Here is a 57671-nt window from a genome sequence, read left to right as displayed (position 1 = left end):
CGGAAGACCAGGTCCTCCGGCAGGTACTCCTTCGAGCGCCACACGACGAACCCGATACCCGGATAGGTCATGCCGTACTTGTGGCCGCTCACGTTGATCGACACCACCCGGGGAAGGCGGAAGTCCCACTTCAGTTCGGGATGCAGGAAGGGAACCACGAAGCCACCGCTGGCGGCGTCGACGTGGATCGGCACGTCCGGTCCGCCCTTCGCGGCGATCTCGTCGAGGACGTCGGAGATCTCGGCGACCGGCTCGAGTTCACCCGTGAAGGTCGTGCCGAGGATCGCGACCACGCCGATGGTGTTCTCGTCCACGGCCTCCCGCACCTGCTCCGGGGTGATGACGTAGCGGTCCTTCGCCATCGGGAGGTACTTCGGTTCGACGTCGAAGTAGCGGCAGAACTTCTCCCACACGACCTGGACGTTGCTGCCGAGAATGAGATTCGGCCGCGCCGTGTCCTTGCCCGCAGCCTCCCGTGCCGCGCGCCAGCGCCATTTCAGCGCGAGACCGGCGAGCATGACCGCCTCCGAGGAGCCGACCGTGGACACCCCGGTGGCGGACGAGGGATCGGACTCGTCGAGGTCCTCCGCATTGAACAGGGCCGCGACCATGTTCACGCACCGGGTCTCGATCTCCGCGGTCTGCGGGTACTCGTCCTTGTCGATCATGTTCTTGTCGAACGTCTCGGCCATCAGGCGATCGGCCTGCGGATCCATCCAGGTGGTCACGAAGGTCGCCAGGTTCAGTCGCGAGCTGCCGTCGAGCATCAGCTCGTCGTGGATGAACCGGTAGGCGGCTTCCGGATCCGTTTCGGACTTCGGCATGCGAAGCGCCGGCACCGGATCGGTTCCGAGCCGCCCCGTGTACGCCGGGGCGAGGGTTTCTGCCGGAGCTGCAAAGGAATCAGACATCTTCTCTCCAATACTCGGTTCCACAGATCACAGAGGTTGAGGGAAATCTCCGGGCTTCGGTACCGCACACCGCCCGGTCACCGGATGGTTTCTCCTGGTCACACCTCCAGGGGTGGGTAGAGCCGCTCCATGGTGTACTGGCGGTTGCGGCGGACGGAGAGCGCGCTGGCGGTGAGGCTCACGACCAGGATGCCGACCAGTACTGCGATCGCGATCCACAACCGGGAGTCGACGTGCTCACCGATGGTGAGCTGTCGCAACCCGTTGACGGTGTAGGTCATCGGGTCGAACGGGTGGATGTACTGGAACGGCTTGGCGGTCGTCGGCACGGGGTAGATGCCGCCCGCGGAGACCAACTGGAGCATCAGGAAGGCGAGGGTCACCACACGCCCGACCGCGATCCCGAACACCGCGTTGAATGCCTGGATCATCGCCAGGTAGGTCGCGGAGATGAGCATCAGGAACGCGATCGTGCCGAGCACGTGCTTGACGTCGAGCCCGACACCGAAGTGGACGACGGTGTACATGACGATCACCTGCAGGATCCCCACCAGGAGCGCGGGCCAGTACGACGCGAGCACCGTTCGGTACAGGCCCAGCCCACCGACCGTGGGCCGGGACTGCAACGGGGTCAACAGCATCCAGGTGATGATGCCGCCCACGAACAGCGCCAGCGACAGGAAGAACGGCGCGAAACCGGTACCGAAGGTGGGCGCCATGTTCGTGTAGTCCTGCTTGAGGCCGACCGGAGTCGACAGGGTCTCCGCCGTCGCGGTCTTCTGCTCGTCGGTCCAGCTCGGAACCTGTCCGGCCCCCTGCTCGAGCGCGGTGGCGAGCTCGTGCGATCCGGACTGCAGTTCCACCATCCCGGACGCGAGCTGACCGGCACCGCTGGCGAGCTGGTTGCTGCCATCGGTCAACTGGACCATCCCCGAGCTGAGCGTGGCCGCACCGGCGCTGAGTTCGTCCGCACCACTGCGCAACTGCTGAAGATCCGACGCGATCCCACCGTTCTGCAGCATCGCCAACCCGGATTGCAGCGGGCTGCTCGGGTCCGTGAGCTGGTATTCGACCGCGCGGGCGTCCTCGCTGAGGCGGCTGATCTCCGCCTGCAGCTCCCCGGTGTCACCACGCACCTGCTGGGCGGTGAGAGGCGACAGCGCGGCCACGGCCCGCTGCACCAGGGGATCCGAGCTCTGCCTGAGGATGTCGAGTGCTTGCGAGACCGCGGTGGCGGGCGCAGGTGCCGACTCGGGCAGCCGGCTCCCGAGCGCCTCCAACGACTGCCGGAGCTCGGACACCTGGCCGCTGACGTTCGGGACTGCACCACTGCCCAGTGCATTGATCAACGGGGTGGTGGCACCGTCGATCGCCGTCGCGAGTTGAGCTGCGCCACTTGCCAGTTGTGCCGATCCGGATTCCGCGGTGACCATGTTCGTCGCCAGTTCGTTCGCACCCGAACTGAGCTGGTCCGCCCCACTCTTGGCGGTGTCGATCCCGGAGGCCAACTGGTCGGCGCCGTCGGCGGCCTGCTTCAGTCCGGAGCCTGCGCTCTGCAGGCCGGTGAGAACCTGCCCGACGCCCTGCGCACCGATGGTCGAGTTGACCTGGTTGATGACCTGTTCCGAGGCGTCCTGCCCGATGATGGTCGCGAGGTAGTTGTTGGCGTCGTTGAACGTGAAGATCAGCTCCGCCTTCTCCGGGTTGTCCCCGTTCGGCGATTCGACCGCCGCGCTGAAGTTCTCGGGCAGGGTGATCGTGTAGTAGTACTTCCCGGATGCCAGGCCCTCGGATGCCTCCCCGTCGGAGACCTCGGCCAGGTCCAGCTGTCCGGACGCGATGAGCGACTTGACCACCTGGTCACCGGCGTCGAGTTGCTGTCCGTCCGCGGTGCGGCCGGTGTCGTTGTTGACGATCGCGGCGGGGATCTTGTCGACCGCGCCGAACGGGTTCCAGAACGCCCACAGGTACATCGCACCGTAGAGCAGGGGCATGAGGATGATCGTGATGATCGCGATCCGCGGCATGGTGCCGCGGAAGTACCGCTTCGAATCACTTCCGAGGGACACTCCTGCCAGCATGGGTCACCTCCCCTCGGTCATGACGCCGATGTCGCCCGCGCCGAGCAACCCGTGCATGTCGACCACCGCCCGCACCCCGGTGCCCGGCGGGAGCGGGTTGACGTCCGCGGTGATCACCGACTGCTTCTCCCCCAGTGCCACAAGACGTTCGAGGAGTCCGAGCCGTTCGTCGTCGTCGGCGATCTTGTCCATGCGCCCGACGACGAGCAACGGTGGGCGGCGGGTGTTCGCCACCGCGATACGCAGCAGCAACTGCTGAATCTCGGGGAGGTCGTCCACGAAGGCGTTCAGCGCCGGCAGCGGCACGTCACCGAACACCTCCGCGCACATGCGCTCCACACCGTCTTCGTGCACCCTGGGAACGAACCGGTACCACGGCGACTGCCACCGCAACTGCTCGGTGACCATGTCACGGACGGTGACCGACGGGCTGACGTCGTCGACTTCGTTCACGCACGCGATGGCGGACTCCGCAAACACCTTCGCGGGTTTGTTCGTGTGGCCCAGCACGGTCAGGGTTCCGCCCGACAGGCGCATTCGGCCGCACAGTGCCATGAGCAGCGCGGTCCGAGCGGCACCGGACTGCGCGGCGAGCACCGTCACCCCACCCTCGTCGATGTCGAGGTCGAGGGGGCCGAACACGTGCCCCCACGGCCCGTCGAGCTCTATTGCCCTCGCGGACGCGAGCGATCCGGGAATCGGTTCCCAGAACTTCTCCGGTTCCGCCGTCGTGGTCTCGACCAACTCACACCTCTCCTCCCGGGCCGTTCGACGAGTCGACGGCGCGCGCGTGACAGTGTTGTTCGGGTTCGATGGATGGCTCGACGAGCCGGGTCAGAGGGTGTTCTTGACGATCTCACCGTTCTTCACGATGACGGCCAGGTTCTTTCCCGGATCCGCAAGCAGGTTCAGGTCCTCCAGCGGGTTGCCGTCGACGAGCAGCAGGTCGGCCCATGCGTCCTTGGCGATGACACCGAACTGCGCCTGCCGGTAGGGGTCACGCTCGCCCGCAAGGCGGAACAGCTCCGCGTTCCCCGATGTCAGCATCCGCAGTGCATCGAGGTTGCTGTAGTGGTCGCCGAGGCGGGCCGCCATCTCGCTCTGCCTGGCGGCCAACTGCGGCTCGAGGAGAAGATCGGTGCCCCACGCAACCTTCACGCCGTGCTTCTTCGCCCACTGGTACACCTGGTCGGTACCGGTGCAGATCTCCCGGTCCTTCCCCGCCCGGTCGGGATCCGGGTAGTGGTGGTCACCGAGCGCGAACGGCTGCATCGACAGCCACACCTCCCGCTCGGCCAGCATGGCGATCGTCGGCTCGTCGGCCAGGTGACCGTGCTCGATGGACTTGACGCCGGCCTCGACGGCGCGGTGGATTCCGGTGACGTTGTAGACGTGCGTGGCGACGTAGGTGCCGTAGTCGGTCGCCGCATTCACCGCCGCCCGCAACTCGGCGGGAGTGAACTGCACCGTGTACAGGGGGTCGTACATCGATGCCGCACCGCCACCGACCATCACCTTGATCTGGGACGCACCCTTCTTCAACTGTTCGCGGACCGAGGCCAGCACCTGCGCCTCACCGTTCGCGACCCGCATGAAGCCGATCTTCTCCGCGCGGGACTCCTCGCCGGACAGGGCGGTTGGAGTGTCGTAGACGAACCCGAAGTCGCCGTGCCCACTTGTCTGCGACACCGCGGCCTGTGACGGATAGATCCGCGGCCCCTCGAACTGTCCGCTGTCGATGGCCGACTTGATGCTGCCGGTGTCGCCGGCCATGTCCCGAACCGCGGTGAACCCGCGCAGCAGCATGCGCCTGGCCTCGGCGAGACCGTTGATCGCGATGTGGCTCTCCGAGCCCATGACCATGTCGACGTAGGTGTTCGCATTGCCCACGAGATGGACGTGCGCGTCGGACATGCCCGGCATGAGGACCCGTCCACCGGCGTCGATCACATGCGTCTCGCGTCCCGGTTCGTCACCGATCGGGGACTCCGAGACCCCCACCACGCGGTCCCCGTCGAGGAGAACGTCCCCGGCGACGAGTTTGTCGGACACACCGTCGAACACCCGAACATCACGAAAAACAACGCGCTGCTTTGCTTTCGAAGAGGTCGTCATGCCAGCGAATAGTAAGCAAAAATCAAGGAATCGTCTCAACGGGATTCATGGCGTTTCGGAACGTTATCTTTTCGAGATCAAGCACAGGGAAACTGCGAAAATGCATCGAAATACGTTATGGCACAAAACCTAGTTCAATATAACTGTAGCGATAAACACTATCTTGAACGTGAGTCGAATTCACAGCTATTCAAGGGCAATACCTCGAATTCCCGAGCCGCGTCGGTGGGTCGTGGCAGATTCCGTGACCCGCCCACCGACGCAGTCGCCCCTACACCACCGAGAGCGGAATCTCGCCGCCGCGCCTGGCGAAGACCGAGCCGTAACGGGCGTCGAGGCGCAGCCAGGTGCGTGCGGCCCGGACCCGGACCAGCTCGGCCGGATCCACGACCGCCGCCTCGACATCCCCTCCGGGGACGAAACCCATTGCGGTCAGAGCGAACACGGTCCGCATGGTGACACCGACCTGCTCGCCGCCGCCGTCGACGGCGAGCACCTCCTGGTCGAGCAGGGAGGCGGGCGGGCCATGACCGCCGTGTTCGGCGGCGACCTGGGTGCCCTGCCGGGCCAGGTCGACCAGCAGGTGCGCGGGCACGTCGTCGACGTGCACGAATACGTGCTCCGGCGGCAGCGCACCGCGCCACGCCGAGTCCATCGGGAACCCGGGGTCGATCTCCTCCTCCGTGCCCCCGAGCGCGTGCAGCAGTCCGTCCGCGGCGGCGGTGATGTCCCCCGGACGCATCCTGCCGGTCACCACCCGAGCAGCGAGGACGTCGAAACCCGTTGTCGTCCAGGCAACCAGGTGCTCGTCGTCGCGGCGGTGCAGGCGCACGACCGCGGCCTCGTCGAGCCGGACCGCCCGGGCCAGGAACGCAGTCAGGTTCGCGCGCTCTCCCTGCTCGGGAACGATGAGGGCGCGGTCAGCCACGCTGCCAGCGCTCCAGGTACTCGCGCTCGGGGGCGGTGATCCGCCGCAGGCGCTGGGTGTCGATGTCGAACGCCGCGATCTGGGTGGACGCCACGATCGACGGCGCCGAGGCCGGGTCGGCGCCACCGGCGCGCACCTCGTACCCGATGGTGAAGTCCACCGCCCGCACCTGGTCGATCCACATCAGCACGTCCAGCGGACCGTCGTCGTGACGCAACTGGCCGCGGTAGCGCACGTGCAGGTCCACGATCACCGCGCCGTCACGCAGCGCCACCGTCGGCAGTCCGTCCTCGAACAGCCACGGGATGCGGGCCTCCTCGAGCAGGGTCACCATCCTGGCGTGGTTGATGTGCTGGAAGACGTCCATGTCGGACCAGCGCACACCCACCTTCGTGTGGAATCCCACCTGCGTGGCCACCGCCCCGTTCGTACCTGCAAGTTCCCCGCTCACCGCGTTCCCTCCGCTCGGGTGCCCGCTCCGCGCACCATGCTCCGTACCTGACGCGCCGCCACCGACAGCGTCGCGAGGTCCAGGGTCCCAGACTCGGCGATCTCGCCGAGCGCCGCCCGCGCCCTCGCCAGCCGGGAAGCGTTCGTGGACTCCCAGTCCTCGATCTTCTCGGCGGCGCTCTCGTGCGGCTCACCGGCTACCAGCACGTCCATGGTCAACGACCGCAGCGACCCGTACAGGTCGTCGCGCAGGGCGAGTCTGGCCAGCGAGTGCCAGCGGTCCCCGCGTTCGAGTCTCGATACAGCGGTGAGGAATTCGTCGATCCCGAGGTGTGCGTCGAGCGCGTAGTACAGCGTTCCCACCTCCTCGTGATCCCGCTCGGTGATGTCGGCGATGTCGATGATGTCGAGCACCGGGAACGCGTCGAGCATCCCGAACACCTGCAGCGCAAGATCACGCGGGCAGTTCCGCTCGAGCACCGGCGCCGTCCGGGCGTCGAGTTCGCTCAGGTGGTGTCCGCGCAGCCACCCGGGCACCCGCGGCATCAGTTCCCGCACACGCGACGCGTACCGGTTGATCTCGGCGCCGACCGCGAGCGGCTGCGGCCGGTTCGACAGCAGCCAACGCGAAACGCGGTCGATCATCCGGCGCGCCTCGAGCACCAGATCGTCGCTCACCGACACCGGCACCGCGGCGTGCGCGATCTCGGCCCGCACTCGCCGCAGGTCGAAGATCTCGGTCGTGGCGGTGAACGCGCGGATCGCGTCGGTGCTGCTCGCGCCCGCCTCCTCCGCGAGCCGGTAGGGGTAGCTGATACCGCTGACGTCGATGGCCTCGTTGGCGAGCATCGTCGCCACGATCTGCCTACGCAGGCGATGGGTGCGGATCTGCAGCGCGAACTCCTCCCGCAACGGCCGGGGGAAGTACCGCGGCAGCCGGGTCGCGTAGGTGTCGCTGTCGGGCAGTTCGCTGGCCAGCAGATCGTCCTTGAGGACCAGTTTCACGTGGGCGAGCAGGGTCGCGAGTTCCGGTGAGGTCAGACCCCGACCGGCCTCGGCACGCCGGGCAATCTCCTCCTCGGTGGGCAGGACCTCCAACCCGCGGTCCAGACCACGGTCGCGTTCGAGGACGGCAATCAGCCGCGCGTGCACCCCGAGCATGCCGGGTGCGTCGGCCCGTGACGTGCCCATCAGCTGGTTCTGGTCGATGTTGTCGCGCAGCACGAGCCGGGCCACCTCGTCGGTCATCGACGCGAGCAGTTCGTTGCGTTCCGCGTGCCCGAGTGCGCCGCCGCTGACCGCGGTGTCGAGCAGGATCTTGATGTTCACCTCGTGATCGGAACAGTCCACCCCGGCCGAGTTGTCGAGAGCGTCCGTGTTGATCCGTCCTCCGGACAGGTCGTACTCGACCCGGCCACGAGAGGTGACGCCGAGGTTGCCACCCTCCCCGATCACCTTGGCCCGCACCTCGTTTCCGTTCACCCGTACGGTGTCGTTCGACTTGTCACCGACGTCGGCCTGCGACTCGGCGGAGGACTTGACATAGGTGCCGATGCCGCCGTTCCACAGCAGGTCCACCGGTGCCCGCAGGATCGCCCGGATCAACTCCGGCGGCGACAACTCGGTGACCGCGTCGCCGAGTCCGAGTGCCGCCCGCGCTGCGGGAGCCAGCGCGACCGACTTCACCGAACGCTCCCACACGCCCCCGCCGGCGCTGATCGCGCCCCGGTCGTAATCCGCCCACGACGACCGGGGCAACCGGAAGAGCCGCTCCCGTTCGGCAAACGACCGGGCCACGTCCGGATTCGGGTCGAGGAACACGTGCCGGTGGTCGAACGCCGCCACCAGCCGCAGACGCCGGCTGAGCAGCATGCCGTTGCCGAACACGTCGCCGCTCATGTCACCGATCCCCACCGCGGTGAACTCGTCCGTTGCGACGTCCACCCCCATTTCCCGGAAGTGCCGCTTGACGGATTCCCAGGCCCCCCTCGCGGTGATGCCCATCGCCTTGTGGTCGTAGCCCACCGAACCACCGGAGGCGAACGCGTCACCGAGCCAGTAGCCGTACTCGGCGGCGACCTCGTTGGCCAGGTCGGAGAAGGTGGCGGTGCCCTTGTCGGCCGCGACCACCAGGTAGGTGTCGTCCCCGTCGCGGCGCACCACCCGCGCCGGGGGCAGCACCCGACCGGTGGCGGTGTCGACGTTGTCGGTGACGTCGAGCAGGCCGGAGACGAACAGCCGGTAGCAGGCCTGCCCCTCCTCCAGCGCCGACCGGCGATCGACGGCAGGGTCTCCGGTCGGTGCTGGTGGCCGCTTCACGACGAACCCGCCCTTGGCCCCGACCGGAACGATCACCGCGTTCTTGACGGCCTGGGCCTTCACCAGACCGAGGATCTCGGTGCGGAAGTCCTCGCGGCGATCCGACCAGCGCAGCCCGCCGCGTGCCACCGGACCGAACCGCAGGTGCACACCCTCCACCCGCGGCGAGTATGCGAACACCTCGAACCGCGGACGGGGCCTGGGCAGTTCGCTGACCTGTCCGGGGTCGAGCTTGAACACCAGCACGTCGCGGTGGGCGCCGTCGGAGCCGCGCACATACACGTTGGTGCGCAGCGTCGCGAGGACGAGAGAGAGCATGCCACGCAGGATCCGGTCCACGTCGAGACTGACCACCTCCTTGATCCGGGCTCGCAGGTCACCGACGAGATGCTCGGCCCGGGACACGTCGGCGGTGTCCGGATCGAAGATCGACCCGAAGAGGTCGACCAGCAGCCGCGCCGTGTCGGAATGCTCGAGCAGTACCGACTCGATGCGGAACTGGCTGTACGGGAATCCGGCCTGGCGCAGGTACTTGGCGTAGGCCCGCAACACTGCGGCCTGCCGCCAGCCCAACTGCGAACGCAGGACGAGTTCGTTGAACTTGTCGGGCTCGGAGTGTCCGTTCCAGACCGCCGTGAACGCGTCCGTGAAGCGGCGCCGCAGCGCTTCGGCCTCCGCCGCGGCCGGCTCGCCGCGGTCCTGCTCGAGATCCTCCTCGAGGGCTGCACCGATCAGTTCCGGCGCGGCAGACAACCCGAAATCATATATCCAGCAAGCAATTCCGTCTGGTCTGACCACTCCGTACGGCCGCTCGTCGACGACCTCGACACCGAGCGACTGCAGCACCGGAAGCACCTGACTCAGCGAGACACCCTCACCGGTGATGTACAGCGTGAACCGCCACCGGCCGGGTTCGGCACCGTGCCTGCGGTACAGCTCGAGATCGATCTCCCCCACCCGCAACGCCTCGAGCCTCGCGATGTCGCGGGTGGCGCGGACCGCCCCGAAGTCCTCCTTGTAGCTTTCCGGGAGTGCCGCCGCGTACCGCTGCGCGGTCAGCGACGTCACCCGCGGTTCCTCGGCCGTGGCGTCCATCAGGTCGTCGTCCCAGGCCCGGGTCGCGGCCGCCAGCAGTGCCTCGATCCGTTCCCGGTTCGCGGCAGAGGTGTCCACGGAGGGGGTCGCCGCACCGGGTTCCGTCCGAATCGTGAAGTGCACCATCGCCAGATCCGACTCGGTGACCCGGGCACTGTAGTCGAGCACACCACCGCCGAGCTCGCGCAACAGGATCGACTGCATCGCCAGGCGGGAACGGGTGTTGTACCGGTCCCGCGGCAGGTACACCAGTGCGGAGACGAAGCGGCCGTCGTGGTCGTCGCGAAGGAACAGCCGGGCCTGCCTGCGCACCCCGATCGCGAGGACGGCGGTGACGGTCTCGAACAACGCGTCGACACCGATGGAGAACAGCTCGGTGCGCGGCAGCGACTGGATCACCTCGAGCATCGCCTGCCCGGAGAACGAGTGCAGCTCGAAGCCCGCCCGCGCGATCACGGCCCTGGCCCGACCCGAGATGACCGGGATGTCGAGGATGTTCTCGTGCACCGCCGTCACCGTGAGAACTCCGAGGAAGCGGTGCTCGCCGACGATCCGCCCGGCGCCGTCCAGGTCGACCACCCGCACGAAGGACGGGTACACCGACCGGTGGACGGTGGCGGGCGACGGCCCCTGTGCATAGGTCAGCAGCGGCTGATCCGGGTCGAATCCCGGTGCGGGAAGGTCGATCCGGTGATCGGTGCGGGTGGCGGCGCCGAGCACCCCGAGGCCGCTCCCCGAGACGATGCGCGCGGTCGGAGCGCCGTGGACCGCCGGATCGCCGTATTCGTAGCGGCGGTAGCCGAGCAGCGCGAAGTTGCCGGCCGCGAACCACCGCAGCAGCGCCGCGCTGTCGCGCACCTCCCGCTCCGGGTATCCGGCGGCATCGCTGTCGGCGAGTTCCTCGAGGTGTTCGGCGAGCTCGCGCTGCAGGCCCCGCATCCCGTCCGTGTCGGCGATGACCTGCCGGACATCGACGAGCACGTCCTGGACCGCGACGGCGAGCGCGTCGAACATCGCGGGGTCCGTCGCCGGATGCAACTGCAGATGCATCCACGATTCGGAGTGGGTGGACCGTTCGTGGTGTGCACCGTCGACCAGCACGTCGACCAGGGCGCCGTCGGCATCACGGCGAACCCGCAGCACCGGGTGCACGATCTCGACGACGGTCACCCCGAGGCGCGCCAGCAGCGCGGTGACGGACTCGACGAGCATCGGCATGTCGTCGGTCACCACCTGCACCGCCGGCGCGCCTGGGGTCGGCACGCACACGCGGGCGATCGACTGCCCCGGCGCCCGCTCCCCGGCGAACTCGAGGTGCGCCCGGAAGCCGGCCATCGCCTCGTCGGTGATCGCTCCACCCGTCCAGGCGAAGTCGGTGCCCCGGAAGTAGGCGGCGGCCACCTCCGGTAGGTGCTCGGCGACGGCGGTGGGCAGCCCCGCCGCCCACCCCGGGCCGAATCGATCTGCGGACACGGTCATCTCGCGGTCACCCCCTGATCACTGGGACAGGTGTGCACCGCTGAGCCTAGTCGGCTCGTCGCGCCTAGGGCGTGACCTCGACGGGCGCGTACGACCGCAGCAGTTCCCGGGTGCGATCGGGCAGCGGAACCGACTTCTCGGTCTCCGGATCGAACCCGACCATGACGCCCTCGACCTCGACGCACACCTCGCCGTTGCGGTCGCGCAGCACCTGCCGCACGCCGAACGACGAGGTGCCCACGTGCAGGATCGACACCTCGATCGTGACCGGCCCGGTCTCGTCCGTCACCGGACGCAGGTAGTCGAACGCCATCTTCCGCACCACCATCGGGGCGAGCGGCGCGCCCGCCCCGATGATGCAGTCACGGAAGAACCGGGTCCGAGACTCCTGCGCGTACTCCGCGTACAGCACGTTGTTCACGTGGCCGTTGCGATCGGAATCGCCCCAGCGCACCTGAATCTCGCACGTGTAGGACTTCGTCACCCGCTCGTGCCTAGTCGCGGGTCAGCTTGCGGTGCGTGACCCGGTGCGGGCGGGCGGCCTCGGCGCCGAGCCGCTCGACCTTGTTGGCCTCGTACGCCTCGAAGTTACCCTCGAACCAGAACCACTTGCCTTCCTCGACGTTGCCCTCCCACGCGAGGATGTGGGTGCAGGTGCGGTCGAGGAACCAGCGGTCGTGCGAGATCACGACGGCGCAGCCCGGGAACTGCTGCAGCGCGTTCTCCAGCGAGCTCAGGGTCTCGACGTCGAGGTCGTTGGTCGGCTCGTCGAGCAGGATCAGGTTGCCGCCCTCCTTGAGGGTCAGCGCCAGGTTGAGGCGGTTGCGCTCACCACCGGAGAGCACCTCCGACTTCTTCTGCTGATCCGGTCCCTTGAACCCGAACGCGCTCACGTAGGCGCGCGACGGCATCTCGTTCTGGCCGACCTCGATGAAGTCGAGCCCGTCCGAGACGACCTCCCACACCGTCTTCTTCGGGTCGATGTTGGCGCGGCTCTGGTCGACGTAGCTGAGCTTGACCGTCTCGCCGACCTTCACCGTGCCCGAGTCCGGCTGCTCGAGCCCGACGATGGTCTTGAACAGCGTGGTCTTGCCGACACCGTTGGGGCCGATGACGCCGACGATGCCGTTACGGGGCAGCGTGAACGACAGGTCCTTGATCAGCACCCGACCCTCGAAGCCCTTGTCGAGGTGCTCGACCTCGACCACGACGTTGCCGAGGCGCGGCGGCGTCGGGATCTGGATCTCCTCGAAGTCGAGCTTGCGGTGCTTCTCGGCCTCCGCAGCCATCTCCTCGTAGCGGTCGAGGCGGGCCTTGTTCTTGGTCTGGCGGGCCTTCGCACCCGACCGGACCCAGGCCAGCTCCTCCTTGAGGCGCTTCTGCAGCTTCTGGTCCTTCTTGCCCTGCACCTCGAGGCGCTCGGCCTTCTTCTCCAGGTAGGTGGAGTAGTTGCCCTCGTACGGGTGCAGCTTGCCGCGGTCGACCTCGCAGATCCACTGCGCGACGTGGTCGAGGAAGTAGCGGTCGTGGGTGACGGCGAGCACGGCGCCCGGGTACGAGGCGAGGTGCTGCTCGAGCCACAGCACCGACTCGGCGTCGAGGTGGTTGGTGGGCTCGTCGAGCAGCAGCAGGTCCGGCTTGCTCAGCAGCAGCTTGCACAGCGCGACGCGGCGGCGCTCACCACCGGACAGGTGGGTGACGGGCTCGTCGGCCGGCGGGCAGCGCAGTGCGTCCATCGCCTGCTCGAGCTGCGAGTCGACGTCCCAGGCGTCGGCGTGGTCCAGCTCCTCCTGAAGCTTTCCCATCTCCTCCATCAGCTCGTCGGAGTAGTCGGTGGCCATCAGCTCGGCGATCTCGTTGAACCGGTCCAGCTTGACCTTGATCTCGCCGAGGCCCTCCTCGACGTTCTGCCGGACCGTCTTCTCCTCGTTCAGCGGCGGCTCCTGCAGCAGGATGCCGACGGTCGCCTCCGGGTCCAGGAACGCCTCGCCGTTGGACGGCTGGTCGAGTCCGGCCATGATCTTGAGGATGGAGGACTTACCGGCACCGTTCGGGCCGACGACACCGATCTTGGCTCCCGGGTAGAAGCTCATCGTGACGTCATCGAGGATGACCTTGTCGCCGTGCGCCTTGCGCACCTTCTTCATCGTGTAGATAAACTCCGCCACCAACACTCCTTGAGTCGAATCGCATTCGTCCAGGTCAAGCCATGCGGCGACCACCTATGCGAGGAACAGCCTACCGACCCCGTCCCGCACCGGTCCCGCACCGTCCGCCGCGAGCAGCGAGACCGCGTCCACGGCCGGCCGCGCCCGGTCGTCGCCCCCCGGCCACGGTGCGGGTACACCTCGAGCGTGATCGCCGGGGACGCGCGTCCCGGGCACGGCGCGGTCGCGCTCGTGGGCGATGACCGCCTCGGCGTCCCACAGCGGCGTGCGGGCGTGCGCTCGCCGACCTGCGCCGGGTGTGCGACCCGCCGCAGGTCGGCTCGGGACGTCAGGCGGTCGCGAACAGCGAGCGGACGAAGGCGGTCGTGTCGGGCAGCGCGGCCAAGACGGTGTCGCCGTGGAAGGTGTCGTAGGTCCGGAAGGTCACGGGCTGGCCCGTCAGCTGCAGATCGAGCGCGAGCTTCGTGGCGAGCGGGAACGGCACCGTCTGGTCCCGCAATCCTTGCCCGACGAACACGGGTCGGTCGTAACCGGTGATGGGGACGGCGAGGTAGTCGAGCAGCGCCTCCCGGATGCGGGGCTCGTTGAGCGGTCGGCTCAGCATCTCGCCGACGCCGAGCTTGCCCGCCCGATCACGCATCTCCAGGTAGCACAGCGACTCGGAATCCTTGACGAGAGCCGCCCCGGCCGGTGTCAGGTAGTCGTCGATCGGAAGGTCGGGTCGGGCGACGCGCATGCCATCGATGATGTACGCCGCGAAGACGGTCAGTCCGTTGAGCCCGAGGTCCGGAAAGCCGGGACCCCCGAGCGGCAGCAACATCTCCAGGTTCGCCGGGGTCCCGGTCGCGACCGCGCCACGGTAATCCAGTTCCGGCGCGTACCTCGTCGCCTCGTGCGCGGCGAACATGGCGGAGTGGCCACCCTGCGAGTGCCCGACGACCACCCAGGCCGGCGACAGCTCCGGTGTCTCCGCGTGCGCCGCCCGGACCATGTCGATCACCGCGCGGCCCTCACTGCGCCCGTGCAGGTACGCGTGGGTTCCCTCCGTGCCCAACCCCACGTAGTCCGTGGCCACCACGGCGTAGCCCTGTTGCAGCCAGGCGGACACGTAGTCACGGGTGAGCCAGGTGGTGTCGTACCCGTGCGCGGGCGCGCAGTCGTCGCCGACCCCGGTGGTTCCGTGCGCCCACGCGACGACGGGCCAGCCTCCCGCAGGCGCGGTGCCGGCAGGCACGTAGACCCCTCCGGTACTCAGCGCGGGCGCGCCGGTCGGCCCCTCGGTCCAGTAGGTGAGTTGCCGTTGCGAAACCGCTTCCGGGAGCCGCGCCATCTGCGGCAACTCCGCGGTCGCCACCACCGTGCCGTGCTCGGCCGGCGGCGCTGCGGTCGCGCTCACCGGCCCCAGCAGCGCGACGGCGATCGCCACGATCGATGCGCGAGCGCCCGCGCGTGTCACGGCGGACAGGACGCGACGAATCCGTCCGTCCCGCCCGCCCGAAAAACCAGACCCCCAGGTACGTTCCATGGGGTTGTAACTACCCGGAGCAAACACGGCCCGCCGCGTCTGCGCGACACCGTTATCGGATCGTTACCTTTCCGTCCCGGTGCGTGTCCAGGGCATGGAACGTCATCGCATCACCGCGTCGACGAACCGTGCCGAGTCGTCGAACGCGGCGGCGGGGGTGCCGAGGTGATCCGCGGACGGATAGACCCGGAACGTCACGTTGGTTCGCGAGGCGGCGAGCTGCCCGACGAACACGAGCGTGAGCGGGATCGGCACCACCCGGTCGACGGCACCCTGCCCGAGGAACAGTCGGCGGTCGTAGCCCGCGGCCGGCACGCCGAGGTAATCGGTCATCGCGGGGCGCAGGTCGGTGAGGGGGCGGGAGAACAGGTCGCCGACCGAGGCGCCGTCGAGGTACTTACCGAACTCGACGCTGCACACCTGCGTCGCGATGCCCGCCAACTCGCGGCCGCGGGGCGAGAGATAGGAGTCGATGTTCAGGTCCGGTCGAGCGGCGCGCATCCCGGCCATCGTGAACAGCGTGAACGTGGTGAGGCCGGCGACACCGAAGTTCGGGATGCCCGGCCTGCCGAGCGAGAACACCTGGTCCAGATTCGTCGGCGCCCCCAGCGCGACCGCACCGCGGTAGTCGAGGTCCGGCGCATACGCGGTCGCCAGATGTGCGGTGTGCAGGGCCGCGTGCCCGCCCTGGGACAGCCCGGCCACCGCCCAGCGCGGTGACAACGCGGGGACGACGTGCCGTCCGGCGCGGACCATGTCGGTCACGTCGTGACCCGCCGCGATTCCGTCGAGGTACGCGAGCTCGCCGGGCGTCCCGAGCCCGGCGTAGTCGGTGGCGACGACCGCGTAGCCACGGCGCAGCCACCGATCCATGTACTCCGCCTCGACCGCGGTGCCGCCGACCGCGGACGGTGCGCACTTGTCGGCCAGACCGATGGTGCCGTGCGCGTACGAGATCACCGGCCACCCATCGGCAGGCGCCGGGCCGGGTGGCACGAACACGGCGCCGGTGCTCAGCCGGGGGCCGCCGCGATGATCGGTGGTCCGATAGGTGACCCGGTACTGGTCCGCGGCGCCGGGAAGGGACGCCGCGGCCGGCAACTCCTCGACGGACACCACCGTTCCGGGCGCATCCGCCGCCGCGGCCACCCCTGCAACCTGTGGTACCGCGAGCCCGCCGAAGCCGACCACTGCGATCGTGACCGCCGAGACCAGCGACCTCTTCCATGACGTTTCGCCCACCGCAAGGACACTCACCGGAACCACCCCACCCTCGGATCGCTACCGCTCGGGTCGTGCTCTGCCGGAATCCCTCAACACCGTAGGCCCGCGACGACGTCCGATGCGGGTTTCGGAGGCGCCGACGCCGCGTCGTTATCCGGCCGTCGCGACCTCGAGACCTGCGGTGTCATCAGGGATCTCGTGATCGGCGCGGATCGATCCGCCGTGCGGCAGCACGTCACCGTCCCGCACCTCACCGTCGGGCGACGACTGCGGAACACGGGGCACCCGTTCGAGTTTCGCGACGCAGCGGGCGAGATCGGGTCCGACGGCGGCGGCTCGCATCTCCAGGTCGGACCGCTCGACACCGTCCCTGTTCGTGTACTCGTTGGTGCGCAACTGTCCGTACGCGATGATCGGGTCGCCCTTCATCAGCGACGCGGCGACCCCACCGACCAGCCGGCGCCAGCAGCTGACGGTGAGGTAGAGCGTGCCGCCGTCGGTCCACTCCCCCGACGACTGGTCGAACCGGCGGGCGTTGCTGGCCATCCGAAAGCTCAGCACCTCCTCCCCGGTGCCCGTCGTCCGCTTGACCGGGTTGGTGATGACGGTGCCGACCACCGCCGTGTGCGTCTCGTACATGCTGCCCTCCTGTCACCCGGGGCCCGATCGGCCCTCCAATCCCAGAGTGCCCGTGCACGATCCGGCACGGGAGGGCCTGCGGCGACCTGGGGACAACCGCGGAGTCGGTGCACAGCGGCGTCGGATTCCGGGGCACGGGAGCAGTTTTCGTCGGTGCGACGTGGTATCCGCCCGCAGCAGCGGATTCAGGGGGCGCCGGCGGGGATCGGGCCGCCCCGAACTACTGCTTCCAGCCCTCCTTGTCGCGGCGCGCGAGCTCCGCGAACATGGCGTTGTGGGCGGCGAGCTCGGCGTCGTCGTCGCGGTCGGCGGCCCGGTCGATGCGCTTGGCGATCTTCTGATCGGACCGCGACCACTGCACCAGCAGCGCCAGCATCACCAGCACGAGCGGAATCTCACCGGTCGCCCAGGCGATGCCGCCACCGACCTTCTGATCGCCGAAGAGATCGTCGTTCCAGCCCAACGCCAGTGAGCGGTAGTACCAGCCACCGATGACCTCCATGGTGCTCATCAGGGCGATGCCGAAGAACGCGTGGAACGGCAGCGAGCCGAAGACCATCGCCAGCTTCGTCACCGGCTGAATCTGCCGCGGCGCCGGGTCGATGCCGATCACAACCCAGTAGAAGAGGTAGCCGCTGAGAATGAAGTGCAGGTTCATCAGCAGGTGCGCACCGTGCGAATCGAGGGTCGCACCGAAGATGCCGCCCAGGTACAGCGCATAGAAGCCGCCGACGAACAGCACCGACGCCACCAGCGGATGGGTGATGAAGCGCGAGTACCGGCTGTGCAGCGCCGCGAGCAGCCACTCGCGGGGCCCGGGCGCACCGTCGGGGCCCGCGGGCTTGAGCGCGCGCAGCGCCAGCGTCATCGGACCGCCCAGCACCAGCAGCACCGGCGCCAGCATCGACAGTGCCATGTGCGCGCCCATGTGGACGCTGAACACGGCCGGTGCGTAGCGGCCGAGCCCGGACGAGGTGCCGATCAGCAGCGTCGCGCAACCGAGCAGCCACGCCACGGTCCGGCCGACGGGCCAGCTGTCGCCGCGGGCCTTGAGCCGGCGGACCCCGACCATGTACCAGACCGCGGCGATGATCGCGGCGGTGCCGAAGATCAGGTCGAACCGCCAGTCGAACATCAGTCGGGCCAGCGTCGGCGGGGCGTCGAGGTTGTAGCCGAGCTGCACCTCCGCCGGCGTGGGGCGGATGTCCTCGGGCGGCGGCGGGGTGCGGCCGAGCCCGACCGCGAGTCCGATCGTCGCGGCGAACACGATCGCCTCACCACCCGCGAACCGGATCAGCGCGCCCCGCGACGTCGGGTCCGCGGCCAGCGCGGGCAGCGACCGCCGTCGCTGCGCGAACCCGAACACGCCGAGGATCACCAGCGCCACGGTCTTGGCGACGAGCAGCCAGCCGTAGGTGCTGGTGAACAGGTCGCTCACGGGCAACCGGACCAGACCGTTGATGACACCGGAGACGGCCATGATCACGAATGCGACCGTCGCGACCGTCGAGAAGCGTCGGGCGGCGAGGTCCGTGTGCGCGCCCCCGCGGCGCGCGTGCACCAGCAGCGCGAACAGTCCACCGGCCCACAGCGACGCCGCGATCAGGTGCCACAGCAGACTGTTGGTGGCCATGTCGTGGGAACCGCCGGCCGACGAGTGCCCGGTCAGCGCGAGCGGGATCAGCGTCACGACGCCGAGCGCCAGCACCACCGGCGTCCAGTTCCAGCGCAGCAGCATCCGTGAGCAGATCGCCAGCACGATCGCGAGGATCGCGGTGGTGCGCCACGCCCCGGCGAGTTCGATCTGCGGGATGGCCTTCCACAGGTTCTCCGGCTTGAGCGCCTCACCGAACGGCTGCCCCGCGGTGTCCGACACGGTGAGCGGCACCAGGACCAGCGCGCAGGCCGCCCACACGATCGCCGCGTTGGACGCCGTCCGCACCGCCCGGTACCCGTCGACGTCGAGGACGCCGGACTTCTGCGGCGGCACGAGGAACGACGCCAACAGCAGCGAACCGATCGCGATCACCGCAGCGACCTCCCCGACGGCCTTGACCGCGGGCAGCCCGTACGTGGTCAGCGGGCCGGGGTCGGGGATGCCGAGCCGCACCAGTGCCTCCGACGCCGACAGTCCGACGACGATCGCGGCGACCAGGCCGGCGATCAGGCCGAGGGTGACAAAGACGGGAAGGGCGCTCTCCCCCCTCCTGCGGGTCGGCGGCGCGTCGGAGTGGGCGAGCTCGGGTGATGCCATGACTACCAGGGTAGGAGGCCCCCGACTGTGAACCACGTCCAGGTTCGACCCCGCACCGCGTGCCGGTCCGAGGCACCCCACCGGAGCCGGTAGACTCCTGACCCGATCCCACGCGTGGGGTCGTGCCTCCGTAGCTCAGTTGGATAGAGCAAGAGCCTTCTAATCTCTAGGTCGCAGGTTCGATTCCTGCCGGGGGCACCGAGACACTGCCGGCTTCCGGCCGGAGTGCACCCGCACCGACCGGTCGCCGGTCATCGGGGATCTGCATCGCGCGACGCCACCACCCACGCCGCGATCTGGGCACGTGAGGTGAATCCCAGCTTCGTCAGAAGGTGCTCGACGTGCCCCTGGGCGGTGCGCACGGAGATCGTCAGCCGGCCGGCGATCTCCCGGTTCGTCAGCCCCTCGGCAACGAGGTGCGCAACCTCGAGCTCGCGCTTCGTCGGAGCGGTCGACGATCGGACGGGCTGTGGCGAGGGCTCGGGTGACCGTTCCTCGCGGGCGTAGGCCACGGCCGCCGTGAGTCCCATTGCGGCCCCCTTCCTGCGCGCCGCGGCGAACGCCCGCTCACTCAACGCCGCCCGTGTCTCGCGTGCACATTTCTCCTGGTAGTCGGCCAGCGCCGGCAGGAACACCATCGGACTCTCCACCGACCGGCTGAGCTTCTCGGCCGCCGCAACCAGCACCGCTGCGCGTTCGAACCTCCCGTCCTCGACCGCGATCCAGGCGAGAACCTGAAGGCACATGCTCACGTTGAGGCGGTCGTCGACCTTGCGCCCGAGACCGAGCGCCTGCCGAAGGAGATCGACCGCCCGGGCTCGGCCGCCGCGCCGCCACTCCGCGACCGCGAGCGCCCACAGCGTGTAGGAGCGATAGACGAATTCACCCCGGGACGCGGTGATGGCGAGTGCACGCTCGTGGCATTCGATGGACCGTTGCGCGTCGTCGAGCAGCCCGAAGGTCAGACCGAGAACGCTGTTCACGACGACCTGGAAGAGTTCGTTGTTCGTGTCGCGGTACACGCTCTCGGCGCGGCAGAACAGCGCACGGGCGTTCTCCAGTTCACCGCTGAACAACGCGCGGTAGCCGTCGGCGAGGTCGACGTGCGCCCGCGCCGTCGCGTCCGTCGACTGCTCGGCGAACGCCCTACCCTGCTCCACCAGTGCCGCCGCGGCCGGTTCGTCACCCTGCAGCCCGGCCATGATGGTCACCGCGTAGAGCACCTTCGCTCGGTCCGGGTTGCCGGGCTCGAACGTATCGTGCAGAAGCCGAGCGACCCAGAGCCGTCCCTCACTCAACAGGCCGCGGACGAGCCAGAACGAAAACAAGGATCCGGCCATGCGAATCCCGGCGTCCGGGTCGTCGGCGAGACAGAATTCGAACGCTTGTCGCAGGTTCTGCTGTTCCGCGCGCAGCCTGGTGATCCACTCGGCCTGCCGCGGTCCGATCCAGTCGGCCTCCGCGTCCCGGGCCAGGCGCTCGTACCAGTCGCGGTACCGACCGCGCAGTTCGGAATACCCACCGGATTCATCCGCCTTCTCCCGCCCGTAGTCGCGCACCGTGTCGAGCATCCGGAACCGCGCGACCGGACCGGTCCGGTCGCGGACGAGGATCGACTTGTCGATCAGGGAGGTCACCGTGTCGAGGACCTCGTCCGCCGGCCGGTCACCACCACAGATCTGTTCGGCCGCATACAGCTCGAAGCTGCCGGGAAATATCGACAGGCGTGCCCACATCTGCCGCTCCGGCGGTGTACAGAGGTCGTAGCTCCAATCGATGCACATTCGCAGTGTCTGCTGTCGTGACGGGGCGGCCCTGTTCCCGCGACTCAGCAGCGCATAGCGGTCGGTGAGCCGGTCCAGAATCTCGTCCGGCGAGATGGCCCGCAGCCGCGCCGCGGCCAGCTCGATCGCCAGAGGCAGCCCGTCGAGCCGCCGGCATATTCGGGCGATCGTGACCTGGTTCTCCTCGGTGACCTCGAAGCCGGGGGCGGCGGCCTCCCCGCGTTCGACGAACAGGGTCGTCGCGTCATTGCGAACCGGACGCTTCGGTGGTTGCTCGGGGTCCGGCACCGCGAGCGGCGGGATCGGCATCGCCACCTCCCCACTGACACCGATCGGCTCGCGACTGGTCAGGAGGAGCCGTAGCCGGGGGCTGGAGCGGAGCAGCGATTCAGCGAGGTGCGCGACCCCGTCCAGCACCTGTCGCAGTTGTCCAGGACGAGGAGGAGCTCACGCTGGGAAAGGAAGTCCTCGAGCACCTGTGCCAGGGGAATTGCCCCGCGGTCCCGCACTCCCACGGCACCGGCAACCACGTTGACCAGGAGCGATTCGTCGCGCAGCTCACCCAGTTCGGCCAGGATCACACCGTCGGCGAATCGGGTTCGCGCCTTACCTGCGACCCGCAACGCGAGCCGGGTCTTACCCACCCCACCCATTCCGGTCAACGTCACCAGCCGGTTGGTGGCCAACAGGTTGGCCACCTCGCTCGTCTCTGCGCGGCGGTCGACGAAGCTGGTCAGCTCGAGCGGCAGAGTCCCGGTTCGGCTCGTGGGTCCCGTCGGTGGCGCTTCCGTCCACGACGGATGTGCGGTGGACGCTGCCCCGCCGGAGCCGGAGGCGCTGCTGGGGCTCTCGCCCCGATCCACCGGCTCGCGACCGTCGTCTGCAGGGAACCCGTGAGCGCGCTGTGCGCGGCGCAACAGCCTGCCGAACTCCCCGGCGGTGGGGCGATCGCCGGGATCTCCGGCCATGGCGGATTGGATGAGGTCGGCGACGTCGTCGTCGATGCCGTGATCACGTGGGTTCGGTGTGGGGTCGGCAGCGATCCTCACGAACTGCGCGACGATCCGCTCACCGCTACGGCGCTCGAAGGCCGCGTGTCCGGTGGCCGCCGCGAACATCGTGGCGCCAAGCCCGTAGACGTCCGTGGCACCGGTCGGGGTCTCGCCGGCGATGACCTCGGGCGCGGTGAACGCAGGCGAGCCGGTGACGACACCGGTGGTGGTCCGGAACCCTCCCGTGATGTGCGCAATGCCGAAGTCCGTCAGGGCGAACTTCCCTTGGTCGGTGAGGAGGATGTTGGCGGGCTTGACGTCGCGGTGAAGGACGCCGAGATCGTGGGCAGTTTCGAGGACACCGGCGATGTCCACGCCGAGCCGCAGGACGGCTTCCAGCGTCAGCGGCCCCTGCCGGCGGATCCGTGTCTCGAGGGAGCCCCGGGCGAAGAAGGGCATGACGAGATAGGGCCGGTCGTGCTCGGTGACTCCGACCTGCAGGATGGTCACGACGTTGGGGTGACCGGTCAGCCGGCCCGCGGCTCGCTGCTCGCGCAGGAACCGTGCACGGTTGTCCTCGTCGAGATCGGCAGTCAGCACCTTGACCGCAACCATTCGATCGAGTGAGGACTGTCTGCAGCGGTAGACCACTCCGAAACCGCCGCGCCCGATCTCCAGTGCATCGGTGAACCCGGCCGCGGCCAGTTCCGCGTCGACCGAAACGGCCACGCCGCGCTGAGTGGCGAACGGATCGCTATCGGACATCGCCCGCGTCGATTCCGCCGGTCATCTTCGAAAGGGACAACACAAGGCACCTCGTTGACCACCCCAGGATATCCAAGTGGTTCACGCCGAGAGGACGTCGAAACGGGACCGCGACCCGCCTCTGCGGCCACCGCACTGCTGCGCCGCGTCGCGCACAACGTCGAGATCCGGACCCGACCCGGACCGGCCGGACCCACCTCAGCCGAGCGGCGCTCCCGTGTTCGGCGAGACGGGCATGCACGGCACCGGGCGCGGGTGTGCGGGGTCGAGCGCGTTGAGCACGTGACCAGCGGCGACGGGCGAACCGGCCATACCCATGTGGTGTGACATGTCCTGCGGGCACCGGTCCTGGACGACGATGTTCGTCGCGTTCGGCCCGGGCACGAAACCGCTGGTGTAGGGAACGACGACGTCGTCGTAGCGGGTCATGATGTTCGTGTAGGTGACGCCGGGCGCGTACGGACCGCCGTCGGCGTTCATCTCCCGGATGAAGTCCGAGCCGGGTTCCATCTCGAGGCAGGCGGCGCAGGCACGGCCGATGGCGTCCCGCTGCATCGGGTCGAGGTCGTAGGGTGCGCCGACCGTCGGATCGTCCGCTGCCGGCGCCTGCCCGCCGCCCCGCCACAACGGCGTCAGCGACACGTACCTGTCCACCTTCGCCGCGCCGCCGAGGAACCTGACGTAGTGGTTCGGCATCAGCGTGCCCTGGGAGTGGGCGACGAGGTCGACCTTCTCCGCCCCGGTCGCCGCGAGGACCTCATCGACGAAACCGCCCAGCTGCCGGGCGCTGTCCTTCATCGAGCCGATTCCACCGATCGCGTTCAGGGGCCAGGCACCCGGCAGCGTCCCGTAGGTCAGCGCGAAGACGCAGTAGCCCTCGTTCTTCAGCAGCGGAACGTACGTCGACCAGTTCGCCTGGCGATTGAGGAACGTCGCATGCACGAGCACCACGGGCCGGGGATGCTCGGCGGTCGGCCTGCACGACCAGTCGTTCGATTTCGGAAGCGCTCCGCCCGGGTTGGCTGCCTCGGCCCGCAGTCCCGCGGTGACGTCGTGAGGCACGGGAAGCGACTCCGCCGACGCCGGCCCCGCGTGCACGCCCAGAACCGTCGACACCGCGAGCGCGATTGCCACGAAAGATGCACGCATGGAATCCCTTTCGACGGGTTCGACCGGCCGCTCCGACAGCTGGAAGCTACCACCGCGGCACCTCGACCGAGGGGCTTCCGAGAGGATCACCGAGGGCGCCCGAAGCCGGATCCGCGGACGTCGGCCCTCCCACAGCAGGCTCCGGTCCGGGAACTCCCCACGACGAGCCGATGTGATGTGAAACACTACGGGTGCGGGCGTCGATAGACGGGGTTGAGGTGAGTCCCATGCCCGAACGTCACATCGACCGTCCCGGTCACCACATTCTCGAGAATCGCCCGACCGCCCCGTGCCGGTCCCCTCCACGCTGACGAAGTGCCCCGACCAGGCGGCGAGGACCGGACGCATCGCGTGCACCGTCCGATGCGTCCGCTCCGTCGTCGCCCCACCACTCGTGTCCCGACAGTGAAGGTGCAGGAAACCATGGAATTCATGACCCAACTCATCGAAGTGCTCGACAAGTTGATGACCGTGATGGAGAAGATGCAGGGCGGCAACGGCGGCGGGGGCGGCCTCGGAGGCCTCGGAGGCGGCGGAAGCCTCGGCGGTCTCGGCGGCGGCGGAAGCCTCGGCTCGTAGCCGACGACGGCGGTCCCCGGCCACGGCTGTGGCCGGGGACCGCCGATCCCTGCGACCAACCGATTCACGACGCACTTCAGCCATCGACCCCACCAACCCGAACTCCCTATCACCTTTCGGGTCAACAGAATTGACGAGATCGACACCCTCCCGGGCGATGCGGGCAATCATTGCCGGCACAACCGCCCCCGAAGCGTTCGGGATTGGTGTCCTGCCTCACCACCCGAAACGCGCAGCCGGACAGGCGAACGCGGCGCGGCACGAGAATCCGACCGTGCCGCGAATCGACGGTGCCGCGAATCCGAGAATCGACGGGTGCCGCGAATCGACCCCACAGGCAAGCCCCGGCTAGCGAGGGGGCCCGCTGGTCACGGCGGTATCGGCGACCGGCCGCGAACACGTGGCGATTCCTCCCCACGAACCCGGCACCGCAAACTTGTGCTCCGAGGCCACGATTCGCCTGTGCGAGCGGATTGTGCGCGGTAAAGTTGGCCCCTGGCTTTGCCGACCCTCCACGGAGGGCCATGGAATACGTCCCAGGGCGATTCGCGGCCGGCAGGCGTCCACGAATCGCAGATCGCAGCCGTGTCCGTGAGAAGCGTCCAGATCAGTTCAGATCAAGTGGGGATCGCCATGAAGATGGCCAAGGCACTCGTCATGCCCGTGCTCGTCGCCGCCACCATCGCATCCGGTGCGGGCACCGCGGCCGCGCAGCTTCCGGCCCCACCACCGCTACCGGAATTGCCCGCACTGCCCGAACTGCCACCACTGCCGTCGATTCCGCCACCCGAGCTGCCTGCGTTCACGCTGCCGTCCCCGATCCAGGTCGACCTGCCCGCGCCTCCACCGCTGCCCGCGTTGCCCGCACTGCCCCAACTACCGGGCCTCCCAGGCCTCCCCGGGCAGCCGGCGGACCCGTCGCAGCCTCCCCCGCCGCCGGTGACCCAGATGTTCGCCGAACAGGTGTGGCCGGAGAATCAGACCAAGCAGGACGCCTTCAATGAGATGGCCGACGAAGTCAACAAGGGCTGGGTCAACGGCGGCCAGCAAAGGGCGATGGCCGGCTCAGTCGTCGGACTGCTCATCGGTTGCGTGTCGATCTTCCCGAACTTCATGGCCGGCTGCATGATCGGCAACGTCGTCGGCGGCGGCATCGGCGCCATCATGGGCATCGACGAGGGCAACCCCAAGGCGCGACCTTCGGTCGAGAAGTTCCTCGCGACGCCCTGACGCCGACGCCCGGTCAGGCGGCGCCGCCCCGACGCACCACGGTCAGCTTCGACACGCGCGACGAGATGCGTCGATCCTCACCGTCGCGCAGCAGCGCGATCCCGGACCGGATCTCCTCGACCACCCAGGTTCCCGCAGTGTCCGAGATGTGGACGAGGTCGCCCACCCGCACCGCGTCACTCATATCCGCCTCCGCTCCCTCGCGGCGCACCGCCGGGTACGCCGAGTGTTGTCATTGCGGGTAATTATCACGCGGCACCCCCAAGACGCTGCGAACTGGGGCAACCTCACGCCACGGCAGGCAGGTGCGCCCGGTCGGTCCGGCTGATGGTGACGGCCGCGACCACCACGCCGACCACGACACCGACGAGGGTGTCGAGGACACGGCTGACCCCGACGCCGGGATCGACGGTGGCGCCGAGTCCCACCACGAGCAGGGCCATCGGCGTGACGAACAGCGAGCACAGCGCGTAGTTCCGGGTCGCCGTCACCTCGGCGGCGATCTGCATGGCGACGATGACGACGACCGACTGCCAGTAGCCGAGCGAGAGCGCGATCAACGCGGCGGCGATCAACGCACCACCGACGTTGCCGAGCAGACGCTGGATCGCGCGTTGCACCGTCGGGCCGTAGGTCACGCCCTGCATCGCAGCCATCGCGCCCATCGAGGCCCACAGCGGATGATCGAGTCCCACCGCGGCGGCGAGCCAGCCGGCGACGGCGGAGGCCATGAGGACGCGACCGGCGTACACGACGGCCGTCCGGGTGCGCAGGCCCGCGGCACCGGCAGCGCCGAAGGACACGGGCCGGGGAAGTGTCGTCTTGGCGATGTGGGATCCGAGAATAATCCTGTGCCGCTTGACCTTCCGCAGCTCGGCCTCGTGCCGAACGACACCGTCGAGCCTGGCCGCATCCCCGCGTTCCCATGCGCCCAGTGCCGCCTCGGCCTCCGTGAGCACTGCGGCGAGGTCACGCACGTGGTCGTGATCGACGGACGGGGTGGTCAGCGCGAGCTTCTCGCGGGCGGCGGCAATCGCGCCGTGCGCGGCCGCGGTATCCGCGCCGCCCCGGACCGCGGCGACCGCGGCAAGCGCGCGGGCCACCGCGAGCCGCGCGGGCCCCCAGGGCAGGAACACGAACGGCAGCAGCGCGGTCACGAAGCCGACGGCGGCACCGATTGCGGTGCCGAGCACGGCCACCCCGAGATCAGCGACACCGGTGGTCGCACCGACCGCCGCCGTGCCGGCGAAGACGAGGACCACCGGGCCGGGGCCCGCGATCCGGAACGCGAAGAGCACCGCCGCACCGACAGCCGAGACGACTGCCATCAATCCGATCTGCGCCCACATCGGCAGGCCGGCCAGCCCGATCAGGCCACCGGCGAGGACCGAGGCGACGACGAGCAGTCCGATGAAGCCGACCTTCTGCGCGGTCCGGCGCAATGGTTCGTATCGGGAGAACGCCGAGGACAGTGCGCCGAGGGTGGCGAACCCGGCCACGCCTCCGTGGCCGGTGAGCCCGAACGCCACCAGGACGAGCGCCGCCGCCAGACCGACCCGCATCGAGATCGCGACCGTCGCGTCCGCCGACCGGATGTCGAACGCCCTGCGCCAGGTGGTCGCCGACACGGAGTGGACCAGGGCGTCTCGTGAGTGCCGCAACCGCGCAGCATCGATTCGGGTTGAGGTCGGCATGACACCACCTTAGCAAATATTTCATAAGTAAAATACATATGAAACGTTGTGAAATCGATCGCCTAGGATGACGGCATGAGTGTTGAGCCGGACTCCCCCGGCGACTTCGTCGATCGTGTCCGGCGCGAATGGGCGGCCGCGTACCCGGACGTGGACACGGCGCCGATCAACGTGATGGGGCGCATCACGCGCATCGGCTCACAGGCGCTGCATCAACTCGATCGCGCTCTCGCCGGCAGCGGCGTCTCGCGCGTCGAGTTCGAGATCCTGTGCGCCCTCGCCCGCAGCGACCGTCCGCTGCGGGCGTCCGAGGTCACCGCGGCGACGATGACCAGCGGTGCGTCAACCACGAAGCACACCGACCGGCTCACCCGGGACGGTCTGGTCGAACGCCTGCCCTTCGAGCGGGACGGCCGAGTGGTCCTGTTGCAACTGACGGACGCCGGGCGGGCGGTGGTCGACCGCGACTTTCCGCGCCGGGTCGAGCGCGACCGCCGGATGCTGACCGGGCTCGACGCGGCGGAACTCGACACCCTGGCCACGCTGCTGCGCCGGATCGCCGCGAACGCCGAGTCCGAGGACTGGCGGTGACGAACGCCACGGAGCTCCGCTAGTCCGGATCGACCCCGGCCTCGCCGGAGTCGTCGCGCTCGCCACGATCGCGCTCCGCGTCGGCGCGCGCCCGCTTGGCGGCCTCCTGCATCTCGATTCCGTCGCTGATCCAGTCGCCGATCTCACGGGTCACGTCGCGGACGGCACCCGCGATGATCATCGCAATCCGGCCGACGTGCGTGGCCCCGGATTCCGTCAGCTCCTGCACGGTGTCCTTGCGCCGTTCGAACTTGCCCACCATGGGTGACTCCACTCTCAGACCGAGACCGGGGAACGCTCGACGATAACACCGACCGGCGGAGTCGACCGAGTGAGGAAGGGAGGCAGCGCGAGCGTGACGATCTTGCCCCACACCGATCCGATCTGCCGGAAGAACCCGCCAGTGTTGTACGGCAGACCGTGCTTGGCGCACAGCTCCCGCACCTGAGGCGCGATCTCCGGATACCGGTTCGCCGGCAGGTCCGGGAACAGGTGGTGTTCGATCTGGTGGGACAGGTTGCCGGACATGATGTGAAACAGTCGGCCGCCCTCGATGTTGGCGCTGCCGAGCATCTGCCGCACGTACCACTCGCCCCGCGTCTCGTCGGCGGTCTCCTCCTGCGTGAACGTCTGTACGCCGGACGGGAAGTGGCCACAGAAGATGATCGAGTAGGCCCACACGTTGCGGACCAGGTTCGCGGTCGCGTTCCCGAGCAGCGTCGTCACGAACAGCGGCCCTGTCAGCGCCGGGAAGATCACGTAGTCCTTGAGCACCTGGCGGCCGGCCTTGCGCCACATCCCCAGCACGAGCGGTTTCACGTCCCGCCAGGTGCGCTTGCGCGCCACGATGTTCTCGACCTCGAGATCGTGCAGCATCACGCCCCACTGGAACAGCAGCATCAGCCCGGTGGCATACACCGGGTTGCCGAGGCGGTGGGGCCGCCACGGCTGCGCGTCGTCCATCCGGAGGATGCCGTAGCCGATGTCGCGGTCCATGCCGACGATGTTGGTGTAGGTGTGGTGCATGTAGTTGTGCGAGTGCCGCCACTGGTCCGCCGGGCACACGGTGTCCCATTCGAACACCCGCGAGTTCAGCCCGGGTTCACGCATCCAGTCGTACTGGCCGTGCATGACGTTGTGGCCGATCTCCATGTTGTCGAGGATCTTCGAGATCGACAGGGCCCCGACCGCGGCGATCCAGAACGGTGGCAGGAAGCCCAGGTACATCAGGCCCCGCCCGGCGACCTCGAAGCCGCGCTGCGCCTTGATGATCGAGTAGATGTAGTCGCGGTCCCGCGCACCGAGGTCGGCGACGACCCGGTCACGCAGCGTGTCGAGTTCACGGCCGATGTCCTCGACCTGCTGGTGGCTGAGCACCACCGGCTCGGGAGTGGACGAGACGGTGACGCGGGAGCCACCACCGAGCAGGGCGGACAGGCCGGGTAGTGAAAGGGACAGACCGAACATGGGACTCTCCTTCGGGTGATGGTCTTACAGGTCGAGGGACACGTCGCCGACGGCCGCGTTGACGCACAACTGGATCGGCTTGTCGGGGTCGCTGTCGAGTTCGCCGGTGCGCAGGTTTCGGGTGCAGCCCGACGTCCTGACCGTGGTGCACGTGAAGCAGATCCCCATCCGGCAGCCGTATTCCGGTGTGAGACCCACTGATTCGGCCTGCTCGAGCAGGCTGGCACCGGCGTTGGGCGCGGCGACGCCGGAGGCCGTGAACGCAACCGAACCGTCGACATCCACGTCGACAGGCGTCTGGACCGGGGCGAAGTCCTCGGCGTGCAGACGGTCGCCGAGGCCTCGTCGGTCGTACAACTCGCGCACCGCGCGCATCAGTGGGGCGGGCCCGCACAGGTAGGTCTGCGCCTGTGCGTGCGCCGGTGCCGCGACATCGAGGTGCTCGGGCCCGAAGCGTCCGTACAGGTCGCCGTCGTCCGCATGCGTGCAGGCGAGCACGAGATGCACGTTGCCGTGGCCGCGGGCCAGTTCGCGCAGTTCGGCGAGGTAGGGCACGTCCTCGGCCCGGTTCGCGTAGTGCAGGAACGTCACGTCGCCGCCGTACCCCTCGGCCACCAGGGTCCGCAGCATCGACATCACCGGCGTGATCCCGCTGCCGCCGCTGACCAGCAGGACCTTCGCCGGCCGCGGCGTCGGGAGCGCGAAGGCCCCCTCCGCCTGGGACAGGGTGACGACCGTGCCCACTGCGCCGCACTCGCGCAGGTGGCGGGACACCAGGCCGTCGGGGTGGGCCTTGACGGTCAACTCGATGCCGGGGTCGCCCTCTGCGCAGGCCGGCGAATAGCAGCGGGTGTGCCGGACCCCGTCGATCACGACTCCGACCTGGACGAACTGACCCGCCCTGAAGCCCCGCCACCGTCGGGTCGGCCGCAGCGTCAGCGTGACGGTGTCCGCAGTGGCGCGACGGATCGCGACCACCTCGGCGCGCAGGTCACGCACCGTGGCCATCGGGTCGACGAGCTCGAGATAGCGGTCGAGCGGGTGTGGGGTGGTCATCGCCTCGAGCAGCGACAGCACGCGAGATCGGGTCCGTGTCGACACTGGAAGCCCCCTCAGCAACAGTTTCAGTGAACACTTGTACACAAATGAGTGTGACAGTAAGTCCCAGGTAGATGTCAAGGGGAAATGCAATGTGACGCCGATAACAGGTAGTGGACGCGCCGTCCGGTGCACGGGCATACACTCGACCGGTGACCGCACCCGAGAGCAGAGCCGAGCGCAAGGAACGCACCCGGACGGCCCTGCTCGACGGCGCCCTCGACCTCCTCGCCGACCGCAGCCTCGCAAGCCTGAGCCTGCGCGAGGTGGCCCGCACCGCGGGCATCGTCCCGACGGCGTTCTACCGGCATTTCGCGTCGACGGACGAGCTCGGAGTCGCGCTCGTCGAGGACTGCATGCGCATGCTCCGCCGAATGCTGCGCGAGGCCCGTCGCGACCCGAGTCCGCGCGATGCGAAAACCTCACTGGCGGTCCTGGTGCGCCAGGTCCGCGCGAACGAGGGGCAGTTCCGGTTCCTCAGCCGCGAGCGCTACGGCGGCGTCGCCGAGGTACGCCGCGCCATCGCGTCCGAACTACGGCTGTTTGCAAGCGAACTCAGCACCGACCTCGGGCGGATACCGGCACTGAGTGAATGGTCGGCGGCAGACCTGGACATGGCCGCCGACCTGATCGTGGGCGTGATGATGGCGACGGTGATCGACCTGCTCGAGGCCGAACCCCGAGACCAGGACGCCGTCGTCGAGCGCGCCGAGCGACAGCTGCGCCTGATCATAATCGGCATGGGCGGCTGGCGCTCGGCGACTCCGTCGTGAATCAGCAGGTGGCGAGCTGGGTGCTGATCGCATCCTTCTCGGCCTGCGTCACCCACAGACCATAGGCGGCTTTGACCTCAACCTGCTTGGCGACGTACGTGCAGCGATAGGACTTGTTGGGCGGCAACCACGTTGCGGCATCGCCGTCCGACTTCTGCGAATTCGTCGGACCGTCGACGGCGAGCAGGTTGCGCGGATCGTTCGCGAGGTCGCGACGGGTGGCCTCGTCGAGTTGCTGCGCCCCCTTCTGCCAGGCGTCGGACAGCGCGACGACGTGGTCGATCTGCACAGCGGTCGAGGTGCCCTGGCCACGAACGAAATCGATGCGCTTGGCGGTGTACGGGTCGTACAGCACTCCGGTGAGGACGACGCAGTCGCGGGTGCCGGGCTTGAACGTCTCGTCGACCAGATCCCTGGCGAGGATGTCGTTGCGGGTGTCGCAGCCGTTGTGCCCGCCCGCGACACGCACGTCGTCGGTCCAGGCGGGCCCGAACAGGTCGCGGTCGTAGCCGGTCTTGGGCGCGCGGCCCTTGACCGGGATCGCGGCGAGCGCCGCCAGGGCGTTGGCCGCGACGGACGACTCCGGCTCCGCGCCGCCTGCGCTGCCGAAGTCGAGGCTGCCGAACGAGTCGGCGTCGGCCGTGGGCGCACAGCCGGACAGTGCCAGCGCCGCGGTGACGGCGGTGACGATCGCCAGCCGCCGGCGCGTGACAGTGGGGAAACTCAACGGGGAACTCCTTGCTCGATAGTGGACGATCGAGTATCACCCGCCCGGTTCCACTCCCCGCACCGCCACGCAGCCGAAAGATCCTGGAGTGACATAAATTACGCGTGTCGCACCCGGTCGACACCGAAACCTCCCCCATTGCGGCGCAACCAGAGGCCCGAAGCGGACAAACCCCGGGACGAATCGGACAGCACGAACTGGACGGTCTTCATGCTCTTTACCTGCGATTTAAGCGACAAAAGCGATGGCGGCCACAGACGTTGACAGCATGCCCGACGTTCGCCTTAACTGAGCCTGCCCTCACGAAGGGCAGGCTCAGTTCGATCATGTGCGCCGCCGGTCGCGTCCCCAAACCACCTGCGGGCACTCACGTTCACCGCGCACGTCGACGCGCGGTGTCACACAAAGGACCCCCATGTCTTCGTTCAGCACGCGCCGCATCGCCGGTGCCGCCGCCGTCGCCGGATTCGCCGCCCTCGCCCTGGTCGCGAACCCCGCGCTCGGCTCCGCGACCGTCACCGGTTCCTCGACGGTGACCTCCGGCAGCAACACCATCACCGTCGCCCTGCACGACATCGCCACCACCGAGGCCATGAATCACTGTGAGGCGCAGATCTTCCCGTTCGACGCCGCGGTGTACGACAAGACCACCCGGGTGGACGAGATCAAGTACCCCGGCTTCACGGGCGGCGCGGCCACCGGCACCTCGATCGAGCTCGCGGCCGGCACCTACGCGGTGATCACGCAGTGCAAGGAAGGCGCCTCCACCAACCCGTACGTCAAGCTGGGCCCCGTGGCCCAGGTGACCCTGACCGGCGCCCCGACGCAGCCCGCGGGCGGCACCGGCAGCGCGGACTTCAGCCCGGCGGCGCTGCTCGAACTGCTCGGCGGCGTCGCGAGCTGACCGCCTCCCGGCCAACCGACCCACACACCGAATCCGGGTGAGCACCAGGTGTTCACCCGGATTCGGTGTGGATCGGGATGTTTCGAGATGTTCGGGGATACCCGACTACCCCGGCATCACGATCCGGGCAACGATGCCGCGATGGTCGGAGCCGGCCAGGTCGACCGCGTCGACAGCGGTGGCGGTCGCACCGGAGACGAGTATCCGATCGATCGACAGCAACGGCGGCCACCACCTGTCCGCGGGATAGGTGCGCAGAACACCGGCACCCGCCTGCTCGGCGGCGTCGCGGACGCCGTCGCCGAGCAGCGCCCGGAACTGCGTGTGGTCCCAGGTTGCGTTGAAATCCGCGGCCATCAGGACGGTGTCGGCGTCGGCCCGCAGCCCATCGAGGATGCCGCCCAGGCGGGCCAGCTCGTCTGCCCATATCGGCGTCTGCTGCCGCGGCCACGGCGGCAGCGGATGCGCGGCCAGCACGGTGACCGACCGATCGCCGGGCACCGCCACCCTCGCGGACAGGGCCGCCATCGCGAAGCCGGGATGCTGCACCTGTTCCGACAGGGGATATCGGCTCCAGATGCCGGTGCCGTCGGCACCGGTCGCGGCGGGCCGAAGGTACCGGTGCGGCAAGAGTTCGTCGAGGCCGGCGGCGGTCAACCCGTCGACCGCCGCGACGGTCAGCTCGTCGACCGTCAGCACATCGACCCCGCGGGAACGCACTTGCGCGGCAACCGCATCCGGATCCGCCTTGCCGAACTCGATGTTCGCCTGCATGACGGTCAGTTCCCCGGAATCCGCACCGGGGTGCGCCGCACCGATGTACAGCGGCGCCTGCGTCCACACCGCGGCGGCCACGGCAGTGGCGGCAACCACTGCGCCCAGCCGATGTCGCGCCACCAGGGACACCGCCACCGCCGGCACCGCCGCCCACATCAGGTACGGGGCCGCGGACGCGGCGACCACCACCGGCGGTGAGGTCACCGGGGCGACGTGCGCGACGACGCCCACGAGCGCGACAAGAACGCAACACCAAGCGAAAGCAAGCGCACCCCAACGGATCACGGCGCGAATCGACCGTGGGGGCCGGAGGTCGCTACCGGCGACCGTGTTCACTCCGGCACCCGGCGCGCCACCAGCGCCGCACCGATGTGCGGCAGGTCGGCGGGGTCGGAGGGATTGAGGCCGGTCAGCTCGAACACCCGCCGCATCCGGTAGTCGACGGTGTTCGCGTGCACCGCCAGCGCAGCCGCGGTGGCCCGCCGATTGAGACCCGCCGCGACATATGCCTCGAGGGTCTGCATCAACTCGGGCTTGCCGGCCAACGGCGAGAGCAGTCCGGCCAACTCCCGCTGCGCGGCACTGGGCCGGCTGAGCTGGTATTCGAGCAGTACGTCCGCGAGGCGGTACAGCCCGGGCGGGCGCCGCGACCGCACGACCAGTGCTACGATCTCGGCGGTCTGCTCGACGGCCTCGGGTATCCCGGCGGGCGCCGCGATCGCCCCGGCGACATGGAGGTTCGCACCGAGAACCCGGCCGAGTCGTTCGACGACCGCTCGGAGTTGCTCCCAGTCGGGCGGACTCGCCGGACACGGAACCAGCGCCACCCCGCCACCGCTGTCGATCACCGTCAGCGCCGCCTCGCCGGTGATCCGATCGAGTTCCGCCTGCACTCGCCGCAGTTTGCGGCGCCCGGCAACGGTGCCGCTGACGCCGAGACCCCGTTCGTCGGCGTTCTCGCCGATCGTCAGGCTCAACGCCAGGTAGTGCGGCGCCAGCCGCAACCCGGTGCGGTGCACGACCGCCTCGAGGCCCTCCCCCGACATCAGGGCCGACATCAGCGACCGACGCCCCGAGTTCTCCTGGCTCTCCATGATCTGGCGTTCCTCGAGGTACGCGGCACTGACGGCGATCGTCAATCGGCGCAGGAAGTCGAGGATCATCGTCGTCACGACCTGGACGTCTGCGATGTCGTCGGGACCGGCGCCGTCGAACAGTTCCTCGGACGCGAGCCCGATCCCGGTGTGATAGGCGTGCAGGACGGCGTCCAGCGGCACCCCCTCCTCCGCGCGGCGGGCCGCCGAGTGCCGCTGTTCGACGAGCTCGGAGTCGCGGGCGGTGCGCCGCTCGAACACCAGCGTTGCGAACAGCTCCATGTTGCGGTGCACGATGTCGGAGATCTCTCCGTGCACCTCCTCACGGGGCAGTGCGCGGTAGATCGGGAGCTCGTCGATCAGGCGAGCGATCACTCGCTCCGTCAGCGCAGGGGCGGCCCCGGCAAGCCATTGGGCCACCGGCCGGCCCGCGATGTTCAGTGGCGGCACGACTCGATTCTCGACTGTCACAGTGACCTCCCCGATACCGGACAATACGGAATAGCAACCTTGATGCTTCCTGATTGGTTACCACGCAGCCACTGGGATGTCACCGCGAATCCCCGACGGCGTGGCTTCCCCGGACTCGCGCGCAGCGCGCGTCCACTGACGTAGGGTTCGAAACACCAGGTCGACGCCCATCCGGCACCGGCCCTGACAGAACGTGGGAACGCATGGATCCGGTCGAAACGTCCGCGACAGCCATCGGAGACCACACTTTCGACGTCTCGACCGCGGGTCCCGTTGACGGTGTGCCCGTGGTGCTGCTGCACGGGTTCCCCGAGACCGCCGCCTGCTGGCAGCCGCTGCTTCCGAAATTGACGGCCGCCGGGTTCCGGCTGATCGCACCGACGCAGCGCGGCTACTCCTCGGGCGCCCGGCCGGTGGGTGCCGAGCACTACACCGTCGACGAACTCGGCGGCGACGTCCTCGGCCTGCTCGATCACTTCGGCTTGCCGTCCGCCCACCTGGTCGGACACGACTGGGGCGCCGCGGTCGCCTGGTGGACGGCCGCGCATCGACCCGACCGGGTCCGCTCACTGACCGCGGTGTCCGTCCCGCACCCGGCGGCATTCGGGTGGGCGCTCCGCGAGGATGCCGACCAGCAGGCCCGATCCCAGTACATCCGGGTGTTCCGGCACGGGGACTCCGCCGAACGCGCACTGCTCGCCGACGACGCGAAGCGGTTGCGCGACATCTACGCCGGTGTCGATCCGGCGCTCGTCGACGCGCACCTGCGCGCGCTGACCGAACCGGGCGCCCTGACCGCGGCGCTGTCCTGGTACCGGGCAATGGGACGCGACTTCTCCGACACCCCCGCGGTGCGTGTGCCGACGACGTTCGTGTGGAGCAACGGCGACGAGGCGCTCGGCCGGGCAGGTGCCGAGCGGTGCGGTGAATTCGTCACCGGCCCCTATCGATTCGTCGAGCTCGACGGCATCGGTCACTGGGTGCCCGAACTGGCACCCGACGCCTTGGCAGAGGCGATCATCTCGCGGGCGGAAGGAACCCAGTCATGAGCGGAATCGCAGTACTCCTGGTCGGCGCACTGCTGTGCTTCTACGGAATCCGATCCATGCACCTGGCAGTGCTCGCCGCCGGATTCGGCCTCGGCTGGCTGATCGCAGACCTGTTCAACGCCTCGGTGTGGACGCTGGTGCTGTTCGGCCTGATCGGCGCGGTGGTGTCGTGGATCGTGACGACCCTGGTCTTCAAGTTCTCCGCGTACTTCATCGGCGGCCTCACCGGCGCAATGGCCGGCGCGAAACTCGCCGACGTCCTCCAACCCGGCGACAACAACTGGGCGCTCAGTGCGATCGTGATCCTGGCGCTCGCGGTCGCCGCGGCATTCCTGGCGGACAAGTTCCGCGCCCGGGCGCTGCTGTGGCTGACCTCGATCGGCGGTGCCAGCATCATGCTCAGCGGGCTCGGCAGCATGTCCGGTGCCTTCGAGTTCCTGCGTCACCCGGAGGCCGGATGGGAGCAGGTGACCTCGACGCTGGTGTGGATCGCCCTCTCGGCCGCCGGGTGGATCGTCCAGCGCCGGCTGTTCCCGGAGAAGCTGGGGATTCAGCGCACCGAAGCGGTGCGGTAGGGCGCCCGCACCGGTAGCAGCGCCGCCAACCCCATGCCGAGCACCACCAGCAGGCCGAGAATGCCGGCCCGGTCGCTGGCGAACAGCCACGCGAACAGCCCGAACAGCGTCGGCGACACGAACGAGACCGCGCGTCCGGTGGTCGCGTACAGGCCGAACATCTGCCCCTCCCGGCCGGGCGGGCTGAGTCTGGCCATGAAGGTGCGCGCCGCGGACTGCGCCGGGCCGACGAACAGGCACAGCAGCAGGCCGAGGATCCAGAAGGCGACGACCCCGGACACCGCCATCAGAATCGCTCCGACCACCAGCATCGACGCGAGGGAGCCGACGATCACCGCCTTCGGTCCGACCCTGTCGTCGAGCCGGCCCGCCACGAGCGCACCGAGTGCGGCGACCACGTTGGCCGCGACACCGAAGATCAGCACGTCCCCCGACGCGATGCCGTAGACGTTGACCGCGAGGACCGCCCCGAACGTGAACACCCCGGCGAGTCCGTCCCGGAACAGCGCGCTGGCCACCAGGTACCCGACGGTGCGCCGATCCTCGACCCACAGCTCCCGAAGGTCGTGCCAGAGCACCCGGTAGGAGCCGAGGAAGCCCGGGCGCTCGTCCGCCTCCTCGGACCGTGGCATCTCCGGCACCGCGAACAGCACGGGCACGGCGAAGACCGCGAACCACACCGCGGCGAGCACGGCCACCGCCCGGATGTTCAGACCTCCGGCGGTGTCGATCCCGAACAGTCCACGGGTGTCGCCGTCGCCGACGATGAACCCGAAGTAGCACACCAGCAGCAGGACGATGCCACCGAAATACCCCATCGCCCAACCGAAGCCGGACACCCGGCCGATGTTCTCCGGGGTCGACACCTGGCGCAGCATCGCGAAGTACGGCACCTGTGCGAGCTCGAAGAGCACCGACCCGACGCCGAGCAGCCCCAGCCCCAGCCACAGGTAGTGGTGGTCGTCCTGAACGAAGAACATCGCCAGCATGCAGCCCACGACGGTCGTGGTGAGCAGCGCGAGTGAGCGCTTGCGTCGGCCTGCCGCGTCGGCGCGCTGCCCGGTGACCGGCGCGAGCAGCGCGATCAACAGCCCCGCCGCGCCGAGAGACCAGCCCAGCCAGCTGCTCGCCGACACCGACCCCGGGAGGTCGTCACCCACCGCGTCGGTCAGGTACACCGAGAAGACGAACGTGACGATCACTGCGTTGAACGCGGCCGATCCCCAGTCCCACAGGCCCCATGCGAACACCTGCGTCCGCGTGACCACTTCACCGTCGACCGCTGTGCTCATGGCGCGAGCCTAAGCCAGCGGCCGAGGCGAGCGAACGGTTCACGGGCGTGGAGTAGAGCGCGCCTCGCCGAGTGAACGGAACGTTCACTCGATCAGATCGAATGAACGCTTCCGTTCATTCGGGCGAGTGGGATATGCACACAGGCGCATATTCATCGAGTTGCATATCGATGGCGGGTCGTCGACACTGGCGTCGTGGCTCTCGAACACGCACTACTCGTCTCACTGTCGGAACAGTCCGGCTCGGGCTACGAGCTGGCCCGCCGGTTCGACAAGTCGATCGGATTCTTCTGGAGCGCCACCCACCAGCAGATCTACCGCGTCCTCAAGCGGATGGACGAGGCCGGCTGGGTCACCGGCGAGGCAGTCGGCCAGCAGGGACGGCCGGACAAGCGCGTCTACCGCGTTTCCGATGCCGGCCGGGCGGAACTCGCGCGGTGGATCGCGGAACCGACCGAGGTCGGCCACCTGCGCAACGAGCTCGCGGTGAAGATCCGCGCCGCCGCCTACGCCGATCCCGGCGACGTGCGCGCCGAGGTCGTCCGACACCGCGACGGCCACGCCCAGCGGCTCGAGGTCTACCGAATGATCGAGAAGCGCGACTTCCCGGTACCCGCCCGCCTGTCGGGCAGCGCACTGCACCAGTACCTCGTGCTACGCGGCGGCATCCGCGTCGAGGAGGGCTTCACGCAGTGGTGCGAGGAGATCCTTGCCGCCCTCTGACATGACCCGTCCCTGCCCAACCCGTCCGATGGAAGGCCCACCCGTGACCACTCCGTACCCGCACCTGCTGTCCCCGCTGGACCTCGGATTCACCACCCTGCGCAATCGGGTGGTGATGGGTTCGATGCACACCGGGTTGGAGGACCGCACCCGCGACGTCCCGAAGCTGGCCGCGTACTTCGCCGAACGCGCCCGCGGCGGTGTCGGACTGATCGTCACCGGCGGCTACGCCCCCAACCGCACCGGTTGGCTGTTGCCCTTCGGCGCCGATCTGATCACCCGCAAGCAGGCGGCCCGGCACCGGGAGATCACCGACGCCGTGCACGCCGAGGGCGGCGCGATCGCGCTGCAGATCCTGCACGCCGGGCGGTACTCCTACCAGCCGCTGAGCGTGTCGGCGTCGTCGATCAAGGCCCCCATCAACCCGTTCCGGCCGCGCGCACTGACCCGACGCGGCATCGAGTCGACGATCGACGACTACGTCCGCTGCGCCCGACTGGCGCAGGAAGCCGGGTACGACGGCGTCGAGATCATGGGCGGCGAAGGCTACTTCCTCAACCAGTTCCTCGCCGAGCGCACCAACCGGCGCACCGACGAATGGGGCGGCTCGCCCGAGAACCGCCGCCGCATCGCGGTGGAGATCGTGCGCCGCACCCGCGCCGCCGTCGGCCAGAACTTCGTCATCCTGTTCCGGCTGTCGATGGCGGATCTCGTCGAGAAGGGCCAGACCTGGAGCGAGATCGTCACCCTCGCAAAGGAACTCGAGGACGCGGGCACGACGATCCTGAACACCGACATCGGCTGGCACGAGGCACGCGTCCCGACCATCGTCACCTCCGTGCCGAGGGCCGCGTTCACGTCGTTCACCGAACGCCTCGCCCGCGAGGTGAGCATCCCGGTGTGCGCGTCCAACCGGATCAACATGCCCGAGACCGCCGAGGAGATCCTGGCCCGCGGCGACGCGCAACTGGTCTCGGCGGCCCGGCCGCTGCTCGCCGACCCGGAGTGGGTGAACAAGGCGGCCGCCGACCGCAGCGACGAGATCAACACCTGCATCGCCTGCAACCAGGCGTGCCTGGACCACGCGTTCGCGAACAAGCGCGTCTCCTGCCTGCTCAACCCGCGCGCCGGACGCGAGACCGAACTGGTGCTCTCCCCCACCCGGCGCCGAAAGTCGATCGCCGTCGTCGGGGCAGGCCCGGCGGGACTCTCCGCGGCACTGAACCTCGCACAGCGCGGCCACGAGGTGAACCTCTTCGAGGCCGGCACCGAGATCGGCGGCCAGTTCGCAATCGCCCGCCGGATCCCCGGCAAGGAGGAGTTCGCCGAGACGGTGCGCTACTACACCCGCAGCCTCGAGGTCGCGGGCGTCAAGGTGCACCTGAACACCCGCGTCGACGCGAAGACCCTCGTCGGCGGCGGTTACGACGAGGTGGTGCTGGCCACCGGCGTCACCCCGCGCATCCCGTCGATCCCCGGCATCGACCACCCGAGCGTGCTGTCGTACGCGGAACTCGTGCGCGACGGGAAACCGGTCGGGTCGACGGTCGCGGTGATCGGCGCAGGCGGCATCGGCGTCGACGTCTCCGAGTACCTCACCCACGCGCACTCCCCCGCCGTGGATCTGGCCGAGTGGACCCGGGAGTGGGGCGTCACCCACGACGAGTCCGCGCCCGGAGCACTGACCGAACCGGTCGTCGCGCCGTCGCCGCATCAGGTGTACCTGCTGCAACGCAAGTCCACCCCGATCGGCGCCGGGCTCGGCAAGACCTCCGGCTGGGTCCACCGCGCCGCGCTGAAGAAGAAGGGCGTGCAACAGATCTCGGGCGTCAACTACGAACGCATCGACGACGAGGGCCTGCACATCAGCTTCGGGGAGAAGCGCGAACGCCCGCGGACGATCGCGGTCGACAACGTGGTCGTCTGCGCCGGGCAGGAGTCGGTGCGCGACCTCGAAGCCGGCCTGACCGCCGCGGGCGTCCCTGTCCACGTGATCGGCGGCGCCGACGTCGCCGCCGAACTCGACGCCAAGCGGGCGATCGAGCAGGGCACCCGGCTCGCCGCGACGCTGTAGGCACTAGCCTGAGCGCCGTGAGCCTGCCTACCCCCACCCCCGACGCCCGCGCGGTCGTGACCGGCGCCTCCTCCGGAATCGGCGAGGCGCTTGCCACCGAGTTGGCCGCCCGGGGCCACTCCCTGATCCTCGTCGCCCGCCGTGAGGACCTGCTCGACGCGCTTGCCGCGAAGCTGTCCGACGCGCACCGCGTCACCGTCGAGGTCCGCGCGGTGGACCTGGCCGACCGGGACCGACGTGCACCGCTGGTCGAGGAGCTGGCCGGCCGGGAGATCTCGATCCTGTGCAACAACGCGGGAATCGCCACCTTCGGACCGGTCGCGGAACTGGACCCGTCGTACGAACGCGCGCAGGTCGAGCTCAATGCCGTTGCGGTGCACGACCTCACCCTCGCGGTGCTGCCGGGGATGCTGGCGCGCAGGTCGGGCGGCATCCTGATGGTGGGTTCGGCCGCAGGCAACATGCCGATTCCGAACAACGCCACCTACGCGGCGACGAAGGCGTTCGTGAACACCTTCTCCGAGTCGCTGCGCGGCGAGCTGAAGGACTCGGGTGTGCACGTCACGCTGCTGGCTCCGGGCCCGGTGCGGACCGAGACCCCGGACCCCGCCGAGGCGTCGATCGTGGACCGGCTCGTCCCGGACTTCCTGTGGATCTCCAGCGAGTACACCGCCAAGCTGTCCCTCGACGCGCTGGCGAAGAACAAGATGCGCGTCGTGCCCGGCATCCTGAGCAAGGGCATGTCCGTGGCAGGCGGTTATTCCCCCCGCGCCGTCATCGCCCCGGTCGTGGGCACCTTCTACAAGAAGCTCGGCGGCTAGCCGACCGTGTCGGCCCGGTGTCCCCGGGCCGACACGGTGAACAGCAGCAGGTCAGCCGCGCACGAACTTCAGCAGCGCCTCGGTGACCTCGTCGGCGTGCGTCCACAGCAGACCGTGCGGCGCCCCCTCGATCTCGACGTACTCGGCCTCCGGGAGCGCCTCGTGGAACGGACGGCCGGTCGAGTCGATCGGCAGGATGTTGTCCGCGGTGCCGTGCAGGATCAGGGCCGGCTTGGCGCTCGCACGCACGGCAGCCACGTCCTGCCGGAAGTCCTCGATCCACGTCGGAACGACCGCGTGGGCGGCCACCGGCGCGGAACGGGTCGCCGTGTTCCAGCTCGCCGTGACGGCCTCCTGGCTGATCCGGGTACCCAGGTTCTCGTCCAGGTTGTAGAAGTCCTTGTAGAACTGCGTGAACCAGGCGAACCGATCGGCCTTCGCGGCGGCCTCGATCCCGTCGAACACGTCCTGCGGCACGCCCGTCGGGTTGTCGTCGCGCCGAACGAGGAACGGCTCGAGCGACGCGAGGAAGGCGAGCTTCGCGACGCGCTCGTGCCCGTACTTGCCGACGTAGCGGGCCAATTCGCCGGTGCCCATCGAGAACCCGACGAGGATGACGTCCGTCAGGTCGAGCGTCGTGAGTACCGCGTTCAGGTCGGCGGCGAACGTGTCGTAGTCGTAGCCGGTGGTGACCTTGCTGGACTGCCCGAATCCGCGGCGGTCGTAGGTGACGACGCGATAGCCGGCGTCGAGCAGGGCGCGGGTCTGCTTCTCCCAGCTGGAGCCGTCGAGCGGGTAGCCGTGGATCAGCACGACGGCCTGCCCGGACCCGTGGTCCTCGTAGTAGAGATCGATCGGAGTGCTGTTCTCGGTACCAACGGTGACGAAGCCCATGTCCGCTCATTTCTCTTCATGGGAGAACGGTCGTTCTCCCGATGTTCGAGAGAATAGAGAACGCTCGTTCTCGAGGCAAGTATTCTGATCACATGAACGCAGAGGACCCGCGCGACCGCATCCTGGAGACCGCCGACCGGCTCTACTACGAAAAGGGCTACGCCGCGGTCGGCATGGACGAGTTGCGCACGGCCGCCGGGGTCCCCCTGAAGCGGCTGTACCAGGAGTTCCCCTCCAAGGCCGACCTCGTCCTGGCGGTCCTCGATCACAAGCGGGCACGATGGGAACGCGAACTCGGCGCGTTCCTCAGCGCACAGGACAGCCCGCGCGACCGGCTGCTCGCCGTGTACGACTACCTGCACCAGTGGTTCTGCACCGACGACTTCCACGGCTGCGGATTCATCAACGCCTACGGCGAGCTGGGGCGCACCGATCCGGCCGTCGCGGCCGCGGTGCGCGCCCAGAAAGCGTCGTTCCAGGCGACCGTCGACGAGCTCGTGCACGAGATCGGGGGTCCGCCCACCCTGGCCGCGCAGCTCGTACTGCTGGCCGAGGGCGCCCAGACGACGGCAGCCGTCTCCGGAGACCCGAGCGCGGCCGAGCACGCGCATGCAGCGGCGCAAACCCTCATCGACGTCGCCATCGGAAGCGCGTGAAGCCGCTCGTCGGTGGCACCGACCGCGATCCGCCGTGCGCACCGGATGCGCCCCCGACCGTCAGCCCGGCGTCAAACCCGTTGCGGGCGGCGTCAAGACCCCGTCAGGGACGGCGACGGACACGACTCGGGCGAGTACTCCGGAGGGTGTAACCCACCTTCAGGAGCCCACCGTGACCCTGCTCGACATCCTGCCGTCGCTGCGCTCGGCGATGAGCCCGCGACTCGACCCCACCCTGTGGCCGACCACCACCCACGTCGACGAACTCGGCCGGATCACCGTCGGCGGAGTTGCGATCGCCGACATCGCCGACCGGTTCGGCACACCGACCTACATCCTCGACGAACGCGACGTCCGGCATCGCTGCCGGGTCTATCGCGAGACCTTCCCCGAGGCCGAGATCGCGTACGCAGGCAAGGCCCTGCTGACCCGGGCAGTGGCCGCGTGGGTCGCCGAGGAAGGCCTCGCGCTCGACGTGTGCTCGGCAGGCGAACTCGCGATCGCACTGTCCGCCGGTGTCGATCCGCGCCGAATCATCCTGCACGGCAACGTCAAGACCGCCGCCGACCTGTCCGCGGCCCGCGCGGCCGGAGTCGGGCGGATCGTCGTCGACTCGGCCGCCGAGATCACGCTGCTGGCCGCGTCGTCCGCGCACCGCCAGAACGTCCTGGTCCGGGTGACACCCGGCATCGACGCGCACACCCACCGCGCCGTCACCACCGGGGTCGACGACCAGAAGTTCGGCTTCCCCCTCGCGCACGGCCAGGCGGACGAAGCGGTCCGGCGGGTGCTGGGCCACCCACGACTGAACCTGATCGGCCTGCACTGCCATCTGGGCTCCCAGATCACCGACGCCGACTGCTACGGGATCGCCGTCGACCGGATGATCGCCGAGATGGCACAGATCCGGCTGGATCACGGCACCATCCTGACCCAACTGGACCTCGGTGGCGGACACGGCATCCCGTACACCGCCGGCGATCCGTGCCTGGACCCGACGGCGCTCTCCGCGACCATCGAGGACGCCCTCGACGACGCCTGCGCCCGGCACCACTTCCCGCGACCGCGGATCACCCTCGAACCGGGCCGGGCGATCGTCGGACGGGCCGGGGTGACCGTGTACCGCGTGCTGTCGGTCAAGCGGGTCGAGGGCGGCCGGACCTTCGTCGGCGTCGACGGCGGCATGAGCGACAATCCGCGCGTCGGACTGTACGGCGCGCATTACACCGTCACGCTGGCCAATCGGCACTCGACCGCGCCGGACATGGTCGCGACCGTCGCGGGACGGCACTGCGAGTCCGGTGACGAGATCGTGAAGGACGCGGCACTCCCCGCGGACGTACGACCCGGCGACGTGCTGGCCGTGCCGGTGACCGGCGCCTACCACCACAGCATGGCGTCGTCGTACAACTCAGTGGGGCGCCCGCCGGTCGTTGCGGTAGCCGGGGGCTCCGTGCGCGAGCTGATCCGCCGCGAGACGCTGGACGATCTGATGCGTCGCGAGGCAGGTCTGTAGCACTCTGCCCCTGGCGTCAGTCCTTACCGGCAAGTAAGTTGGGGCGAGTCGCGCCACGACCCCAGGAGGACCCGCCCACATGCCGCGCCTTTCCAGAGCAACAGACCTGATCAAGGGCCTGATTCCGATCACGAAGGCCGGCATCGTCGGACCGATCGCCCCGAGCGCCCTCCCCGGCGTCGCCTCCGCCTGGTACCAGTGGGACTTCACCGCCGGCGGCCTGCTCGCCTCCGCCGCCCGCCGCGACGGAGACCGGGTGGCGGTCGTCGACGACCGCGGTCCGGTCACCTACCGGCAACTCGACGCCGACGCCGAAGCCCTCGCACTGGCCCTGCACGACCGCGGCCTGCGCGAGCGCGGCCGCATCGGGGTCCTGGCCCGCAACCATCGTGGCTTCGTCACCGCGATGGGCGCGGCGGCCCGGCTCGGCACCGACCTGGTGCTGCTCAACACCGGCGCGTCCGCGGCCCAGCTCGCCGAGATCGTCGTGGAACAGAAGCTGGACTGGCTGCTCGTCGACCCCGAATTCACACCCCTGATCCCGGACTCGACGTTGCGGGTCGCGGTGTTCGAGGACCCTGACGCGACCGACGGCGGCGACGGCGCCGAGGGCTGGGCCCGGTTCGAGGGCCTCCTCGAGGACGGCCGCGGCGGCAGCGCACTGGCCCTGCCGAGACGGCCGCGACGCGGTCGGCTGGTCGTGCTCACCTCCGGCACCACCGGCACTCCCAAGGGCGCCTCCCGCCCCGAGCCGCGCAACTGGATGCCGGCGTCCGCGGTACTGTCGCGGCTGCCGCTGCGCAGCAACGGCGTCACGGTGATCGCGTCACCGATCTTCCACACCTGGGGCCTGGCCGGGACCCAGCTCGCGCTCGCGCTGCGCTCGACCATGGTGCTGACCCGCCGCTTCGAGCCCGCGGCCACCGTCGAATCCGTCTCCCACCACCGAGCCGACACCCTGTGGGTGGTCCCCACGATGCTGCAGCGGATCACGGACCTCCCCAAGGATCAGCGCGACGTCGACCTCGCGTGCCTGCGGGTGATCGCCGCCAGCGGTTCCGCCATCCCGACCGGCGTCGTGCACAAGACGTTCGACGTGTTCGGTCCGGTGCTCTACAACTTCTACGGCTCCACCGAGGTGAGCTGGGCGTCGATCGCGCAGCCCGACGAACTGCTCCGGCATCCGAACACCGCGGGGCGGCCTCCGCTCGGCACCACGGTGCGCATCCTCGACGAGACCGGCACCGAGGTCCCCGCCGGCACCGTCGGACGGGTGTTCGTCGGCAACGGGATGCTCTTCGAGGGCTACACCCGGGCCGGCGGCGAGAAGGAGGTCGTCGACGGGATGATGTCGACCGGCGACGTCGGCCACTTCGACGACGAGGGCCTGCTGTTCCTCGACGGCCGCAGCGACGACATGATCGTCTCCGGCGGCGAGAACGTCTACCCACGCGAGGTGGAGAACCTGCTCAGTGAGCTGCCCGGCGTTCTCGAAGCCGCGGTGATCGGGGTCGACGACCCGGAGTTCGGTGCGCGCCTCGCGGCGTACGTCGTGCGGACCACCGACACGGACGGGTCCGCGCTGACCACCGACGTCGTCCGCGACCACGTGCGGTCGCACCTGACCCGGTTCTGCGTGCCCCGCGACGTGACCTTCCTCGACGAACTGCCCCGCAACGCCACCGGCAAGGTCGTCCCCCGCCTGTTGCCGTAGGCGGCTGCACCGCCTGTGCGCCCTTCTGGTGGGTCCCGCCATAAGAAAGGCGCACAGGGCGCGTCAGCGCTTGCGGCGGCCGGTGCCGAAGATCGAGCGGGAGATCTCCCGGCCCGCGACGGTCGCGGCCGACCGCAGGAAGCTCTTGACCGCGGAGTTCTGCAAGATCTTCTCCACCGCGCTCGGCTCGTCCGGGGCAGGCGGCGGCAGGTCCGGAAGATCCGGCAGCGCCGGCGGCAGGTCCGGTATCGGCTGCAACGGTGGTGCCAACCGCGCCGTCAACAGCTCGTAGGCGGACTCCCGGTCGAGAGTGGCGCCGTACTTCGCCTGCAGCGGGCTCGCCGCGGCGGCCGCACGGACGGCGTCCTCGCCGATCGTGTCCATCAGCGACCGCGGCGGCGGGATCTTCGCCCACGCCACCGGCGTCGGCGCGCCCTTCTCCGAGAGCACCGTGACAATCGCCTCGCCCGTCCCCAGCGAGGTCAGCGCCTTCTCAAGGTCGTAGTGCTCGGTCTTCGGGTAGGTGCGGACGGTCTTGTTCAGCGCCTTCTGGTCGTCCGGGGTGAACGCGCGCAGCGCGTGCTGGATCCGGGCGCCGAGCTGCGAGAGCACCGCGTTCGGCACGTCCGTCGGCAGCTGGGTGCAGAAGAAGACTCCGACGCCCTTGGACCGGATCAGTTTCACGGTCTGCTCGACCTGCTGGAGGAACGCCTTCGACGCGTCCGCGAACAGCAGGTGCGCCTCGTCGAACACGAACACGAGTTTGGGCTTGTCGACGTCGCCGACCTCGGGCAGCGTCTGGAACAGGTCGGCCAGCACCCACATCAGGAACGTCGAGAACATCGCCGGCCGTGCCGCCTGGGCGCCCAGCTCGAACAGCGTGACGACGCCCCTGCCGTCCGGGCCGACGCGGAGCAGATCCGCGGTGTCGAACTCCGGTTCGCCGAAGAAGGTGTCGCCGCCGTCGGCCTCGAGATTGACCAGCGCGCGCAGGATGACTCCCGCGGTCGCCGAGGACACGCCGCCGATGCCCTTGAGGTCGGCCTTGCCCTCGTCGGAGGTCAGGTGCGCGATGACGGACCGCAGATCCTTCAGGTCGAGCAGCGCCAGTCCCTGGGTGTCGGCCCAGTGGAAGATCAGGCCGAGGGTGGACTCCTGCGTGTCGTTGAGTCCGAGCACCTTGCTGAGCAGGATCGGCCCGAAGCTGGTGATGGTCGCCCGGATCGGCACCCCGATGCCCTCGGTGCCGAGGGAGACGAACTCCGTCGGGAACGCGGTCGGCGCCCAGTCCGTGATGCCGGTCTCGATCGCGCGCGCGGCCATCTTCTCGCTCGCCTCGCCGGCCGCGGACAGGCCGGACACGTCACCCTTGACGTCGGCCATCACCACCGGCACCCCGGCGGCGGAGAGCTGTTCGCAGATGCCCTGCAGCGTCTTGGTCTTGCCGGTGCCGGTGGCACCCGCGACCAGGCCGTGCCGGTTCAGGGTGGCCAGCGGGATCCGGACCCGCGCAGTCGAGTCCACGACCCCGTCCACGACGACGGTGCCCAACTCCAGTGCGCCGCCGTCGAAGGCGTAGCCCGCGGCGATCTCCTGGGCGGCGCCCCGCACCGCACCGGCCTCGGACTGCTGCGCCTGTGGCTGCGCACCCTCCGCCTCCGCCGCGGCCTTCGCGGCCGCCTCGGCGGCTGCGGCCGCTTCCGCCGCGACCCGGGCCGCCTCCTCCGCCGCCGCCTTCGCGGCCGCCGCCCGCTCCGCCAGCGCGGCCGCGTCCGACCCCGGGTCCACCGTCATCCGCTCCTCCTCGATCGCATTCCCACCCGACTTGGCTCCACCGCGAACCCTATCCGAGACCGCCCTGACTACTGTGGATGCTTGTGCAGGACAAACTTGTGTGGATCGATTGCGAAATGACCGGGCTGCGGCTCGGCACCGACAAGCTGATCGAGGTGGCGGCGCTCGTCACCGACAGCGAACTGAACATCCTCGGCGAGGGCGTGGACATCGTCATCCACGCCGACGACGCGGCCCTCGCGGACATGCCCGAGGTCGTGCAGGAGATGCATGCCAAGTCGGGCCTGACCGACGAGGTCCGCGCCTCGACCGTCACACTCGAGGAGGCCGAGCAGCAGGTCCTCGCCTACATCCGCGAGCACATCCCCAACCCAGGCACCGCCCCGCTGTGCGGCAACTCCATCGCCACCGACCGCGGCTTCATCGCCCGCGACATGCCCCAGCTCGACGAGTACCTGCACTACCGGATGATCGACGTCTCCTCGATCAAGGAACTGTGCCGACGCTGGTACCCGCGGATCTACTTCGGTCAGCCCGAGAAGGGTCTGGCGCACCGCGCCCTCGCCGACATCAAGGAGTCGATCCGGGAACTGCAGTACTACCGACGCACCGCGTTCGTCGCCGACCCCGGCCCGTCTACCAGCGACATTGCCGCCGTCGTCAAGGATCTGGTGGCCGAATAGACGCCGATTGGCATTCCGAGCTCCGGACACGCTAGTATCGTCCACGCTGCTGACGCACAGCCCGCAAGGGCGGCGCGTGGGAAGCGATGGTGACCGTAGTTCAGTTGGTAGAGCACCAGGTTGTGATCCTGGCTGTCGCGGGTTCGAGTCCCGTCGGTCACCCCGAAGAAAGGCCCCCGACTCCGGTCGGGGGCCTTTCTCGTTCGGACCATCTTCTGACGCCCGCGTCGATCCGCTCGTCGATCCGCGGCCGCCACCCCTCGGGCCCGCCTCGCCGGACGTGCCACTCCGCGCGCCCATCGAACGTGCACCTGTTCCCACTTTTCGCTGACAAGTGTCAACGAGGTATGCCATCATCACTCCAGTTGCACTTACGGGAAGACCCTCCAGAAGGTGCGGGAACACGATGACCGGCAATCGCGTGGAGTCCACGGGGCGGGAAGCCCAACGCATACTGACCCGACAGCGGGTATTCGACGCCGCCGTCGCCGAGTTCAGTGAACGAGGGATGGCAGACGCCGACCTGGCCGCGATCGCCGCGGCCGCAGGCGTGTCACGCGGAACCTTCTACTTCCACTTCCCCACCAGGGAGCACGTCCTCCTGGCACTCGAGGAAGGCGAAGAGCGTCGCATCGCGAGCGAACTCAGCGAATTCCTCTCCACTCCAAGAGATCTCACAGCCATCTTGAAGAAGGTCATCGACCTCACCGTCGCGATCGAAGAGCGCCTCGGAAGACTGCTCTTCAAAGACCTGCTCGGGTCGTACTTCTCACCCACCAGGCCCCTGACCGACGAATGGCGCAGTCACCCGCTCATCGTCCTGGTCGCCACCACGATGGAGCGGGCCGACGCTTCCGGCGAGGCCGAGATCGTCGTCGATCCCTACCACAGCGCCGCGTTCTTCCTCCTCGGTCTCTACGCCCTGCTCACCACCACCGCGGGCGCGGAACCACTGCGCACGTCGACCCTGAACAGCTACCTCACGACAACATTGCGAAGCCTGGAGCCTCGATGAACCGATCAACACACCGAAAGGGAGACAGTCATGTGGCAGGAAATCGTTCGACTCGCATTCGCCTGGGGCGTAATGGTTCTGGTCATCGCGTTCTGGTACTGGATCATGCGCAACATCGGGACCTTCTGAGCGAAACGCACCGCACACCCACGCACCCCGGGGCCGGTGCGTCATGACCGTCGCCGAGACCTCACACGCGTTGACCGTCGAGCGGAGCTGCGGGCTCACCGCGGTCGCCTTCTCCGAGCAGCGACGCGACGGCGTCCGCCTGATGACCGGTCCCCACCGCGGGTTCGGGTTGAGTCCCAGCCGTCGCATCGTCAACGTCCCGTACCCCGCACTCGGACCGGACTGGCAGCGATCGACGCTGACATGCGGCGTGGCCCTGCAGTGTTCGCCCTCGAAGGACCGGATCGCAGGGTACGAGCTGCACCAACTCGACCCGCGACAGCTCGGGGCACTGTCCCTGGTCGAGGGCAGCGTGGCCGCAGGCTGGATCGCCGACCGGCTCCCCGGCCTCCTGCCCGAGATCCGGCGCCTCGTACCGCATCTCGAGATCGGTGACCACGACCTCGAGGGCGCGGAGATGATCGAGCGGGCCCTGTCCCTCGCGCGCTCACGCAAACCGATCGACGGTCATCCCGTTCTGGGGAACCTCCCCCTGCGGGCCCCCGCACGCGGTGCACTCTCCGCAGCGGTGCGACGCGCGTACGGACGCATGCCCTGGACGTCGTCGCGCACCGACGCCAAGCGACTGATGTCCGTGCCGGTCGGCGGTGACGGTGGTGCGCGCAACTCCAACCTCCCGCCACCGAGCAAACCCGAGAACGAGGAGATCGAGATCCGTCCGGACCAGCGCGCCGGCATCCCGTATCCCGAGTGGAACATGTGGCGTGACGAGTTCCTGCCCGATCACGTCGCGGTGCTCGAGCGCAGGTACCCGACGCGCCACAGCCCGGTCTCGGCCGTGTCCCCCGACATCCGCCGGTGGTTCGCCGAGCACACCCATCGCGCGATGCGCACGGGCCTCGACGACGGCTCCGACATCGACGTGGACCGCTACGTGTCCCACTACATCGACACCCGCGCCGGCGAAGCGGACGAGCCGCGGGTCTTTCGTGAACTGCTACCGAGTTCACGCGACGTCAGCACCGCGCTGCTCCTCGACGGGAGCTCATCGCTGAGCACGAACGGTGGGCGGGCCTTCCGCACCGAGCTGGCGTGCGCGGACGCGCTCTCGCGAGCGATGACGCTGTCGCGGGAGAAGCACGGCATCTTCGTGTTCTCCGGGAATACCCGGCACCGCGTGGAGGTGAGCTGCCTCAAGGACTTCGCCGATCCGCACTTCGTCGACCCGAGCAGCCTGGGCCTGAGCGCAGGCGGCTACACCCGCCTCGGCGCACCGATCCGGCATCTCACCCGGCGCCTGCTCGATCAACCGTCCGAACGACGCCTGCTCATCGTCATCGGCGACGGCCTCATGTCGGACGAGGGATACGAGGGCCGGTACGCCTGGGCCGACGTCTCCCATGCCCTCGACGAAGCCGACGAGGCCGGCGTCGCCGTGTACTACATCGGCATCGGACCGGTACGCGTCGATCCCCTCCCGGAAGTGTTCGGGGACCGCAGGTCTCGCCGAATCCGCAACGTGGACGACCTCCCGGAAGTACTGGCACACATCCATCGAAAGCTGGTTTCCGAATGAACGACGATCTCTACCTGGCAGGCGGCAACGAAGTTCAGCTCCTCGAGTGGGCGTACGCCGAGCACATGCCGGTGATGCTCACCGGCCCGACCGGCTGCGGAAAGACCCGGTTCGTCGAGCACATGGGACACCTCCTCGGCCGTCCGGTGATCACGATCAGCTGCCACGACGACCTCACCAGCGCCGACCTGGTCGGTCGCTTCATGGTCACCGGCGGTGACGTGGTGTGGACCGACGGACCGCTGACCACCGCCGTCAGGACCGGGGCGATCTGCTATCTCGACGAGGTCGTCGAGGCCCGTCACGATTCGCTCGCGATCCTGCACTCGCTCACCGACCACCGGCGCACCCTGTACCTCGATCGCGCCAACGAAACCATTCCCGCACCTACGAGTTTCATGCTCGTCTGCTCCTACAATCCCGCCTACCGGAGCTCGCTCAAGGACCTCAAACCGTCGTTTCGCCAGCGGTTCGTGACCGTGCCCATGGACTACCTCCCGCCCGACCGTGAGATCGACGTCCTGGTCGCCGAGTCGGGAGTGGACGCAGCCGTCGCAGAGCGACTCATCCGCTGCGCCATCACCATTCGTGATGCCGACGACGTCTTCCACTTCGAACCACCCTCGACCCGTGTCCTGGTGGCCGCGGCACGGCTGATCGCCGCCGGTGCAGGCGAGATGGAAGCGGCCGAGGCCTGCGTCCTGGCACCCCTGAGCAGTGACGGCGCCATCCACGAGGGGCTTCGCGAGATCGCCGCGGCACACCTGGCCGGGGCGGAGCAGCGATGACGAGCACGGTCCGCACCGGGCCGACCTACGACGAGCACGAAGACGACAGCCGGTCGGCGCAGCGGCGGGCCGACTACTGGCTCATTGCGGGCACCGCACTGATGGGCACCTACGTCCTCGGCCTCTTCGGGCTGCCCATCTTTCTTCGTGGAGTCTGGTTGCAGCGCAAGGCACAGCAGGAGGGTCTGTCGGTCCGGCCGATCATGGTCACCCTGATCGGCTACCTGGTCATCCTCGACGCCTTCCTCAACACCGTCGGCTGGGCGCTGGACCTGATCGCCAACCACACGCTCCTCAACCGCGTCTTCTTCACCGCCTGGGGCAATTACGCCGACAACGGGTACTTCTGGCACTACAACGAGTTGTGGATCGGCGGATCCGCCGCACCCGGTGAGAAGGGCTGGGAGATCGCCTGTGTCTTCGTGGTCTTCCCGATGCGGGTCGCCGCGGCGATCGCCTTCCTGCAGATGAAGCGATGGGGACACCAGTGGCTGACGGTGACCTGCTGGTTCGGCGTGGTGATCTGGGTCGGCTACATCACGAACATGACGGTCTACGCCGACCTGCGCTTCACCGGAACCATCCTGCCCGTAATCGGATGGTGGCTCTACGACATCTTCTACATCACCCCGTTCCTGGCAATCCCGTACTTACACACGGTCAATCGCGAGATCTTCTCGGATTGACGCCCAGAGATCGCCTCGCATCGACACAGCGTGAACAGTTCCGACACCTCGAGGAGAACCGACATGAACGAGCAAGACCGGCGAAGGAAGCGCGCGCTCATCGTCTTTCAGATCGCCATGTACGGATTCCTGCTGGCCATGTTCCTGATCCAACTCAACATGTCGCTGCACCGGGACTGGTAGGGCACCGGCATGAACTTCCCGACCACCCGCCGGCGCACCTCCGAGAAGGCCACCACAGGCAGTCCGCCGGCGACGGGTCTCACCCAGGACGAACACGAGACCGACAGTCGCACCGCTCAGCGCGAGGCCGATCGGTGGCTCACCATCGGCACCGCGTTCATGGGCACACTGGTCTTCGGATTCGTCGGGCTGCCGATCTTCCTCCGCGGGCTCTACCTCCAGCGCAAGGCACAACAATCCGGCCTCTCGGTGCGGCCCATCATGGTCACCCTGATCGGGTACCTGGTGATCCTCGACGCCTTCCTCAACAGCATCGGCTGGACCCTGGACGTGCTGGCCAGTCACTCGCTGCTGAACCGGGTGTTCTTCACCGCCTGGGGCAACTTCGTCGACAACGGCTACTTCTGGCACTACAACGAAATGTGGATCGGCGGATCCGCCGCCCCCGGCGAGAAGGGCTGGGAGATCGCCTGCATCTTCATCGTGTTCCCCATGCGGATCGCGGCCGGCATCGCCTTCCTCCAGATGAAGCGGTGGGGTCACCAATGGCTGATCGTCACCTGCTGGTTCGGCGTGGTCATCTGGGTCGGCTACATCGTCAACATGACCATGTACGCCGACATCCGCTTCGACGGAACGGTCGTCCCGGTCATCGGATGGTGGCTCTTCGACATCTTCTACATCACCCCATTCCTGGCAATCCCCTACCTGCACACCGTCAATCGCGAGATCTTCTCGGATTGAACCGGATACCGGGTCGTACACCGTCCCTCGAGGAGAACCCATGAGCAAGGCAACATCGACCGAGACCGGAACCGGATCCGACGAGGACCTGCCTCTGGGCACCACCAAAGAGTTCTCGCGAATGCACGGATGGCTCAAGCGGGGCATCATCATCTGCCTCTTCGCCCTCGTCGTCGAAGGTTCGATGACGGTTCCCGCACTCGCCATCTGGTACGGCTTTCCCACCCTGTCGTTCACCGAGATCTGCGACGAGTTCATGAAGGTCCGGTGGGCCGACGAGAACGCCACGTGCGAGTACCCCTATCCGATCGGCGGCCCGCCGTTCGGCGGCGAACCCGAAGGGGCAGGCCGGGACACCGCCCAAGATCAGTGGGGTGTCCAGCCGAAGCCCGCGCTTCCGCGGATCGGGTTCCGAGAGCTCGTGCGTAACAAGGAGGAACGCGAGGCACGCCAGGCGGCCGCGGCGGCGCAGACCGAGACGGGGACCGGGTGACCGACACAGGCCCCCGGGCGCCCCGGGCGGCCTCGACCGCCCTCGGCGTGGGCATGGCGGTCACCGAGGCACTCCGGGCCGCAGCCGACCGGGCCGTACCCCGTCCCGCGGCGGTGCCGCTGCGCGTCGAGGAGGTCACCCCGCTCTGGCTCGCCGACGCCCTCCGCGTCCCACCCGGAGCGATCACGTCGGTGCGGGTCGTCGATCACGACTCGGGGACGGCGGCGCGGGCCCGCATCGCCGTGCAGTCGGAGGCCGACCTGCCCGACAGCCTGTTCTGCAAGATGCCGCCACGCAACTATCTGCAGCACGTGCTGATGAACGTCTTCCGGCTCGGCACGAAGGAGGTGGCCGCCTATCGGGCTCTCGGTGACAACCCTCCGGTGCGGGCGCCGCGATGCCATGCGGCGAAGGAGGATCGACTGCGGCGACGTGCCGTCCTCGTCCTGGAGGACGTCTCGCCGACGGCGGAGTTCCGCACCTGCGTCGATGCGTTGACGGCGGCCGAGGCCCGTGCCGTCGTCGACGCCCTGGCCGACCTGCACGCTGCCTACTGGGACACCGACCGATTTGCCGATGACCTGAGGCCGCTCGCGCACCGTTCGGCGGCCGAGGTCCGGCTCGGTGACCTGATCCGTCGACGGTTCCTTGGCGAGATCTCCGGACACACGTCGGATCTGATCCCGGCGGGGATCAAACGGCAGTGCCGGATCTTCTACGAGCGCAGCGCCGACATCGACAGGTTGTGGGCCGCGCAGCCGCAGACGCTGATCCACGGCGACCCGCATCCGGGCAATCTCTTCTTCGAAGCGGGCTCACCTGGATTCCTCGACTGGCAGGTCGCCAGTTCCGGGGCGGGCATCCGGGACGTCGCGTACTTCCTGACCGCATCCGTCGATCCCGATCTGCTGCGGGTCGTCGAACGCGAACTGGTGGAGCGCTACACCAGCCGGCTCGCCGCGGTCGGCGTCGAGGTCGACCCCGACCGCACCTGGACCCTGTACCGCGCCGCCGTCACCGAGTGGTTCCTGGCGGCCGTGTGCACGGCGGAGGCGGGGGAACGGATGCAACCGTTCGAGATCTCCCGGGTCGGGGTGCAGCGGGCCGTGGCCGCCGTCGGCGCGCACGACAGTTTCGCGCTCCTGGCCACCCTCCTATCCAAATGACCGAATTTGGGTTTCGGTCACGTGAAGTGACCGAAACCCACATTCGGTCGGGGCCGGGTGGGGTCAGACGGCGGCGTTGCCTGCCTTCCACGTCGCCCACGGGATGTTCCAGTCGCCGAGACCGTCGACACCGGACAGGGTGCCGCCGACGGTGTTCTTCACGATCGCGATGTCACCGCGCTTGGTGTTGTCGAACACCCACTTGGCGTTGGCGGGACTCAGGTTCAGGCAGCCGTGGCTGGTGTTCGAGTAGCCCTGCTGCCCCACCGACCACGGCGCCGAGTGGAAGAAGATGCCGCTGTACGACATCCGGGTCGCCCAGTCCACCGGAGTCTTGTAGCCGTCCGGGGAGTTCACGGGAACCCCGTAGGTGGACGAGTCCATCACGAGATGCTCGAACCGGTCGCCGATGATGTAGACGCCGTTGTCGGTCGGGGTGTCGTCCTTGCCCATCGACGTCGGCATGGTCATCACCACCTGGCCGTTGCGCTCGAAGGTGACCTGCTTGGTGTTGTCGTCGGCGGTGGCGATCATCGCGTCGCCGATCCGGAACTCGGACCGCTGGTCCGACTGCCCGAACAATCCGTCGCCGAGGTCACGCCCGAAGACCTTCACGTCGACGGTGACGGTCGTCCCGGGTGCCCAGTAGTTCTCGGGCCGCCACCGGACCTCACGATTGTTGACCCAGTAGAAGGCGCCCTCGACGGGCGGGTTGGTGACGACGGTGATCGCGTCCTGCGCGGCCTTGCGGTCGGGGATGTTCTCGTCGAACTGGACCGCCACCGGCTGACCGATCCCGACGATCTCACCCTCGGTCGGCAGGATGTAGGGCTTGGTCAGATTGCCGGGCGAACTGGTCGTGAAGTTCGACACCAGGGCGCCGGACCCACCGAGACCGAAGGCCTCGGCCTCGAGCCGGTAGCTGCGGTCGTACAGCAGCGGCTCGGTGTTCACCCACGAACGGCCGTCGGGGGCGATCGCACCGGGTACCACGGCACCGGCGGCGTCGACCAGGGTGACGGACGACAGCTTGCCGTCGGCCACCTGCACCGCGACCGGTTCGCTCGGGGAATGCCCGACTGCACCGTCGGCGACCACTGCCGAGAGTTTCGGTTTGATCAGCTCGGTGACCGGGTTCACGTCGATCGCCGGCGCGGCGGACGCCTCCCCACTCGACGGAACCGTGCATGCCGACGATCCGAGCACCACGGCCGCCGCCCCCAACGCGACAACCAGCCGAAACTTCCTCACCGTTACCCCACTTCACACCGTGTACTCGACGGGCCGCCGAACCCCGACCGGGCACGATCCGCCTCTGGCGACCTGTGCACAGCGATTTTGCCAGGTCTTTGCAGAACAGGACCTGCGGCACCCCCGGTCCGACCCGTAACGTTCACATTGCAATCGATCCGGCCCGCGCCTGCGTTACCTCCCGTGCACCGCACAGCCGGTGTGACCAGCCGATTTCGCATACCGTGGGCAGTGCTGTTAATGTTCTCTTCGCACCGAGCGAGACCAGTTCTCGCAAGACGCACCAGGCGCCATTAGCTCAATTGGCAGAGCAGCTGACTCTTAATCAGCGGGTTCGGGGTTCAAGTCCCTGATGGCGCACCAGCACGACAGGCCCCGGTCCTGGCTGTTTCATCCAGCACAGATCGGGGCCTGAATCGTGTCGTGTCCCGCACTTTCGCGGAACACACCGAGCGCCATTAGCTCAATTGGCAGAGCAGCTGACTCTTAATCAGCGGGTTCGGGGTTCAAGTCCCTGATGGCGCACCACCCGACAGGCCCCGGTCCCCGACCGGGGCCTGTCGTCG

General features: G+C 68.7%; 46 protein-coding genes, 4 tRNA genes and 2 pseudogenes (1 of these 52 running past the window's edge). 25 read left to right on the top strand and 27 right to left on the bottom strand.

Annotation, left to right across the window (positions count from 1 at the left end):
• From ACWDU4_RS21280 to ACWDU4_RS21220, 13 genes are all read right to left on the bottom strand, one after another.
• Window positions 1-911, bottom strand: the 5' portion of a protein-coding gene (locus ACWDU4_RS21280) for a glutamate decarboxylase (RefSeq protein ID WP_450115906.1). The gene continues 466 nt to the left of window position 1, outside the view; only the first 911 of its 1377 coding nucleotides appear in the window; it begins with the start codon at window positions 909-911; the stop codon falls past the left edge of the window.
• Window positions 912-1009: 98 nt separating this feature from the next.
• A complete protein-coding gene (locus ACWDU4_RS21275; protein WP_450115905.1) occupies window positions 1010-2992 on the bottom strand; it encodes a YhgE/Pip family protein in 1983 nt (660 codons plus the stop codon).
• 3 nt (window positions 2993-2995) lie between these two features.
• Window positions 2996-3736 (bottom strand): hypothetical protein, encoded by a 741-nt coding sequence (locus ACWDU4_RS21270; RefSeq protein WP_450115904.1) that lies wholly within the window; start codon window positions 3734-3736, stop codon window positions 2996-2998.
• Window positions 3737-3826: 90 nt separating this feature from the next.
• Window positions 3827-5107 (bottom strand): amidohydrolase family protein, encoded by a 1281-nt coding sequence (locus tag ACWDU4_RS21265; protein WP_450115903.1) that lies wholly within the window; start codon window positions 5105-5107, stop codon window positions 3827-3829.
• 271 nt (window positions 5108-5378) lie between these two features.
• The gene (locus ACWDU4_RS21260) at window positions 5379-6035 is read right to left on the bottom strand and encodes a hypothetical protein (protein ID WP_450115902.1); all 657 of its coding nucleotides are present in this window, start codon (window positions 6033-6035) and stop codon (window positions 5379-5381) included.
• The gene (locus ACWDU4_RS21255; RefSeq protein ID WP_450115901.1) at window positions 6028-6453 is read right to left on the bottom strand and encodes an acyl-CoA thioesterase; all 426 of its coding nucleotides are present in this window, start codon (window positions 6451-6453) and stop codon (window positions 6028-6030) included. Before ACWDU4_RS21255 ends, ACWDU4_RS21260 begins: the two co-directional genes overlap by 8 nt.
• Before the next feature lie 29 nt (window positions 6454-6482).
• Complete coding sequence (locus ACWDU4_RS21250; RefSeq protein ID WP_450115900.1) at window positions 6483-11378, bottom strand: NAD-glutamate dehydrogenase; 4896 nt, start codon at window positions 11376-11378, stop codon at window positions 6483-6485.
• 64 nt (window positions 11379-11442) lie between these two features.
• Window positions 11443-11862, bottom strand: coding sequence for an acyl-CoA thioesterase (locus tag ACWDU4_RS21245; protein ID WP_450115899.1), 420 nt, complete (start codon window positions 11860-11862; stop codon window positions 11443-11445).
• A gap of 10 nt (window positions 11863-11872) precedes the next feature.
• On the bottom strand, window positions 11873-13546 hold the full coding sequence (gene ettA, locus ACWDU4_RS21240) for an energy-dependent translational throttle protein EttA (protein WP_450115898.1): 1674 nt from the start codon (window positions 13544-13546) through the stop codon (window positions 11873-11875).
• A 328-nt stretch (window positions 13547-13874) separates the two neighbouring features.
• Entirely contained in the window at window positions 13875-15071 is a 1197-nt protein-coding gene (locus ACWDU4_RS21235; protein ID WP_450115897.1) for a lipase family protein, read from the bottom strand.
• Between the two features lie 102 nt (window positions 15072-15173).
• A complete protein-coding gene (locus ACWDU4_RS21230; protein WP_450115896.1) occupies window positions 15174-16313 on the bottom strand; it encodes a lipase family protein in 1140 nt (379 codons plus the stop codon).
• Window positions 16314-16445: 132 nt separating this feature from the next.
• Window positions 16446-16934 (bottom strand): single-stranded DNA-binding protein, encoded by a 489-nt coding sequence (locus ACWDU4_RS21225; RefSeq protein WP_450115895.1) that lies wholly within the window; start codon window positions 16932-16934, stop codon window positions 16446-16448.
• Between the two features lie 220 nt (window positions 16935-17154).
• Window positions 17155-19188: a cytochrome c oxidase assembly protein gene (locus ACWDU4_RS21220; protein ID WP_450115894.1), complete on the bottom strand. Its 2034-nt coding sequence runs from the start codon at window positions 19186-19188 to the stop codon at window positions 17155-17157.
• Window positions 19189-19312: 124 nt separating this feature from the next.
• On the opposite strand from ACWDU4_RS21220, the gene ACWDU4_RS21215 reads away from it, so the two are divergent.
• A tRNA-Arg gene (locus ACWDU4_RS21215) sits at window positions 19313-19386 on the top strand.
• A 53-nt stretch (window positions 19387-19439) separates the two neighbouring features.
• Here ACWDU4_RS21215 and ACWDU4_RS21210 read toward each other — a convergent pair.
• Window positions 19440-22729 (bottom strand): annotated as a pseudogene (locus tag ACWDU4_RS21210) (protein kinase domain-containing protein).
• 198 nt (window positions 22730-22927) lie between these two features.
• Window positions 22928-23878: a lipase family alpha/beta hydrolase gene (locus tag ACWDU4_RS21205; protein ID WP_450115893.1), complete on the bottom strand. Its 951-nt coding sequence runs from the start codon at window positions 23876-23878 to the stop codon at window positions 22928-22930.
• A 432-nt stretch (window positions 23879-24310) separates the two neighbouring features.
• Between ACWDU4_RS21205 and ACWDU4_RS21200 the strand changes: the two genes are divergently transcribed.
• Together ACWDU4_RS21200 and ACWDU4_RS21195 are read left to right on the top strand one after the other, a co-directional pair.
• Window positions 24311-24457: a hypothetical protein gene (locus ACWDU4_RS21200; protein WP_450115892.1), complete on the top strand. Its 147-nt coding sequence runs from the start codon at window positions 24311-24313 to the stop codon at window positions 24455-24457.
• Window positions 24458-25090: 633 nt separating this feature from the next.
• The gene (locus ACWDU4_RS21195) at window positions 25091-25687 is read left to right on the top strand and encodes a hypothetical protein (protein WP_450115891.1); all 597 of its coding nucleotides are present in this window, start codon (window positions 25091-25093) and stop codon (window positions 25685-25687) included.
• 13 nt (window positions 25688-25700) lie between these two features.
• On the opposite strand, the gene ACWDU4_RS21190 is transcribed toward ACWDU4_RS21195, so the two are convergent.
• Window positions 25701-25871, bottom strand: coding sequence for a hypothetical protein (locus ACWDU4_RS21190; protein ID WP_450115890.1), 171 nt, complete (start codon window positions 25869-25871; stop codon window positions 25701-25703).
• 103 nt (window positions 25872-25974) lie between these two features.
• Window positions 25975-27381: an FUSC family protein gene (locus ACWDU4_RS21185; RefSeq protein ID WP_450115889.1), complete on the bottom strand. Its 1407-nt coding sequence runs from the start codon at window positions 27379-27381 to the stop codon at window positions 25975-25977.
• Between the two features lie 75 nt (window positions 27382-27456).
• On the opposite strand from ACWDU4_RS21185, the gene ACWDU4_RS21180 reads away from it, so the two are divergent.
• Window positions 27457-27972 (top strand): MarR family winged helix-turn-helix transcriptional regulator, encoded by a 516-nt coding sequence (locus ACWDU4_RS21180; RefSeq protein ID WP_450115888.1) that lies wholly within the window; start codon window positions 27457-27459, stop codon window positions 27970-27972.
• Window positions 27973-27991: 19 nt separating this feature from the next.
• Here ACWDU4_RS21180 and ACWDU4_RS21175 read toward each other — a convergent pair whose 3' ends face one another.
• Genes ACWDU4_RS21175 through ACWDU4_RS21165 form a run of 3 tightly spaced genes read right to left on the bottom strand, consistent with a single transcriptional unit; the run spans window position 27992 to window position 30495 of the window.
• Window positions 27992-28234: a hypothetical protein gene (locus tag ACWDU4_RS21175; RefSeq protein WP_450115887.1), complete on the bottom strand. Its 243-nt coding sequence runs from the start codon at window positions 28232-28234 to the stop codon at window positions 27992-27994.
• A gap of 14 nt (window positions 28235-28248) precedes the next feature.
• Window positions 28249-29439 (bottom strand): fatty acid desaturase family protein, encoded by a 1191-nt coding sequence (locus ACWDU4_RS21170; protein ID WP_450115886.1) that lies wholly within the window; start codon window positions 29437-29439, stop codon window positions 28249-28251.
• 24 nt (window positions 29440-29463) lie between these two features.
• The gene (locus ACWDU4_RS21165) at window positions 29464-30495 is read right to left on the bottom strand and encodes a ferredoxin reductase (RefSeq protein WP_450115913.1); all 1032 of its coding nucleotides are present in this window, start codon (window positions 30493-30495) and stop codon (window positions 29464-29466) included.
• Window positions 30496-30689: 194 nt separating this feature from the next.
• Here ACWDU4_RS21165 and ACWDU4_RS21160 point away from each other — a divergent pair, with 194 nt between their 5' ends.
• The gene (locus ACWDU4_RS21160; protein WP_450115885.1) at window positions 30690-31310 is read left to right on the top strand and encodes a TetR family transcriptional regulator; all 621 of its coding nucleotides are present in this window, start codon (window positions 30690-30692) and stop codon (window positions 31308-31310) included.
• Window positions 31311-31314: 4 nt separating this feature from the next.
• Here ACWDU4_RS21160 and ACWDU4_RS21155 read toward each other — a convergent pair.
• A pseudogene (locus ACWDU4_RS21155) lies at window positions 31315-32037 on the bottom strand (HNH endonuclease family protein); the annotation flags it as partial.
• Window positions 32038-32452: 415 nt separating this feature from the next.
• Between ACWDU4_RS21155 and ACWDU4_RS21150 the strand changes: the two are divergent.
• Window positions 32453-32941 carry a hypothetical protein gene (locus ACWDU4_RS21150; protein ID WP_450115884.1) on the top strand — a complete coding sequence of 163 codons (489 nt, stop codon included), beginning with the start codon at window positions 32453-32455 and terminating at the stop codon, window positions 32939-32941.
• A 105-nt stretch (window positions 32942-33046) separates the two neighbouring features.
• Here ACWDU4_RS21150 and ACWDU4_RS21145 read toward each other — a convergent pair whose 3' ends face one another.
• Together ACWDU4_RS21145 and ACWDU4_RS21140 are read right to left on the bottom strand one after the other, a co-directional pair.
• A complete protein-coding gene (locus ACWDU4_RS21145; protein WP_450115883.1) occupies window positions 33047-33949 on the bottom strand; it encodes an endonuclease/exonuclease/phosphatase family protein in 903 nt (300 codons plus the stop codon).
• Between the two features lie 101 nt (window positions 33950-34050).
• Complete coding sequence (locus ACWDU4_RS21140) at window positions 34051-35283, bottom strand: PucR family transcriptional regulator (RefSeq protein ID WP_450115882.1); 1233 nt, start codon at window positions 35281-35283, stop codon at window positions 34051-34053.
• 203 nt (window positions 35284-35486) lie between these two features.
• On the opposite strand from ACWDU4_RS21140, the gene ACWDU4_RS21135 reads away from it, so the two are divergent.
• Together ACWDU4_RS21135 and ACWDU4_RS21130 are read left to right on the top strand one after the other, a co-directional pair.
• Entirely contained in the window at window positions 35487-36332 is an 846-nt protein-coding gene (locus ACWDU4_RS21135) for an alpha/beta fold hydrolase (RefSeq protein ID WP_450115881.1), read from the top strand.
• Complete coding sequence (locus tag ACWDU4_RS21130) at window positions 36329-36907, top strand: TM7S3/TM198-like domain-containing protein (protein WP_450115880.1); 579 nt, start codon at window positions 36329-36331, stop codon at window positions 36905-36907. Before ACWDU4_RS21135 ends, ACWDU4_RS21130 begins: the two co-directional genes overlap by 4 nt.
• Here the strand turns inward: ACWDU4_RS21130 and ACWDU4_RS21125 are convergent.
• Window positions 36883-38199: an MFS transporter gene (locus tag ACWDU4_RS21125; RefSeq protein WP_450115879.1), complete on the bottom strand. Its 1317-nt coding sequence runs from the start codon at window positions 38197-38199 to the stop codon at window positions 36883-36885. The genes ACWDU4_RS21130 and ACWDU4_RS21125 overlap by 25 nt on opposite strands.
• 195 nt (window positions 38200-38394) lie before the next feature.
• Between ACWDU4_RS21125 and ACWDU4_RS21120 the strand changes: the two genes are divergently transcribed.
• From ACWDU4_RS21120 to cmrA, 3 genes are read left to right on the top strand one after another with little or no spacing between them, the layout of a single operon-like run.
• The gene (locus ACWDU4_RS21120; protein WP_450115878.1) at window positions 38395-38922 is read left to right on the top strand and encodes a PadR family transcriptional regulator; all 528 of its coding nucleotides are present in this window, start codon (window positions 38395-38397) and stop codon (window positions 38920-38922) included.
• Between the two features lie 43 nt (window positions 38923-38965).
• Window positions 38966-40996 carry an FAD-dependent oxidoreductase gene (locus tag ACWDU4_RS21115; protein WP_450115877.1) on the top strand — a complete coding sequence of 677 codons (2031 nt, stop codon included), beginning with the start codon at window positions 38966-38968 and terminating at the stop codon, window positions 40994-40996.
• 17 nt (window positions 40997-41013) lie between these two features.
• A complete protein-coding gene (gene cmrA / locus ACWDU4_RS21110; protein ID WP_450115876.1) occupies window positions 41014-41817 on the top strand; it encodes a mycolate reductase in 804 nt (267 codons plus the stop codon).
• A gap of 51 nt (window positions 41818-41868) precedes the next feature.
• On the opposite strand, the gene ACWDU4_RS21105 is transcribed toward cmrA, so the two are convergent.
• The gene (locus tag ACWDU4_RS21105; RefSeq protein WP_450115875.1) at window positions 41869-42711 is read right to left on the bottom strand and encodes an alpha/beta fold hydrolase; all 843 of its coding nucleotides are present in this window, start codon (window positions 42709-42711) and stop codon (window positions 41869-41871) included.
• A 92-nt stretch (window positions 42712-42803) separates the two neighbouring features.
• Between ACWDU4_RS21105 and ACWDU4_RS21100 the strand changes: the two genes are divergently transcribed.
• The 3 genes from ACWDU4_RS21100 (at window position 42804) to ACWDU4_RS21090 (ending at window position 46597) form a co-directional block, all read left to right on the top strand.
• Entirely contained in the window at window positions 42804-43367 is a 564-nt protein-coding gene (locus tag ACWDU4_RS21100; protein ID WP_450115874.1) for a TetR/AcrR family transcriptional regulator, read from the top strand.
• A 172-nt stretch (window positions 43368-43539) separates the two neighbouring features.
• Complete coding sequence (gene lysA / locus ACWDU4_RS21095) at window positions 43540-44883, top strand: diaminopimelate decarboxylase (protein WP_450115873.1); 1344 nt, start codon at window positions 43540-43542, stop codon at window positions 44881-44883.
• A gap of 79 nt (window positions 44884-44962) precedes the next feature.
• Window positions 44963-46597: an AMP-binding protein gene (locus ACWDU4_RS21090; RefSeq protein ID WP_450115872.1), complete on the top strand. Its 1635-nt coding sequence runs from the start codon at window positions 44963-44965 to the stop codon at window positions 46595-46597.
• 63 nt (window positions 46598-46660) lie between these two features.
• Here the strand turns inward: ACWDU4_RS21090 and ACWDU4_RS21085 are convergent, their stop codons facing one another.
• Window positions 46661-48391: a helicase HerA-like domain-containing protein gene (locus ACWDU4_RS21085; protein WP_450115871.1), complete on the bottom strand. Its 1731-nt coding sequence runs from the start codon at window positions 48389-48391 to the stop codon at window positions 46661-46663.
• Between the two features lie 83 nt (window positions 48392-48474).
• Between ACWDU4_RS21085 and orn the strand changes: the two genes are divergently transcribed.
• The 9 genes from orn to ACWDU4_RS21040 all read left to right on the top strand — a co-directional run bounded on the left by orn (window position 48475) and on the right by ACWDU4_RS21040 (window position 55854).
• On the top strand, window positions 48475-49074 hold the full coding sequence (gene orn, locus ACWDU4_RS21080) for an oligoribonuclease (RefSeq protein WP_450115870.1): 600 nt from the start codon (window positions 48475-48477) through the stop codon (window positions 49072-49074).
• An 89-nt stretch (window positions 49075-49163) separates the two neighbouring features.
• A tRNA-His gene (locus ACWDU4_RS21075) sits at window positions 49164-49236 on the top strand.
• A 244-nt stretch (window positions 49237-49480) separates the two neighbouring features.
• Window positions 49481-50089 (top strand): TetR family transcriptional regulator, encoded by a 609-nt coding sequence (locus tag ACWDU4_RS21070; protein ID WP_450115869.1) that lies wholly within the window; start codon window positions 49481-49483, stop codon window positions 50087-50089.
• A gap of 172 nt (window positions 50090-50261) precedes the next feature.
• Window positions 50262-51794: a VWA domain-containing protein gene (locus ACWDU4_RS21065; protein ID WP_450115868.1), complete on the top strand. Its 1533-nt coding sequence runs from the start codon at window positions 50262-50264 to the stop codon at window positions 51792-51794.
• Entirely contained in the window at window positions 51791-52582 is a 792-nt protein-coding gene (locus ACWDU4_RS21060; protein WP_450115867.1) for an AAA family ATPase, read from the top strand. The genes ACWDU4_RS21065 and ACWDU4_RS21060 overlap by 4 nt, the downstream gene beginning before the upstream one ends.
• A complete protein-coding gene (locus ACWDU4_RS21055; RefSeq protein WP_450115866.1) occupies window positions 52579-53268 on the top strand; it encodes a hypothetical protein in 690 nt (229 codons plus the stop codon). The genes ACWDU4_RS21060 and ACWDU4_RS21055 overlap by 4 nt, the downstream gene beginning before the upstream one ends.
• 192 nt (window positions 53269-53460) lie before the next feature.
• The gene (locus ACWDU4_RS21050; protein WP_450115865.1) at window positions 53461-54195 is read left to right on the top strand and encodes a hypothetical protein; all 735 of its coding nucleotides are present in this window, start codon (window positions 53461-53463) and stop codon (window positions 54193-54195) included.
• A 40-nt stretch (window positions 54196-54235) separates the two neighbouring features.
• Entirely contained in the window at window positions 54236-54688 is a 453-nt protein-coding gene (locus ACWDU4_RS21045) for a hypothetical protein (protein WP_450115864.1), read from the top strand.
• Entirely contained in the window at window positions 54685-55854 is a 1170-nt protein-coding gene (locus ACWDU4_RS21040) for a phosphotransferase (RefSeq protein ID WP_450115863.1), read from the top strand. The genes ACWDU4_RS21045 and ACWDU4_RS21040 overlap by 4 nt, the downstream gene beginning before the upstream one ends.
• Before the next feature lie 63 nt (window positions 55855-55917).
• Here ACWDU4_RS21040 and ACWDU4_RS21035 read toward each other — a convergent pair whose 3' ends face one another.
• Complete coding sequence (locus ACWDU4_RS21035) at window positions 55918-57105, bottom strand: L,D-transpeptidase (protein WP_450115862.1); 1188 nt, start codon at window positions 57103-57105, stop codon at window positions 55918-55920.
• Between the two features lie 287 nt (window positions 57106-57392).
• Between ACWDU4_RS21035 and ACWDU4_RS21030 the strand changes: the two genes are divergently transcribed.
• Both ACWDU4_RS21030 and ACWDU4_RS21025 read left to right on the top strand, forming a co-directional pair.
• Window positions 57393-57468 (top strand) — tRNA-Lys (locus ACWDU4_RS21030).
• An 89-nt stretch (window positions 57469-57557) separates the two neighbouring features.
• A tRNA-Lys gene (locus ACWDU4_RS21025) sits at window positions 57558-57633 on the top strand.
• Window positions 57634-57671 lie beyond the last annotated feature (38 nt).

The sequence above is a fragment of the Rhodococcus sp. NPDC003348 genome (genome assembly GCF_053589375.1).
The sequence above is the reverse complement of the archived record's forward strand: the minus strand, read 5'-3'. Positions and strand labels throughout refer to the sequence as shown.

Coding starts and splice junctions, on each gene's coding strand:
- ACWDU4_RS21190 (WP_450115890.1), bottom strand. CDS start 25,871: ATGAGTGACGCGGTGCGGGTGGGCGACCTCGTCCACATCTCGGACACT.
- ACWDU4_RS21205 (WP_450115893.1), bottom strand. CDS start 23,878: ATGCGTGCATCTTTCGTGGCAATCGCGCTCGCGGTGTCGACGGTTCTG.
- ACWDU4_RS21090 (WP_450115872.1), top strand. CDS start 44,963: ATGCCGCGCCTTTCCAGAGCAACAGACCTGATCAAGGGCCTGATTCCG.
- ACWDU4_RS21250 (WP_450115900.1), bottom strand. CDS start 11,378: ATGACCGTGTCCGCAGATCGATTCGGCCCGGGGTGGGCGGCGGGGCTG.
- ACWDU4_RS21150 (WP_450115884.1), top strand. CDS start 32,453: ATGTCTTCGTTCAGCACGCGCCGCATCGCCGGTGCCGCCGCCGTCGCC.
- ACWDU4_RS21135 (WP_450115881.1), top strand. CDS start 35,487: ATGGATCCGGTCGAAACGTCCGCGACAGCCATCGGAGACCACACTTTC.
- ACWDU4_RS21070 (WP_450115869.1), top strand. CDS start 49,481: ATGACCGGCAATCGCGTGGAGTCCACGGGGCGGGAAGCCCAACGCATA.
- ACWDU4_RS21175 (WP_450115887.1), bottom strand. CDS start 28,234: ATGGTGGGCAAGTTCGAACGGCGCAAGGACACCGTGCAGGAGCTGACG.
- ACWDU4_RS21265 (WP_450115903.1), bottom strand. CDS start 5,107: ATGACGACCTCTTCGAAAGCAAAGCAGCGCGTTGTTTTTCGTGATGTT.
- ACWDU4_RS21130 (WP_450115880.1), top strand. CDS start 36,329: ATGAGCGGAATCGCAGTACTCCTGGTCGGCGCACTGCTGTGCTTCTAC.
- ACWDU4_RS21055 (WP_450115866.1), top strand. CDS start 52,579: ATGACGAGCACGGTCCGCACCGGGCCGACCTACGACGAGCACGAAGAC.
- ACWDU4_RS21275 (WP_450115905.1), bottom strand. CDS start 2,992: ATGCTGGCAGGAGTGTCCCTCGGAAGTGATTCGAAGCGGTACTTCCGC.
- ACWDU4_RS21185 (WP_450115889.1), bottom strand. CDS start 27,381: ATGCCGACCTCAACCCGAATCGATGCTGCGCGGTTGCGGCACTCACGA.
- ACWDU4_RS21225 (WP_450115895.1), bottom strand. CDS start 16,934: ATGTACGAGACGCACACGGCGGTGGTCGGCACCGTCATCACCAACCCG.
- ACWDU4_RS21100 (WP_450115874.1), top strand. CDS start 42,804: ATGAACGCAGAGGACCCGCGCGACCGCATCCTGGAGACCGCCGACCGG.
- ACWDU4_RS21170 (WP_450115886.1), bottom strand. CDS start 29,439: ATGTTCGGTCTGTCCCTTTCACTACCCGGCCTGTCCGCCCTGCTCGGT.
- ACWDU4_RS21065 (WP_450115868.1), top strand. CDS start 50,262: ATGACCGTCGCCGAGACCTCACACGCGTTGACCGTCGAGCGGAGCTGC.
- ACWDU4_RS21045 (WP_450115864.1), top strand. CDS start 54,236: ATGAGCAAGGCAACATCGACCGAGACCGGAACCGGATCCGACGAGGAC.
- ACWDU4_RS21125 (WP_450115879.1), bottom strand. CDS start 38,199: ATGAGCACAGCGGTCGACGGTGAAGTGGTCACGCGGACGCAGGTGTTC.
- ACWDU4_RS21195 (WP_450115891.1), top strand. CDS start 25,091: ATGAAGATGGCCAAGGCACTCGTCATGCCCGTGCTCGTCGCCGCCACC.
- ACWDU4_RS21060 (WP_450115867.1), top strand. CDS start 51,791: ATGAACGACGATCTCTACCTGGCAGGCGGCAACGAAGTTCAGCTCCTC.
- ACWDU4_RS21220 (WP_450115894.1), bottom strand. CDS start 19,188: ATGGCATCACCCGAGCTCGCCCACTCCGACGCGCCGCCGACCCGCAGG.
- ACWDU4_RS21085 (WP_450115871.1), bottom strand. CDS start 48,391: ATGACGGTGGACCCGGGGTCGGACGCGGCCGCGCTGGCGGAGCGGGCG.
- ACWDU4_RS21235 (WP_450115897.1), bottom strand. CDS start 15,071: ATGGAACGTACCTGGGGGTCTGGTTTTTCGGGCGGGCGGGACGGACGG.
- ACWDU4_RS21180 (WP_450115888.1), top strand. CDS start 27,457: ATGAGTGTTGAGCCGGACTCCCCCGGCGACTTCGTCGATCGTGTCCGG.
- ACWDU4_RS21105 (WP_450115875.1), bottom strand. CDS start 42,711: ATGGGCTTCGTCACCGTTGGTACCGAGAACAGCACTCCGATCGATCTC.
- ACWDU4_RS21050 (WP_450115865.1), top strand. CDS start 53,461: ATGAACTTCCCGACCACCCGCCGGCGCACCTCCGAGAAGGCCACCACA.
- ACWDU4_RS21200 (WP_450115892.1), top strand. CDS start 24,311: ATGACCCAACTCATCGAAGTGCTCGACAAGTTGATGACCGTGATGGAG.
- ACWDU4_RS21165 (WP_450115913.1), bottom strand. CDS start 30,495: ATGACCACCCCACACCCGCTCGACCGCTATCTCGAGCTCGTCGACCCG.